Here is a 57,671-nt window from a genome sequence, read left to right as displayed (position 1 = left end):
GGCCGGAACCGACCGCGACGAGCAGCAGACCGAAGTAGAAGGTCGCGGTCATCGGCAGGGCGAGCACCAGGTGGCCCGCCATGATGACGGACGCGGCGATCGCCGTCGTCTTGCGCGGCCCCCAGACACGGTCGCCGAACCAGCCGCCGGGCATGGCGAGCAGGTACACCGTCGACATGTAGACGGAGTAGATGGCGATGGCCGTGCCCGCGTCGAGGCCGAGCCCCGCGGGGGCGACCAGGTACAGCGGGAGAAGGGCGCGCATGCCGTAGTAGGAGAAACGCTCCCACATCTCGGTCATGAAGAGAGTGGCCAGTCCGCGGGGGTGGCCGAAGAAGGTCTTCTGCGGGCCAGGAGTGCTGGCCGCGTCCTTCGTGAGGCTGGACGCCATGGGTCGATCCTCGTGGGGTCTCGGGGGCACGTCGCCGGGTTCGGGACGGGTCCCCTGTGGGGTCTGGCCGGCACCGGGTCCTGCCGCCCTCCCCACGCCTTTGGGGATCTGGTGCGGCGGGCCCGGGATCCATGCCCGGCGCGCTACTTGCGCGCAGGGCCCGGCCACAGGTCATTCCATGTCGACGCTGACACTCGTCAGCTCACACAGGAAAGGGACCTTCAGTGCGCGGTGCGCTGCAAAGGTCCCCCAGTAGTGCATCAGGCGTTGAGTCACCTTACGACACCCCAGGGCGGGATATGGAAGGACTTGAGAGATGGATCACAGGCCAGGAAGGAACCGCTGAGCGAATTCCAAGGCAATTCTCAGCTTCGCACCCCAGACCCGTAGGACGCGAACCCGGAGCCTCAGGTTCCGTTCTGATCACCGGAGTGGAGCGGCTCCGCGCGCTGTCGAGGCGGAGGTGATCTAGGGCCGTTCCCCCCGCAGGCGTCCACCGGCGCGGACTACCATCACCCCATGACCCGTGTACTGCTCGCCGAGGACGACGCGTCCATCTCGGAGCCGCTGGCCCGCGCCCTGCGCAGGGAGGGATACGAGGTCGAGGTCCGCGAGGACGGGCCCACCGCGCTCGACGCCGGACTCCAGGGCAGCATCGACCTCGTCGTGCTCGACCTGGGGCTCCCCGGGATGGACGGCCTCGAAGTGGCCCGACGGCTGCGTGCCGAGGGGCACACGGTGCCGATCCTCATCCTGACCGCCCGCGCCGACGAGGTGGACACGGTCGTGGGGCTCGACGCGGGCGCCGACGACTACGTCACCAAGCCCTTCCGCCTCGCCGAACTCCTCGCCCGCGTGCGGGCCCTGCTGCGGCGCGGCTCCGCCGAGCCGAAGGAGGCGCCGGCCACGCACGGCGTCCGCATCGACGTCGAGTCGCACCGCGCCTGGATGGGCGAGGAGGAACTCCAGCTCACGGCGAAGGAGTTCGATCTCCTGCGCGTGCTCGTGCGTGACGCGGGACGGGTCGTGACCCGGGACCAGCTCATGCGGGAGGTCTGGGACACGACGTGGTGGTCCTCGACGAAGACGCTGGACATGCACATCTCGTGGCTCCGGAAGAAGCTCGGCGACGACGCGGCGAACCCTCGTTACATCGCCACGGTGCGAGGCGTCGGCTTCCGCTTCGAGAAGAGCTGAGGCCCTGCGGGGCTTGAGCCGAATATGGCCCCTGCGGTGCGCCGTAGGGCTGGCCTTTGATCGCGGCCGTCCGTCCGTCGTGGTTGCTCGCGCAGTTCCCCGCGCCCCTGAAGGGCACACTCCGTGCGCCCCCAGGGGCGCTTGGTGGTCGCGCTCCGCGGCGGAGCCGCAGATCGATACGGCCCCGCGCCCCCGGGGCGGAGCCGCGGTACCGAGCCGATCCGGGACACTGAGAGCTATGCGTCGCCGTCTGATCAATTCCACGCTCGCCGTCGTGCTCGTCGTGATCGCCGTGTTCGGGGTGAGCCTCGTCATCGTCGAGACCCGGACCATCACCAACAGCGCGCGCGAGCGGGTGGAGTCGGAGGCGGTGCGGCTCGCCTCCATCGTGGACAGCCGGCTGCTCAGCGACGAGCAGGTCACCGTCGGCATCCTCAAGGACCAGGTCGCCATCGAGGAGCGGTACGCCGTCATCGAGATGCCCGGCCGTCCGCCCCTCGAGCTCGGCGACAAACCCGAGGGCGACGTCATCGCGTACACCGCGCCGGGGGAGCAGGGCGAGAAGGTCACCGTCGAGGAGCCCCGCTCGGCGGTCACCCAGGAGGTCGGCCGCACCCTGCTGATCATCGCCGGGGTCGCCCTGCTCGCCGTCGTCGCCGCCGTACTGCTCGCCGTCCGCCAGGCCAACCGCCTGACCTCCCCGCTCACCGACCTCGCCTCCACCGCGGAGCGCCTCGGCTCCGGCGACCCGCGCCCCCGCCACAAGCGCTACGGCGTCCCCGAGCTGGACCGCGTCGCCGACGTCCTCGACGGCTCCGCCGAACGCATCGCCCGCATGCTCACCGCCGAGCGGCGCCTGGCCGCCGACGCCTCGCACCAGCTGCGCACCCCTCTCACGGCGCTGTCCATGCGCCTGGAGGAGATCACGATGACGGACGACCCGGACGAGGTGAAGGAGGAGGCGACGATCGCGCTCGCGCAGGTCGAGCGGCTCACCGACGTCGTCGAGCGGCTGCTCACCAACTCACGCGACCCGCGCACCGGCTCGGCCGTCTCCTTCGACCTGGACGAGGTCATCAAGCAGCAGCTGGAGGAGTGGCGCCCCGCCTACCGCAGCGCGGGCCGCGCGATCGTCTCGTCCGGCAAGCGGCACCTGACGGCCGTAGGCACCCCGGGCGCCGTCGCCCAGGTGCTGGCCGCGCTGATCGAGAACTCGCTGATGCACGGCGGCGGCACCGTCGCCCTGCGCACCCGCGTCACCGGCAACCAGGCCGTCATCGAGGTCACCGACGAGGGCCCCGGCGTCCCCTCCGAGCTGGGCTCGCGGATCTTCGAGCGGACCATCTCGGGGCGCAACTCGACCGGCATCGGCCTCGCCGTCGCCCGCGACCTCGCCGAGGCCGACGGCGGCCGCCTGGAGATGCTGCAGGCGTCCCCGCCGGTCTTCGGCCTGTTCCTGTCGCGCACCCCGATGCGGAAGAACCAGGACGGTGGCGAGGACGGGCACACCATCCGGTAGCGCACCAAGGCCCGGCCGGCTACTTCACGCGGTGGACGCCCCGGTCCCGCTGCTCGAGGAACGATTCGGCACTGGCCACGGCCTCCCGCGCCGGCAGCGCCCGGAACACCCAGGTCCGGTACGACCAGAAGCGGAACAGGGTCGCCAGGCCCATGCCGAGGAACTTGAAGATGTTGCTCTGCAGCGGGCTGTCCCAGTCGAACCCGTACGTCGCCACGTACAGGACCCCGTTCTCGATCACCAGGCCCACCACGCTGAACAGCAGGAACAGCGTCAGCTCCTTCGCGCGGCCGCTCTTGTCGCGGTCGCGGTACGTGAAGTAGCGGAACCCCACGTAGTTGAAGGCGATGGCGACGACCGTCGCGATCACGCTGGCCCGCACGACCTGGAGGTCCGTGCCGTGCCGCATCAGGTTGAAGACGCCGAAGTTCACCAGGACGCCGAGCGCGCCGACGACGCCGAACTTGGCGATCTCCCGGAACAGGGCGGTGAAGCGCCCGCGCAGCCCGCCCGGCCCGGACGGGGGTGTTCGCTCCGTGGTCGCTGTCATGGTGCCGCCTCAGCCCCCGTCGTCCCCGTGAAATGGTCGGGCGGTCGGTCACAACCGCCCCGTCCATGCTAGCCAGCGACCCCGGTGAACGCCGGGAGACGCCCTGTGTGGAGGTTCCTCCAAAAGATCGCCCGTACGGGAACCGGCCGATTGGCCGATACTCTGGGGGTGTGACGTTCCCGGTAGTCGGCATGGTCGGCGGTGGCCAGCTCGCTCGTATGACACACGAGGCGGGCATCCCGCTCGGCATCAAGTTCAAGCTCCTCAGTGACACTCCTCAGGATTCCGCGGCGCAGGTCGTCAGCGAGGTCGTCGTCGGCGACTATCGCGACCTGGACACGCTGCGCGAGTTCGCGCGCGGCTGTGACGTGATCACCTTCGATCACGAGCACGTGCCCACCGAGCACCTCAAGGCCCTGGAGGCGGACGGCATACCCGTGCGCCCCGGACCCGACGCGCTCGTGCACGCCCAGGACAAGGGCGTCATGCGGGAGAAGCTCACCTCCATCGGCGTGCCGTGTCCGCGCCACCGCATCGTGACCGGCCCCGCCGACGTCACCGCGTTCGCCGAGGAGGGCGACGGATACCCCGTCATCCTCAAGACCGTGCGCGGCGGCTACGACGGCAAGGGCGTCTGGTTCGTGCGCTCCGAGGCGGACGCCGCCGAACCCTTCAAGGCCGGCGTGCCGGTCCTCGCCGAGGAGAAGGTCGACTTCCGCCGCGAGCTCGCGGCCAACGTCGTCCGGTCCCCGCACGGCCAGGCCGTCGCCTACCCGGTCGTCGAGTCCCAGCAGGTCGACGGCGTCTGCGACACCGTGATCGCCCCGGCCCCCGACCTCGACGAGACCCTCGCGGGCGAGGCCCAGGAGCTGGCGCTCCGCGTCGCCCAGGAGCTCGGCGTCGTCGGCCACCTCGCCGTGGAGCTCTTCGAGACCCGCGACGGCCGCATCCTCGTCAACGAGCTGGCGATGCGCCCCCACAACTCCGGCCACTGGACCCAGGACGGCGCGATCACCTCGCAGTTCGCCAACCACGTGCGGGCCGTCCTCGACCTCCCGCTCGGCGACCCGCGCCCCCGCGCGACCTGGACCGTCATGGCCAACGTCCTGGGCGGCGACTACCCGGACATGTACAGCGCGTACCTGCACTGCATGGCCCGCGACCCCCAGCTCAAGATCCACATGTACGGCAAGGACGTGAAGCCCGGACGCAAGGTGGGCCACGTCAACACCTACGGCGACGACCTCGACGACGCGCTGGAGCGCGCCCGTCACGCAGCCGGATACCTGAGAGGGACCATCACCGAATGAGCCCCGAGAGCCCCTCGCACCCCGTCGTCGGCATCGTGATGGGGTCGGACTCCGACTGGCCCGTCATGGAGGCCGCGGCCAAGGCCCTGGACGAGTTCGAGATCCCCTACGAGGTCGACGTCGTCTCCGCGCACCGCATGCCGCACGAGATGATCGCGTACGGCGAGCAGGCCGCGGGCCGGGGCCTCAAGGCGATCATCGCCGGGGCCGGCGGCGCCGCCCACCTGCCCGGCATGCTCGCCTCGGTGACCCCGCTGCCCGTCATCGGCGTCCCCGTCCCGCTCAAGTACCTCGACGGCATGGACTCCCTGCTCTCCATCGTGCAGATGCCCGCCGGCGTCCCCGTCGCCACCGTCTCCGTCGGCGGCGCGCGCAACGCGGGCCTGCTCGCCGCCCGGATGCTCGCCGCGCACGACGAGGACCTCCTCGCCCGCATGCGCGAGTTCCAGCAGGAGCTCAACGACCAGGCCACCGAGAAGGGCAAGCGCCTGCGGTCCAAGGTCGAAGGCGCGGGCGCCGGCTTCGGCTTCGGGAAGTGAGCGGCATGACCGTCACCCCCGAGGCCCTGGAGCAGGCCCGCGCGCTCCTCGCCGACTTCCCCGTCGTCGACGGCCACAACGACCTCCCCTGGGCCCTGCGCGAGCAGGTCACGTACGACCTCGACGCGCGCGACATCGCCGCCGACCAGAGCGCCCACCTGCACACCGACCTGGCCCGCCTGCGGGCCGGCGGCGTCGGCGCCCAGTTCTGGTCCGTGTACGTCCGCTCCGACATGGCCGGCGACACCGCGGTCAGCGCCACGCTGGAGCAGATCGACTGCGTCGACCAGCTGATCGCCCGCCACCCGGCCGACCTGCGCGCCGCGCTCACCGCCGCCGACATGGAGGCCGCCCGCGCCGAGGGCCGCATCGCCTCCCTCAAGGGCGCCGAGGGCGGCCACTCCATCAACAACTCGCTGGCCACCCTCCGCGCCCTGTACGCGCTGGGCGTCCGCTACATGACGCTCACCCACAACGACAACATCGCGTGGGCGGACTCGGCGACCGACGAGCCCGGCGTCGGCGGCCTCTCCGCGTTCGGCCGCGAGGTCGTGCGCGAGATGAACCGCGAGGGCATGCTCGTCGACCTCTCGCACGTCGCCGCCACCACGATGCGCGCGGCACTCGACGTCAGCGAGGCGCCGGTGATCTTCTCGCACTCGTCCTCGCGCGCCGTCTGCGACCACCCGCGCAACATCCCGGACGACGTCCTGGCCCGCCTGTCCGGCAACGGCGGCGTGGCCATGGCCACCTTCGTACCGAAGTTCGTCCTCCAGGCCGCCGTCGACTGGACGGCCGCAGCCGACGAGAACCTGCGCGCCCACGGCTTCCACCACCTCGACACGTCCCCCGAGGCGATGAAGCTGCACCGCGCCTTCGAGGAGGCGCGCCCGCGCCCGATCGCCACCGCCGCCACCGTCGCCGACCACCTCGACCACATGCGCGAGGTCGCCGGCGTCGACCACATCGGCATCGGCGGCGACTACGACGGCACCGCCTTCACCCCCGACGGCCTCGACGACGTCTCCGGCTACCCGAACCTGATCGCGGAGCTCGTCACCCGCGGCTGGTCCCGGGACGACCTCGCCAAGCTCACCTGGCGCAACGCGGTCCGCGTGCTCGGCGACGCCGAGTCCGTCGCCCGCGACCTCCAGGGCAGGCGGGGCCCGTCGAACGCGACGCTGGAGCAGCTCGACGCGTAAGGCATCGCAGGGCATTTCCTGAGGAACGGGTGAGGGCGCCGGAAATTCGGCGCCCTCACCCGTTCGCGCTACTCACCGCGAAACCCTGCCGCACCGCATGCCACGGTGGGCCGAACGCTTCACCGAATTAAGCAGGACCCTCATGGCAGAACTGCAGGATCACATCAGCGCCCCCGCCGAAGCCGGCGAGCTCGACCAGCCCGCCCCCACCTCGGCCCCGCCCCCACCGGTCCCCACCACCCCCGACCCGGCCCAGGCCCACGAGCTGCTCGCGCGACACCCCATAGCCGACGGCTACAGCGGCCTCCTCCAAGCCCTGCGCACCCTGCCCTGGTACGACCTGGAGCTGGGCGAGAGCGCCGTCGAGACCGACCTGCCACGGCTGCGCGCCGGCGGCACCGGCGCCCTCCTGTGGGCGCTGCACATCGCGGGCGAGAAGCCCGTCACCAGCGCCCTCGAACAGATCGACCTCGTCAACCACGTCGTCGACCGCTACCCCGAAGGCCTGCGCCTGGCCCGCTCCGCGTCCGAGACCGCCGACGCCCGCGCCCACGGCCGCACCGCCGTCCTCATCGGACCCGCCCCCGCCGCAGCCGCAGGCGACTCCCTCGGCACCCTGCGCGGCCTGCACGCCCTCGGCCTGCGCGCCCTCACCCTCACCGGCACCGCATGGGCCGGCGACACCGGCCTCAACCGGTTCGGCGAGGAGATCGTCCGGGAGATGAACCGGCTCGGCATGCTCGTCGACCTCACCGGCGCGTCCCCCGCGACCGCCCGGCACGTGTTCGCCGTCTCCAAGGCCCCGGCGATCCTCACCCGCTCCGCCGCCCAGGCCCTCAACCACCATCCCGACAACGCCCCGGACGAACTGCTCGCCGCCCTCGGCGCCTCCGGCGGCCTGTGCCTCGTGCCCTGCTCCGCCGACCGCACCGGACCCGCGCTCCGCGACGTCGCCGACCACCTCGACCACGTACGGCAGATCGCGGGCCCCGGCGCCGTCGGCCTCTCCGGCATGTACGACACCGCGACCGCGCACCCCGAGGGCCTCGACGACGTCTCCGGCTACCCGGCGCTCATCGGCGAGCTCATCGAACGCGGCTGGCCCGAGACCGACCTCGCCCAGCTCACCTGGGGCAACGTCCAACGGGTGCTGCGCGCCGCCGAGTTCACCGCCCGCGCCGCACACCACCGCGGCACTCCACCGACGGGTTCCCCGCGCATATAGAACACCCCGCGCCCCTGAAAGGCGCACCAAGTGTGCCTTTCAGGAGCGCGGGGCTGTGTCGATCAGCGCTCCGCCGCGGGTCGCGACCACCTACGCCGCTGGGGGCGCACGAAGTGTGCCTTTCAGGGGCGCGGGGCTGTGTCGATCAGCGCTCCGCCGCGGGTCGCGACCGCCAACGCCCCTGGGGGCGCACGAAGTGTGCCCTTCAGGGGCGCGGGGAACTGCGCGAGAAGCCCCACCGGGCGGCACCCGGCGACGAAAGCAAGAACCCCCTACGGCGCGAAGCCGTACCGGTGACTAAGCCGACGGCCGCCCCATCGCCCGGTACGTCCACCCGGCCTCCCGCCAGGCCACAGGATCCAGCGCATTCCGCCCATCCAGAATCACCCGGCGCCCAGCGGCAGCGCCGAGCTCCGAGGGATCCAGCTCCCGGAACTCCCGCCACTCCGTGAGGTGCAGCACGACATCCGCCCCCCGCACCGCCTCGAGCGCGGAGTCCGCGTACCCCAGCGTCGGGAAGAGCCGCCGCGCGTTCTCCATCCCCTTCGGGTCGTACACGGTCACCTGACCGCCCTGAAGATGAATCTGCCCCGCGACGTTCAGCGCGGGCGAGTCCCGTACGTCGTCCGAGTCCGGCTTGAACGCGGCACCGAGCACCGCCACCCGCTTGCCGAGGAACGCCCCGCCCCCCAGCGCCTCCCGCGCCATCTCCACCATCGCCCCGCGCCGCCGCATGTTCACGGAGTCGATCTCGCGCAGGAACGTCAGCGCCTGGTCCGCGCCCAGCTCGCCGGCCCGCGCCATGAACGCCCGGATGTCCTTCGGCAGACAGCCGCCGCCGAACCCGATCCCGGCCCGCAGGAACTTGTGCCCGATCCGGTCGTCGTACCCGATCGCCTCCGCGAGCTTCGCGACGTCACCGCCCGCGGCCTCGCACACCTCGGCCATCGCGTTGATGAACGAGATCTTGGTCGCCAGGAACGAGTTCGCCGAGGTCTTCACCAGCTCGGCCGTCGGATAGTCCGTCACGACGAACGGCGTGCCCTCGGCGACCGGCGTCGCGTACACCTCGCGCAGCAGCTTCTCGGCCCGCTCCCCGCGCACACCGACCACGATCCGGTCCGGGTGCAGGGTGTCGTCCACGGCGAAGCCCTCGCGCAGGAACTCCGGGTTCCACGCCAGCTCCACGCCCTCGGGCAGCAGCCGGGCCAGCCGCTCCGCGGAGCCCACCGGCACGGTGGACTTGCCGACGACGAGCGCGCCGGGCTTCACGTGCGGCGCGAGCGCCCCGAAGGCCGAGTCCACGTACGACATGTCGCACGCGTACTCGCCGTGCTTCTGCGGCGTGTTCACACACACGAAGTGGACGTCGCCGAACTCCGCGACCTCCGCGAAGTCCATCGTGAAGCGCAGCCGCCCGCTGGACCCCTCGATCCCCGCGACGTGCTTGCGCAGCAGGTCCTCGAGACCGGGCTCGTACATCGGGACCTCGCCCCGCGTGAGCATCTCGATCTTCTCGGGGACGACATCGAGCCCGAGCACCTCGAAGCCGAGCTCGGCCATGGCCGCGGCGTGCGTGGCGCCGAGGTATCCGGTGCCGATCACGGTGATCTTCAAAGGCATGGCGAGAAGCTCCAGAGGGTGTCGGTGCCAGGGCGCTACTGAGTACTGATCTGCTCTGCGGTGGTGCCGCGACGCGCGCCCGAGCATAGTCGGGGTATGCGGAGCGCCCCGAAGGGGCAAGTTGTGGCTGTCGCGTAGCTCACGTATCCGTCCTGCGGGCCGCGCCCTAAGATTTGGGTTACTTAACGGTAATTAGCGTCGCTTGGAGTGAGAGACCTTGGCCGGATCGGCTGATTTCGACCTGTACCGCCCGTCCGAGGAGCACGACATGCTCCGCGACACGATCCGGGCGCTGGCCGAGGCGAAGATCGCCCCGCACGCCGCCGCGGTCGACGAGGACGCCCGCTTCCCGCAGGAGGCGCTCGACGCCCTCGTCGCGTCGGACCTCGCCGCGATCCACGTCCCGGAGGCCTACGGCGGCGCCGGCGCCGACGCGCTCGCCACGGTCATCGTGATCGAGGAGGTCGCCCGCGTCTGCGTCTCGTCCTCCCTCATCCCGGCTGTGAACAAGCTGGGCTCGCTCCCCGTCATCCTCTCCGGCTCCGAGGAGCTGAAGAAGAAGTACCTGGGCCCGCTGGCCAAGGGCGACGCGATGTTCTCGTACGCCCTCTCCGAGCCCGACGCGGGCTCGGACGCCGCCGGCATGAAGACCCGCGCGGTCCGCGACGGCGACTACTGGGTCCTCAACGGCGTGAAGCGCTGGATCACCAACGCGGGCGTCTCCGAGTACTACACGGTCATGGCCGTCACCGACCCCGAGAAGCGCTCGAAGGGCATCTCGGCGTTCGTCGTGGAAAAGAGTGACGAGGGTGTCTCCTTCGGCGCCCCGGAGAAGAAGCTCGGCATCAAGGGCTCCCCGACCCGCGAGGTCTACTTCGACAACGTCCGCATCCCCGCCGACCGCATGATCGGCGAGGAGGGCACCGGCTTCGCCACCGCGATGAAGACCCTCGACCACACCCGCATCACCATCGCCGCCCAGGCCCTCGGTGTCGCCCAGGGCGCCCTCGACTACGCCAAGGGCTACGTCCAGGAGCGCAAGCAGTTCGGCAAGCCGATCGCCGACTTCCAGGGCATCCAGTTCATGCTCGCGGACATGGCGATGAAGATCTCCGCCGCCCGCGCCCTGACCTACCAGGCCGCCGCCGCCTCCGAGCGCGGCGACGCCGACCTCACGTACCTGGGCGCCGCCGCCAAGTGCTTCGCCTCGGACATCGCGATGGAGGTCACCACGGACGCCGTCCAGCTCCTCGGCGGCTACGGCTACACCCGCGACTACCCGGTCGAGCGCATGATGCGAGACGCGAAGATCACACAAATATACGAAGGCACGAACCAGGTCCAGCGCATCGTCATGGCGCGCAACCTGCCGTAAGGCGGGCCGGACAGGCCTGACCGGCTTGACCGACAGACGAAGGGCGTCCGGGAAACCGGGCGCCCTTCACTCTTTCTGGGTAAGGGAACCACGAGACATGGATATCACCATGTCTCGTGTCTTACGTTCGTCGTGTGGCCGAGGGCTTCTCGGCACACGGCGGACCACAGGAGCGCGCTACGTTCGACCCATGACCGCTGATTCAGGTGTGAACCTGCCCGAGGGGTGGAGCCTGGACGGGGAACGACTCGTCCACGAAGCCGAATTGCACGGCTGGCGTCTGACCGTTGTCAACCGGCTCGACGCACCATGGGACGGCCCGACGAGCCTCTGCATCGAGCCCCCGGACGACCTCGGCGCAGGGGTCGGCACGGACGGCATCACGGCGGAACTCATGAGGTCGATCTCCCTGGCGGAGATCCGCAGGACGACCAAGGACCTGCGGGCACGCCTGGGGCGTTCGACGGGCGCGGCCACCACCGCTGCGAAGCTCTCCAGGGTCGAGACCGAGCAGGAGTACGCGCTGATGGCCCATGCGTACGTGCAGCTGGTGCAGCAGGGGTACCGGAGTCCGGTCACCCGGCTGGCGTCGGCGTGGGGGTTGAGCCGGAACACCGTCAGCGGGCGGATCCGGCGGGCGCGCGCGATGGGCTTCCTGGAGGGGTCGCCGGGTAAACCCGCAGACCGTCTGACCGGCAAGGCCAGACGGCACCTGGAGGGGGATGACGGGCATGGGGAATCCGCGCGCGCTGGGGAAGGGCGTCGACCCGCCGAGGGGTGAGTCACTGGTGGAGGTCTTCGAGTTGTGGGCCACCACGAGGGGAGTGGAGAACAGCAGCGTCAAGCAGTACCGGTCGATCTCGGCGAGAGCCGTCCAGCCGTTCTTCGAGGCCGAAGCCGTAGGGGCCGTCACCACCTGCCGGATCGAGCGATGGGTGGAATGGATGATCCGGGACCGGGGCTACAAATCCTCGACCGTCCGGTTCCGGTTCAACGTGCTCGTGGCGGTGTTCGACTGGGCCGTCGGGCGGGACCTGGTCGACAGCAACCCGTGCCGGTCGGTGACGTTGCCGGTCAGCCGGGCGAGGACTCATCGGGACCAGCGGGCGGACGTGCACATCCCGCCGACGGATGCGGTGCTCGCCGTCATCGGCGCCGCCCCGGAGCGGTACCGAGGCATGTTCTGGCTGATGGCCGGGTGTGGTCTGCGGCTCGGTGAGGCGATGGGCGTGACCCGGGACCGGATCTCGTTCGCCCAGGGCCTGCTCACCGTGGACCGCCAGGTGGCCTGTGACCGCGACACGGGGTCAGGCCGCTTCGGCAGCATGCGACTGCGTCACGTCAAGTGGCGGGAGGACGGGGAGAAGGGGCGCCGTGTACCGCTCCCCGGCGTGGTCGCCCTGGCGTTGCGGCGGCATCTCAGGGACTTCGACACCTGGGGTGATGAAGAGCTCCTGTTCCCCAATGTGACGGGAACGGGGCTCCTTTACCCCTACTACTGGTACCAGCGCATCTGGCGGCCGGCATTCGCCGAAGCGGGCCTCGACTACTTCAAACCGCACAGCCTCCGGCACTACTACGCGGCCTCTCTGCTGAGCCAGGGCGTACCGGTGTCCGAGGTGTCCGCCTGGCTCGGGCATGCATCGGTGTCCTTCACCGAGCGGTCTACGCGGACGTGATGCCGGACGCTCCGGACCGTGCGCGGTTGGCCATCGATGGTGCGCTGGGTTCCGTATGCGGCCCGGCCGGGCAGTCGGTGGCCGCTGTCGCGTAGTGGTGGTGTGAGTCTCATGATCGCGGAACCAGTCAAATGTTCTTGCGAACCAGCCAAAGAACTTCGAGGCGTTGGCTGTGGGCATGCCAGGTCACGAGACTCGAGCCGTCGATCATCCGGACGGAAGGAATCCTCATGCGCATGCGACGGCTCGGTGGCATCGCCGCCACGTTCGGCCTGGCCGCCGCCGGTCTCGTCTTCTCCGCTACGCCGGCCGCGGCCGCGGGGTACAACGGCGCCTGCGGGTCCGGTTACAACGTGATCGGTTCCAAGGACGTGGGCCAGGGCATCGCCTATGTCACCTACAACAGCTCCAACGGCTACAACTGCGTGGTCACCGTCAACGACGACCCGGGGACGGCGCGTTACCTGGACGCCCGCCTGCGCGTGCACCGGACCGACACGGTGTGGAAGTCCAACGAGATGGACGCGGGGACGTTCGCCTACTACGCGGGGCCCGTCTACGTGTACGCCAAGGGCCACTGCATCGACTACGGCGGCGAAGCCGGCAGCAACAGCTACGTGCAGATCGACTACGGGGTCCACTGCGGCTGAGCCGTGCGGACGTGCACGTGAACGGGGCGCGGGAGGTGAACTCCTGCGCCCCTCATGTCAGGTGGCGGTCATCGTCGCCTTTACTCCGCCGAGCACGGCAGGTGAGGTCACCACCGAGACGGACTTGCCAGGTCAAGTCCGAGGAACTAATACGCGGCCGCCACAGTCCCGCAGTTGGTTGCGCCGAGAGAGGCCTGACGGTGTGAAGCGTGTCGTACTCTGGGCGCCTGCAATTGCGTTGCGAGGTCCCGATGGTCCTGGTACGTGGATTGTCGAAGGCCGGGGGGCCGCCGTGTCTGCTGGGGAGCGGGACGGCTCGTGACGTGCACCCCCGGAATGCCAAAGGGGTGGAACATGGCCGTGGGGGGCTTGGCCGACCGTCATGTGGTCGCGCAGCAGATCAGGGATCTGGCCGGGGAGCCGGGGCTCGCGCCGCGCAGCGAGGAACTGTACGAACTGGCGAAGGCGCTCGGAGCACCGACTCCTGGTGCCGATCTGGAGCCCTGGACGCAACTCGACCTGCTGGCCGCCTACGCGCGTCCGGAGAGCATCCATATTCCGGTGGCGGAGCCCAAGCGTTGGCTGACCGGCCTTGAGATCGCGCTGGGCGTCGGTGTCTTCCTGCCGCTGCTTGCCACCTGGGTGGGTCTGGCCAATGCGTCGAGCGCGTATGAAGCGTTGACAACCGCTGACCCCAAGGCGGCGGGGCGCCCCTTCCTCCAGCTGTGGCAAACGGGCTTCGAGGGGCGGCTCGACGGGCTGTCCTTCGGTACGACGGCGATGGTGGCCGCCACCATGATCTTCGGGCTGATGGCCGCAGTCGCCGTGCACGGTTGGAAGAAGACCGCTGGCGATCGGGCCGAGGAGGTGTCCCGTCGGCAATCCGACCAGCTGTCCTCCCGCCTGGTCATCGCTCTTACGCGGGCTCAACTCGCACTGAATGAGCACCGCCTGTCTTCACCGACGCGGTTCGCCGCCGAGCTGACCGGTGCTGCCAAGACCCTGACGCGACTCGGAGACCGAGCGGCGAAGGCGAACACGCAACTGGCCACCGCGGCCGGGGCCGTCGGGGACGCGGTCCAGGAGGCTGGGCGTCAACTCAGCACGGTGGGCAGCGCGGTCCAGCCCCTCGAACTCGCCGCAGGCAGGATCGAGGATGCGGTGCGCCACAGTGGCAAGGAGCTGGAGGCCGCGGTCAGTGGAAGCGGCGTCATGGTCCGCAAGGCACTGGAGGATGTGCGGGAGGTGAACGGCGAGGTCCGTGACACTCTCGGGCAGGCCGGTGAGCGAGTCGAGGATTCGGTGACGCTGCTTGCCGCGGCACAGCGGTCGTTCACCACCGGCGTTGAAGTTGCCGCGGATGTTTCGGCGCAGGTGCTCGGTCGTCTGGACGGCGTTGCCTCGGACTCGGCGGCAGTGGTGGCGGCAGCGGAAGAGGCCGCCCGCGGCACCGTGTCCGCGGCAGGTGAGGCGCAGGTGTCCGTGCGGGAGTCGCAGGAAGCCGTCCGCGCGTCGCAAGTGACAGTGCGGGAGATGGCGGCGCACACGGAGGCGCTGCGGGAGGCGGCGGAGCGGTTCGCGCATCTGCTGGAGACCGCGGTGCCCGTCTCCGGCGACGGGGGCGCGGCTGGCCTGGGCCTGACCCTCGACAAACCGTCTGACGCCGCGCGCTCCACCCGTCCGAGCGCCGCGCTGTGAGGGCTCCCCGGTTCAACCCGCTGTTTCTCGCGGGTTGGCTCTTCGCCGACATGTTGCTCGTACTCGCCCTGGTAGCCATGGGAGATCAGGGCGATCCGCAGGCCGTGGCCAAGGCGCGTCCGTCCGCCTCGGCGGCGAAGGACAGGCCTGAACCGTCTCCGAAACCGAGTCCGTCGGGGGCCCGCGCGGTGTCCCGGACCCCGGTAAAGGTGGCTGTCGACGCCCCCGCCGGTGATGTGCGGAGCATCAAGGAGCAGGTGCGCAGTGCCACCGAGAAGTACGCGGGGCGACAAGCGGCCATCGTGCTGACCTTCGGTCGCCACCCCGACCCGGCGGGTGGCGGGAAGTATGCGACGGAGGTCAACTCCGCGCTCCGTACGGCACGTCCGGAGATGTTCGGGAAGGCCACGACGCGCGACTTCTGGAAGGGCGGGTCCGCCGGGGGCCACGCCGACATAGAGATCTATTTCTACACGTACGAGAACTGACCGACCGGAGGCGCGAGGCCATGCAGATCCTGCCGTTCTACCTGCTGTGCGACGAATCGGGCTCGATGTCCGGGGACCCGATCGCTTCGATCAACGGTGCACTGCCCGAACTTCATCACGAGATCAGCACCAACCCGACGGTCGCCGACAAGACCCGGTTTTGTCTGATCGGATTCTCGGACGATGCCAATGTGCTGCAGCCCCTGGTGGACCTCAGTGACATCGAGGAGGTCCCGGCGCTCTCGGCCGGTGGCCTGACGTCGTTCGGCGCGGCGTTCCGCACGCTGCTGCGGTGCATCGAGACCGATGTGGCCGCGTTGAAGGCGGAGGGACACGAGGTGTACCGGCCGGTCACCTTCTTCCTCTCCGACGGGATCCCGACGGACGAAGGCTGGGAGCAGGCCCACAAGGAGCTGCTCGCCTCGCGGTACGCCCCGAAGATCATCGCCTTCGGTATCGGCGACGCAGAGGAGGCCACGATCGGGCGGGTAGCGAACTTCCGGGCCTTCATGCAGAAGGACTCCAGCGTCACCGCCGCTAAGGCACTGCGTGAGTTCGCCTCCAGCCTGACCCGTTCCATCGTGCGGTCCGCGAGCACGATCGCGGCGGACGGCGGATCGGGCTTCACGCTGGCCGTCGACGAAACTGTGCCCGGGTTCTCCACCGTTTCTCTCGACAAGCTCTGAGCGGGGGCGACCGATGCCGGGACATCCTGATCACGTGGACGGCCGGGAAGCCGACGGGCAGTTGGCCGCACATTTCGACTCCATTCCCAAGGATCTGGTGACCGCACGGCTAACGGAGGCGCCCGTGCAGTCACCGGCGCCCGCACCGGACGTACCCGAGCTCGGCGCCCCTCAGTACAGCGGCCCGAAGCCGCCGCTGTACCCCTCGGTGCCGAACAGCAGGCCGACCGTGGACGCAGATCTGTTTGCCGCACTGTTGCCGGACACCGTCATGGACGGCGCGTCCGCGCCGGGTGTGACGGTCCGGGCCGCTTCCGTCCGGGGCGACTCCCACCGGTATCACGGAGAGCCCCGCCAGGATGCTCTCGGAGTTGCACGGATCACCTTCCCCGCCGCCCCTCAGCAGTCGGGCGACGGTGGGGAGGAACTGCTGATGCTGGCGGTCGCCGACGGTGTGGGGTCCGCAGCGCAGTCCCACCTGGGTTCCAACGAGGTGTGCAGGCTTGCCGCTCGCTACGTGAGGCGCGCGGTATCACTTCCCGCCGTGATCCGTTCCGGAGACGGCGAGCGTTTCCAGGAGATCGCCGACACCGTGGTGGAACGGATCTCCCACGCTTTGTCCAACGCGGCGCTGGATCGTGGACACGAGCCCGGTGCGTACGCCACCACGCTCCGCATCCTGCTGGTCCCCTCCGATCCGTCGATCCGGACCAGGGCGTTTCTGGCAGTCGGTGACGGTGGCACCGCCCTGTTGCGTGGAGGGTTTTGGTACCCGGACATCACAGCGATGTCCGGCGACGACACGGAGATGATCGACACCCGCACCGCGGCGCTCCCCATGTCCCGCACGGCACAGACGCGGCTGATCCCGGCACGTGCCGGGGATGTCTTAGTCCTGGCCACCGACGGACTGTCGGGCCCCCTTGCCGGGGACGAGGAGATGCGTGAGTTCCTGCGCGCGGCGTGGGGCGACGGCACGGTGCCTGAACCGGCCGACTTCCTTTGGCAGTTCCAGTACAGGGTGAAGTCGTACGACGACGACCGGACCGCTGTGGTGCTGTGGGAGCGGGAGGAGCACGCATGACCGCCGGCGACGGAGCCGACCAGCAGTACGCGCAGCTCCGGCTTCTCGACAAGGCAGGAGACGGGGGGCAGGGAGAGGTACATGTCGTTGCCGGGCAGGGGCGGCTGCTCTACAAGGGGTATCGGGAACCCCACAAGGTCGATGGTGCGGCGCTCGCTGCCCTGGTGTCCTATCGCCTGAGGCTTCAGGAGGCGGATCGGGAGCGACTGGACAGAGAGGCGGCGTGGCCGCTGTGCCGGGTTCTCGACGGCAGCAGAGTCACCGGGTTTCTGATGAACCGGGCGCCGAACCCGATGACATGGGCGACGTCCAAGGGCGACAGCCGCCTGATCGACCTGTCCTACTTGTTGCGAGAGGCCAAGCCGGCGTGGAGTGCGGTGGTGCAACCGGCACCACAGGCACGGCGTGCGCTGGCGATCGCACTGACCGAGGCTATCGGCAGGCTGCACGCGGCCGGCCTGGTCCTGGGAGACCTCTCGCAGTCCAACGTGCTGTGGACGCTGGACCCGGTGCCGTCCGTCTTCCTGTTGGACTGCGATGGGATCAGGCTTGTCGGCCGGGCTCCTGTACTGCCTCAGGCCGATACGCCTGATTGGCACGATCCGCTGGCCTCCCCGGGCACCGCCACCGTCGACAGCGATCGCTACAAAGCCGCCCTGATGATCGGCAGAGTGCTGGCACGGGACGCGTATGCGAGGCCGGGCAAGCCCCTGATTCCTGTCACCGGAGTGCTCGACGCTCGCCGGGAGGAAGCCGTACGGCGGTTGTGGGATCAGGCAGGTGGTCCGGCAGGAGGACGGCCCGATCTCGGTCAGTGGAGGAACGCCCTCACAGCGCGTGAGACGATCAAGCTGGTCGCGGCGAGGCCGGAACCCCGGCCGGTGGTGGACCGCTCGAAGTTCGACGGTCGCCGCAGCCGGGGCACCATTTCGTTTCGCGACTGAGTCTGTCCTCATGAAGCTGGCGGTTGACGAGGGCTGAGCGGCGACGTTGGCGGGCTGCCCGTTGTCTCGCACCCCTCGCTTCACGAGCGACTCCGTTTCTCTCGCTCCCTGCGGGGACCAGGCGGAGCGGAACCGGTTCGTCGCCGGGACCTTCGGCAGCGACCACTGGTTGTGGGACACGCCCGATGCGTTCCGGTTCGACTCAGGCAGCCGCGTGCTGGCCGGAGTCCGCCTCGAGCTGCCGTCCTCCGCGTACTCGGAGACCGCCGGGTGTCCTGCCTTGCCCCCTGTGCGGCAGGGCGGACTCCGAGCTGACGAGGTCGGCAGTTTCCGGCACGAGATCTGCGCGCTGCTGTGCCGGGCTCCGAGGGGCGCCGCACTGGTCTGTCTCCGCGACACGGACGTCCTGGACCCACCGCTGGAAGCCCGATCGGCATCGCGCAGGACGTGGCGCTGCTCGTCCAACGAGGTGCCGTCGTGGGCTGGAGCGTCCACGCCCCGGCGCGGTATCCCGACCAGTGCTTACCAGGATCCCGACCCGGAGCCGCCCGCGCCCGCAACGCGACGGCTGCTCAGTGAGTGCCGGGGTCTCGTCACGGAGCCGGTGGTCGACGACCTCGTGCTGGCGGTCGCGGACCGGCTGTCGGGCAAGCGCACCTTCGACCTCGCCCCGGCCCCGAACCCGGTCACGTACGTGGGCAACCCCCAAGTATCACGGGGACGAACGCCACGCCTTCACCGACGAACGGGCCCTGGAGATCGTCAAGAACCCTGATGCCGTGTACCAGTCACAGGGCCAGGCCATCACGGCGTACGGGGAGTCGGGTATCAAGGGCGAGACCGGGGCGAAGGCGCTCGGCGGCAGTCGTGGCCCCTGGAGTGCAGATCAGATGAGGCAGGCATGACCGCGAAAGTGTCGTTCGACGGTGCTTGGCAGGCAGCGGTGACGGGCGATCCGCTACCCGGCACCCCCCGCTTCACGGGAGATTCCGTGGATGTCCCGGGGTACACGGACGTGACGGAACAGCAGCGGTTCCTCGCGAGCACCTTCGGGAGCGGGCCCGCGCTGTGGGACACACCCGACACCCTCCGGTTCGACCCGGAGAGCCGGAAGCTCGTCGGTGTCGAGCTTCAACTGCCGTACAGCACCGCCTACTCCGAGGTCTCCGACCGTGTGCCCGAGCTGCCCGAGGTGCGGCTGGGCGGGCTGCTCGCGGCGGAGGCCGAGGGCTTCCGGCACGAGATGTGCTCGGTGCTCTGCCGGACCCCGGGGGACGGCGTGCTGGTCTGCCTCCGCGACCTCGACGTCCTGGACGCGCCGCTGGACGCGCGGATCGGCATCGCCTCCGACGTCGCGCTGCTCGTGCAGCGCGGAGCCGTCGTCGGCTGGACCATCACAGACCCGGCGCGGTATCTGACCGCCACGTACCGTGCCCCCGACCCGGAGCCGCCCGCGCCAGCCACCCGACGGATGCTCAGCGAGTGCCTGGACCTGATGACCGAGCCGGTCGTCGACGATCTCGTGGATGGCGACCCCGCCGCCGTGGCCCGCCTCCGGGCGGCCGACGAGGCGCTGCGCACCCAGCGGGAGGACTCGAACCGGGCCGCGGCCCTGCGCGAGCTGATCGCCCAGTACGTGGAGGACTACGGCGTCAGTCGCTCGTGACCGTGACCTTCTCGTCGTTGTTGAACTGGTCGACGAGCTGCTTGACCTTGGCCTTGTCCCACAGGAGGTTGCCGCCGACCGAGCCGTTGACCGGCATGTTCATGGACTTGCCGTCGCCGCCGGAGACCGACTTCATCGCCATGAACATCGAGCCCAGGTCCCACAGGCTCATGTCCTTGTCGACGACCAGGGAGTCCAGGCCCGCGCCCATCGTGGGGTAGAGCTTGAACGGGTTCATGACCGTCGACGGGGACGCCACCTTGTGGGCCAGGGCGGCGAGGAAGGCCTGCTGGTTCTTGGTGCGCTGGAGGTCGGAGGCGGCGAAGGCGTGGCGGGTGCGGACGAAGGCGAGAGCCTGCTGACCGTTCAGGGTCTGCTTGCCCTTCTCGAAGTCCGCCCCGGACCACTTGTCCTTGAAGCCGTCCTTCAGGTCCATCTCGACGCCGCCGACCGCGTCCACGATGTTCGCGAAGCCGGCGAAGCCGATCTCCGCGTAGTGGTCGATGTGCAGGCCGGTGTTGGACTCGACGGTGCGGACGAGGAGCTCGGGGCCGTCCTCCGCGTAGGCGGCGTTCAGCTTCACCTGGCGGCCGGTGCCCGGGTAGAGCTTGCCGGACTCGGCGCCCTTGAAGGAGGGGATCGTCACGTTCGAGTCGCGCGGCAGCGAGACGAGGGTGTCGCCGTTGTCGCCGACGTGCAGGATCATCATCGTGTCCGTGCGCTTGCCCTCGGCGGAGCCGGTGTGCAGCTCCTTCTTCTGCGCGTCGGACATGCCCTCGCGGCTGTCGGTGCCGACGATCAGGTAGTTCGTGCCGTCGCCGGCCTCGGGGCGGTTGATGACCTTGGACAGGTCGACGTCCCGGTGCAGCTTGGAGTCGGCCCAGAAGTACGTGGCGATGCTGGTGACGCCGACCACGGCGACGACCGTGATGACGCCCCACTTGATGCGCTTGCCCCAGTTCGCGGGACGGACCGGGCGGCCGGTCGGCGGCCCGTAGTCGTCCCCGCCGCCGCCCCCGTGCGGGGCGCGGCTCTGCTGGCCGTAGACCTGGCCCGTGTTGTAGCCGCTGTCGTAGGACGGCTCCTCGCGGTACCGGTCGCCGTAGCCGTCGTCGTACGCGGGCTGCTGCGGGGGCACCGGTCGCTGCACCTGGCGCATCGAGCGCGCGCCCTCGGGGCGTGCGCTCGCGCTGCCTCGGCCGTAGCCGCCGCGCGAGCCACCGCCCTGCCTGTCGCTCCACCCCTCGGGCCAGTCATTCATACGGCCCAGTGTGCCGTGCGGGGGTGCGCGCCTTACAGGGCGGTGGGTAAATCGGACCGGGGCTGTTGCAGAGCTGACACAAACGAGCCCCGCATATGGTGGGTGCCATGACAGACCAGGCCCACGGCACGGAATCCGAAATTCCGGGCAAGCCGACTTCCGCTTCCCGCACGACGTTGTCGCACATCATGACGCACAACGACACCAACCTCCTGGGTACGGTCCACGGCGGCGTGATCATGAAACTCGTGGACGACGCGGCCGGCGCGGTGGCCGGGCGGCACTCCGGCGGGCCCGCTGTCACCGCGTCCATGGACGAGATGGCGTTCCTCTCACCGGTCCGGGTCGGTGACCTGGTGCATGTGAAGGCGCAGGTGAACTGGACGGGGCGGACCTCGATGGAGGTCGGCGTGCGGGTCCTCGCCGAGCGGTGGAACGAGTCGACTCCGGCGCAGCAGGTGGGCTCCGCGTATCTGGTGTTCGCCGCGGTGGACGCGGACGGCAAGCCGCGGACCGTGCCGCCCGTGGAGCCGGAGACGGACCGTGACCGCCGCCGCTACCAGGAGGCCCAGATCCGGCGCCAGCACCGGCTGGCCCGGCGCCGCGCCATCAAGGAGCTCCGCGCGAAGTCCGCCCCGGAAGAGGACTGATCCGCCGTAGCCCCGAGGCTTTCGTCGCCGGGTGCGGGCCGGTGGGGCTTCTCGCGCAGTTCACCGCGCCCCTGGAGGTGCGCACTTCGTGCGCCACCTCCGTCGGGCGTCGACCCGTCGGGGAAATGCGGCGCGAAGCGCCACGCATTTCAGGGGCGCGGGGAACTGCGCGACCAGCCACGACGAAAGCCGCACCCGGCAGCGCTCAGCCGCACACCACCTCGTCGCCCGTCACCGCGCCGAACTCTCCCTGATAGGCGTCCTCGGCCCGCACCGGCCGGACGCCCTTGTAGTCGGACCCGGCGACCACCTTGAGCATGGGCCCCTGGCCCTTGACCGGCTTGAGGCGGGCGCCGGGGAGGGCCGCGGCCAGGGACTTCGCGGAGCGGTCCCAGCGCGGGTCGTAGAGGACGAGAGTGTGCTCGGCGACGGCGCGGCCCGAGGCGTTGGCCGGGGCGCCCGACGTGCGGAAACCCGTCTTCTTCAGTGCCTTGTCGACCTTCATGCCGAGCCCCGGGGTCCGGGTCCCGTTCTCGACCTGCACCCGGATCTGCTGCGGCGAGACCCCGACGACCTTCGCCTTCTTCTTCTTGTGGTGCGCGGCGAGCGGCTCGTCCTCGCGCAGGGCCTGGAAGAGCTTGCCGGACTTGACCGGGTCCCACTTCACGGTCGACCCGATGCCCTTGACCGGGTAGCTCATGTCGCCGATCGGCACGGTCGTGAACTCCGACGAGGACGGCGAGAAGTTCCGCATGGCCTCGGCGAGGTCGACCATCTCGTTCGTGCCGAAGCCCTTGTCGGCCCGGACCGAGCCGAGCAGCGTACCGGCGACCTCGCGGAACCTGACCGGGTTGAGGAGCACCCCGGACGAGGTCGTCGCGGAGATCAGGGAGGCGAGGAAGCGCTGCTGGCGCTGCATGCGGCCCAGGTCGCTGGCGCTGTCGGCGTGCCGGGAGCGCACGTACTGGAGGGCCTGCCCGCCGTTCAGCTTGTGGGAGCCGACGCCGAGGTTCAGTCCGGTGTACGAGTCCTTGAGGGGCTTGGCGGTGCAGACCTCGACGCCGCCGAGCACGTCGACGGTCCGCATGAAGCTGGTGAAGTCGACCTCCAGATAGTGGTCGATCTTGACGTGCGTCATGTTCTCGACGGTGCGCACGGTCAGCTGCGGCCCGCCCTCCGCGTACGCCGCGTTGAGCTTGACCGGGTGCGGGTGGTGTTTCTCACCGGTGGTCCGGTCGGTGTGGGCGGGCATCTCCGCGTAGGAGTCGCGCGGGAGGGAGACCACGGAGGCGCGGTCGTGGTCGGCGGAGATGTGCACGATCATCACGGTGTCCGTGCAGTGGCAGGGGGCGCCGCCGAGCCGGTACTTCTTCTTCTCGGCCGGGGTGATCCTGTCGCGGCCGTCGGTGCCGACGAGCAGCACGTTCGTCCCGTGCCCGGCCGCCGGGCGGTTCTTCATGTCCTTGAACGGGTCGATGCGGTCGATGCCGCTGTCCAGGCTCGTCACGAGCGCGTGCCCGATGCCGGCCGCGGCCAGCACGGTGACGGAGAACGTGGTCGCCACCCGCATGGCCCATCGGGGCTTCCTCCTGCGCATCGGCCGCACCGGTCGGCGGCCCTGCCCCGGCCGCGGGGGGCGCTGCGGACGGGCTGGGGAGCGGGGCGGCGTGGGCACGGGGGGACACCTCCGCGACGGCGGGCGTGGGATCCTGAGCACCGTAGGCCGATACGATCTCCTGCCCGCGGTAGCGACCCGGGCGGCGCGCGTCGGTATCCCCCATTAGCGGTAACGTGACCCGCGAAGCCGCACCCCCGGGGCCGACCGACCGGACCCCCGGCCCTCGGCCGAGAAACCGGACCCCCGGCCGTGAAAGACGAGATGGATACCCAGAACGCACCTTCCGACGGGCAGCTCCCGGCGGTCTCCGTGATCATGCCCATCCTCAACGAGGAGCGGCATCTGCGGGAGGCGGTCGAGGCGATCCTGGCGCAGGAGTACGCCGGCGAGATGGAGGTCGTGCTCGCGCTCGGCCCCTCGGCGGACCGCACGGACGAGATCGCCGCGCAGCTCGTCGCCGAACACCCCCGCGTGCACACGGTGCCGAACCCGACGGGCCGTACGCCCGCCGCGCTGAACGCGGCGATCAAGGCGTCCCGCCACCCGGTCGTGGTCCGTGTCGACGGGCACGCCGCGCTCTCCGCGGGCTACATCGAGACCGCCGTACGTCTCCTGGAGGAGACCGGCGCGATGAACGTGGGCGGCATCATGCACGCCCAGGGCACCAACGCGTGGGAGCAGGCCGTCGCCGCCGCGATGACCTCGAAGATCGGCGTGGGCAACGCGGCGTTCCACACGGGCGGCGCCGCGCAGCAGGCCGAGACGGTCTACCTCGGTGTCTTCCGGCGCGAGGCGCTGGAGCGGCAGGGCGGGTACAACGAGGAGTTCATCCGCGCCCAGGACTGGGAGCTGAACTTCCGGATCCGTGAGGCCGGCGGGCTCATCTGGTTCTCGCCCGAGCTGAAGGTCTCCTACCGGCCGCGCCCGAGCGTGAAGGCGCTGGCCAAGCAGTACAAGGACTACGGGCGCTGGCGGCACGTCGTCGCGCGCTACCACGCGGGCTCGATCAACCTGCGCTACCTCGCCCCGCCGGCCGCCGTGTGCGCGATCGCGGCGGGCGTGGTCGTGGGTGCCGCGCTGACGCCCTGGGGCTTCGTCGTCCCGGGCGGCTACCTCGCGGCGATCCTCGCGGGCTCCGTGCCGGCGGGCAAGGGCCTGCCGCTGAAGGCGCGCGCCCAGATCCCCGTCGCCCTCGCCACGATGCACATGACCTGGGGCTGGGGCTTCCTGACCAGCCCGAAGTCGCTGGCGAAGAAGGTCATCGCCTCGCGCCGGCCCGCCGTGCTCGGCGACGGCAAGGTGACGAGCTCCACCAGCCCCACCAAGTGACGTACGGGGCGCGGGAGTTCACCTCCCGCGCCCCGTACTCTCCGCATGTCTCGCCAGGTGTCACCGTCTACCAGGTGTAACCGTCCTCCACGGCCATGCACTTGGAGGCGTCCGCGCCGTTCTGTGTCTGTTCCTTGTCGAGGGCCTTGGCGTCGTCGGTCGAGTCGGCCGCGTCCTTCGGGTAGACGTTGCCCTCGCGCCAGTCGGCGCCCACGGTCAGCGTCACTCCGGAGACGTCCGTCGACTTCTGGACCGAACTCAGCGGAATCCCGAGGGACTTGGCGACGGCCTGGGCGTCGCCCTCCAGGTCGGCCGACGGGAAGCGGATCACCGTGTGCTCCTCGGACAGGGACTGCGACTGGTCCGCGACGGCCCGGGCGAAGCCCTGGCCCGTGAGGATCCCGGCCACCGCCGAGGCCCGACCGGGCGCGGCCGGCACGGTCGTCGTGCGCGTGCCGTTGCGCACCTGCACCGCGATCTCGCCGTCGGGCGCCGCCGGATCGTCCGAGACCTCGGTCTTCGGCTTCTTCTTCCTGCCCTTGCCGTCGAGCGCGACGTCGTCCCGGAGCATCCGCCACAGCGCCTCGGCCTCGCCCGCCTTCGGGGCCACGCGGGCGCCCTCGTAGACGAACGGCATGGTCGTCATGGTGATCCGGTCCGGATCGGGCTTCTTCAGCTCGTTGCTCAGGTCGTACAGCTTCTTGACGGTGTCCAGGCCGTCGTCGGGCTTCACCGCCTTCGTCGCCTTCTCGGCCAGGGTGCGCAGCTTGCCCGGGTGGCTGAACGTCGTGTTCTTGCGCAGCTCGCGGACCATCGCGCTCATGTACATGTGCTGCGCCTTGGCGCGCGCGATGTCGCTGCCGTCCTCGAAGCCGTGCCGGGTCCGCAGCCACTGGAGGGCCTGCTCGCCCTTCACGTACGTGGTGCCCTTCTTCAGCTTCAGGCCCGAGCCCTCGCCCCGGCTGTTGCGGGAGTAGACGTTCTGGTCGACGCACACGGGGACGCCGCCGATCGCGTCCGCCATGGACACGACGCCCGAGAAGTCGACCATCATGTAGTGGTCGATGTGGATGCCGGTCATCTGCTCCCAGGTGGCGACCGTGCAGCCGGCGCCGCCGCGGGCCAGCGAGGAGTTCACCATCTGCCGGGACACGGTCGCCTCGTAGACGTGGCCGCTCTTCGGGTCGGTGCACTTGGGCAGCTGGGTGAGGGTGTCGCGCGGGATGCTCACCACGGACATGTTCGTGCGGTCCGCCGACAGGTGCAGCAGCATCTGTACGTCGGCCAGCGGGGGCGCGCCCACGCTCGCCTTGTGGCCGCCCAGCTTCAGGTTCTCCTTGCTGTTCCGGTCGTCCGACCCGATCAGCAGGATGTTCAGCGGGGTCTGGCCCGCCGCGTTCGGTGTCGGCTTCGCCGCCCGGTGCTCGCCCAGGCTGAGCTTGCCCGTCTGGATGTTGTTGTTCAGGTGCTGGTACCAGAGATATCCGGCACCGGCCGTTCCCAGTACGAGGACCGCGAGCACGCCCGTGGTCCAGCGCAGTATTCGCGAGCGTTTGCTGCGCGCGCTTCGTCGCCCCATCCCTGCCCCACACTCCCCACCCCTGGCCAAGGCTCGGCCGCCCCGCTGTCATGTGGTGAGACAGTCTCGGGGCGGCCGAGGTTGGTCATTCGGCGCACACAGTTTTGTCCGCCGTCGACTTGTCCACGTCCGGCGCCTTCGCCGAACCGCTGATGGGCACCCCCGCGCCCTTGAAGTCCTTGCCGAGGATCAGGATCATCGCCGGCAGGCCCTGGTCGTTCGTCTCGCTCTCGCCCGGCTTGAGCGCCGAGGCGGGCAGTCCCATGATGTCCGCCAGCTTGCGGGCCTGGTCGGCCTGGTCCGGCGAGTACTCCAGTGTGGTCTTGGCCTGGTCCTTCGGCGCGTTGCCCAACTGGCTGGACTTCAGGACACCTTCGGTGTTCTGCAGCCAGGTGAGCGTGGTGCCGGCCGAACCGGGCGGCGCGCCGCCGTTGTAGAGGTCGACGCGGACCTCGGAGGCCGCGGAGCGCGCGCCCTTGAGGCGGGCGGACTCGGCGGCCTTCTTCTTCTTTTTCGTCTCCGTGAGGGAGACGTCGTTCTTGACGGCGTCGAAGATCGCCGGTGCGTTCGCCTGGTCGACGACGACCGTGGCGTGGACCTTCTCCGCCGGGTTGTCCCGGACCGGGACCGTCACGAAGGAGATGTTCTTCGTCGGGACCTTCTTCAGCTCCAGGGCCACGTCCTTGAGCTTCTGGAGGCTGCCGATGCCCTGGTCGACGGTGAGCGCCTTCGTCGCGGCCTCGGCGAGACTCGTCAGCTTCGACGGGTTCGTCAGGGTGTCGCCGGAACTCATCTGGCGGGCCAGCGAGCCGAGGAACTGCTGCTGCACCTTGATGCGGTCCAGGTCGCCCGCGTTGCCGAAGGCGTGCCGGGTGCGGACGAAGGCGAGGGCCTGCTCGCCCTTCACCACGCTCTTGCCGGCGGGCAGCTTGAGGTGCGAGTCCGGGTCGTCCACCGGCTTCTTGACGCAGACCTCGACGCCGCCGACCGCGGTGGACAGGGTCTTCACGGCGTTGAAGTCGGCCATCATGAAGTGGTCCGGGGTGATCCCGGTGACGGCCTTGACGGTCCTCATGGTGCAGCCCGGGTCGCGCCCGTCCTGGCCGAGGCTCGTGTTGAAGCGCACGCTCGGGGTGCCGGCGATCGGCTTGCCCTCGGTGGTGCACTCCGGGATGTCGACGATGAGGTCGCGCGGGATGCTCAGCGCGGTCGCGTTCGTCCGGTCCTTGGAGACGTGCAGCAGGATGTTCGTGTCGGCGTGACCGACGCTGCCCTTGTCGCCGTAGCCCCCGTTGCCCTTGCCGGTGCGCTTGTCCGTGCCGATGACGAGGATGTTGAACGCCTCGTCCTTGGCGAAGCTGTTCTTCGCGTCGGGCGTGTTGTTGACCGTCAGGTTGCCGTTGAGGTGCTCGAGGTAGATGTACACCGCGCCGGCGCCGGCCAGGATCACGAAGGCCATGGAGCCGGAGGTCCACAGCAGGACCTTCTTGACCTTCGACTTCTTCTTCGGCTTCGACCTGCGCCGCCCCGGGTCCGGAGCCAGTGCCTCCGGCTCACGCCTTCTGCGCTGGGGAGGGACGTCTCCCGGGTCCTGTTGCTGCTGCCGCCGACGGCCGCCGGGCCGCGATGCGGTGCGGCGCGGTCCCGGCACCCCCGACTGCTCAGCGGAGGGGGTCAGTCGCAGTTCGTAATCACCGGTCTGCGGGTTCAGGACCCACTGGTCTGCGGGGTCGATGTTCTCCGCCCGCCCACGGCCTTGCGCGTCCACGGTTGTCTGTGTCCTCCGTCGGGGCCACGCGGCGCCCTACCCCCCTTAAAGCGGGCGCCCGGTCAAAGTCGGTCAGCAGTGCGCGACCTTGCCCAAGCGTGGCCGGGTGCACCGGATCGCTCACACTATCCGCCCAGTTCAGCGCCAGGCGACGGCGGTGACAAATTCCACTCCCCTACAACTGGGCATTCCGGCCCATATCTTTGAACCTGTGTGCCGGCTGATGACTCCCGCTTTACCGAGGGGCGGTTGAGGCGCCTCCGAAGGGCGCGGACCGGCCTCAGCCGCAGGTGTCCCGCTTCGCCGTATTGCCCCGGAACGTCGGTGCGGGATCGGGGGTGCCGGAGTCGGACGCCGAGGGTGACGACGCCCCGGACTTCTCGTCCATTTCCCGCTGATAGGCGACCGTTTCATCGGAAATGCCAGGTGAGGAGCGCTCGCCCTCCTCGCGCGCGGAGGCCGGCACCTCCTTCGTGACGACGACCGGCCGGTCGGTGCGCAACCGCCGGAAGAGCTGGTCGGCGGCGGGCTGGACGAGCTGGTCGCGGTTGGCGTTGTAGACGTACGCCTCCCGGGGCACGGTCAGGAACTGGATGCGGTCGGACGGGATGTTCCGCATCCCGCGCACCAGGTCGTACAGGCCGCGCAGGCTCGCGAGGCCGGGGTCGGTGGTCAGGGACGAGGTGGCGGCGTCGAGGAGCGGGTAGAGCTTCGTCGGGTTCAGGAGGACACCGTTGCTCTGGACCTTCTGGACGAGGGCGCCGAGGAACCGCTGCTGACGGTCCATCCGGTCGGTGTCGCTGCCGTTGCCGAGGCTCTTGCGGGCGCGGACGTAGCCGAGGGCCTGCTCGCCGTCGAGGCTGTGCTCGCCCGCTGACAGCTTCAGATGGGCGTCGGCGTCGTTGATCGGCTCGTCGAGGCAGACGGTCACCCCGTCCACGGCGTTCACCATGTCCTTGAAGCCCTGGAAGTCGACGACCATGTGGTGGTCGACGCGGATGCCGGTCACCTTCTCGACCGTACGGATCGTGCAGGCGGAACCGCCCGCCTCGAACGCGTAGTTGAACATGGCGAACGTCGGCTCCAGGCGCTTGCCGCCCGGGGCGGTGCACCGGGGCATGTTCACCATCAGGTCGCGGGGGAACGAGACGGCGACCGCGCTCTTCCGGTCCGCCGCCACGTGCAGCAGGATCGTCGTGTCCGAGCGTTGGGTGCCGTCGTTGCGGCCGTACTTGCGGTTCTTGCCGGCGCGCGAGTCGGACCCGATGAGCAGGATGTTCTGCGCGCCGTGCACGAGGACGGTGGGCCGCTCCTTGTCGTACTTGGCGAGTTCGGCGGCCGCGTCCGTGTCCTCGGTGATGTTCCCGCTGAGCTTCTCGTACACGATCCAGCCGGCCCCGCCCGCCGCGAGCACCAGGAACGCCAGCGTGCACGCCGCGTACCGCAGCCGGCGCCTGCGCCGCCGGACGCGTCCGGCACCGGTCGGCGACGAGCCGGTGCCCGGGCCGAGCGGTGTGGCTGCGGAGTCGGTCACGTGCGGTCCCCTCACGGTCCGGCCTGGGGAAAACGGCGTCTCCACGATCATCGGCCCGGCCGCGCCGGGCGGCCGGGGGAGCGGGGCCGAACGGGTGAAGATCCGCTACTTCGCGGTCGCCGACACCCGCTCGCTGTCGATGCGCCGGGCCAGCGCCTCCTCGTCGAGCCGGTCCAGGTTCCGGCACAGCACGACGGAGCCGCCCGCGGCCAGCGGTGCGAAGAGCCCCGCGCTGAGCCCCTGCCAGGTGTCGTACGAGAGTCCGGACAGCAGCCGGGAGCCCGGTCCGGTCAGCCCGAGCGGGGCGGCGTCCGAAAGGGCCCGCGCGGCGACCTCCGCCCCGGTCCACTCGGCCCCCGCGACGACGAGCGAGGGCTCGTCGGGGTCGACGGGGGAGAAGGGGGCGAAGCGGTCGCCCTGCGAGGGGACCTCGACGGCGTAGTCGACGAAGCCGTCCGGCGTCTGCGGGAAGCGGCCGCCGAGCGGGCGCAGCGCGAGCGCGACGCGCTCGCCGGAACAGGCGCGGGCCGCCTCCAGCGTGTCGGGGCCGCTCACCACGACGTCGGCGGCGGCCGGGTCGCCGCCCACGTCCGCGACGGCGCCGACCGAGGCGCAGGCCAGCAGCCAGACGGCGGTCTGCCAGTGGGCGGGCAGCAGCACGGCGACACGGTCGCCGGGCTCGACGTTCAGGTCGCCCTGGAGGAGGTTGGCCGTCTTGTTGACCCAGTTCGCGAACGTGGCCACGGACAGCTCCACGCGCTCCCCGGTGGCGTCGTCGTAGAAGGTGACCAGGGGGCGACCGGGATCGTCCGCGAGGGCGTGCTGAAGAAGTTCGGCGGCAGTACGGGGCTCGGATTTCACGGGGTTCAGCGTAGGCGTCGTGGCTTCACCGGTCCGTCGCGGAGTGCGCCATCCGTCGTGGCTGGTCGCGCAGTTCCCCGCGCCCCTGAGATGCGCACTTCGTGCGCGATCTCATCGGGCGGTTGCGCGTCGGGGAAATGCGACCCGAAGGGTCCGCATTTCAGGGGCGCGGGGAACTGCGCGACCAGCCCCCACCGGCCCGCACCCGGCGACACACGGACAGCCCCCCGACGGCCCCCCGCCCGGCCCAACAAGGCCCCCCGGATGAACCACCCCGATGGCCCGCGCAGCGCCCCCGTGCAGAAATCGTTCGCATGCGTGGATTCCTTGCCTCCGCGGTCGGCGTCAGCTGTGCGGCCGCCCTCGCCCTCCCCCTGACCCTGCCCACCACGACCGCCGCCGCGGCACCCGCGACCCCGACCCAGGGATCGGTCCCCGGCAGCACCCAGTCCCTCCCGCTGGCCCCGCTCACCGCGGACCGCGCCGCGGGCGGCGCCGCCGCCCGGCAGCAGGGCCTGCCCCAGCGCGACGTACGCCCGTTCTCCCTCGTCGGCGTCGTCTGGAACGACCCGTCCGTCGCCCTGCACGGCCAGGTCCAGGTCCGTACCCGGGCGACCGGCACCACCACCTGGTCGGCCTGGCAGGACGTCGAGACGCACAACGACGACGCCCCCGACCCCGGCACCGCCGAGTCGTCCGGCCGCACCCTGCGCGGTGCGACCGCCCCGCTCTGGGTCGGTGACTCCGACGGCGTGGAGGTCCGCGTCCAGGCCGGTGGCGGGCCGGACGGCTCCGACCGCGGCGACGCCACGGCCGAGCCGCTCCCGCAGGGCCTGCGCCTGGAACTCGTGGACCCGGGCGACGAGCCCGCCCAGGGCGCCCCCGCCGACGCCCCCCGGGCCGGCACCCTGACCGCCGAGGCGGCCGCCGCCTCCGCCGTGAACGCGGAGCTCGCCCCGCTCGGCGCCACCGAGATCCCCGCGCTGACCAAGCAGCAGACCGAGGACGCCCTGATCAGCGCCCGCGGCGGCGACACGGAGGGGGCCCAGGCCCGCCCGTACATCGGCCCGCGCCCGCGCATCGTGACCCGCGAGGGCTGGGGCGCGGACGAGTCACTGCGCGAGAGCCAGTTCCTGTACACGAACTCGGTGAAGGCGGCGTTCGTCCACCACAGCGCCTCGGGCAACAACTACCGCTGCTCCGAGGCCTCTTCCGTCATTCGCAGTATCTACCGCTACCACGTGAAGAGCAGCGGCTGGCGTGACATCGGCTACAACTTCCTCGTGGACAAGTGCGGCACCATCTACGAGGGCCGGGCCGGCGGCGTCACGAAGGCCGTCATGGGCGCCCACACCCTCGGCTTCAACACCGACACCATGGGCATCGCGGTCCTGGGCTCGTTCGGCAGCTCGAACCCGCCCGCCGCCGCGGTGAAGGCGATCTCCCAGCTGACCGCCTGGAAGCTCGGCCTGTACGGAGTGAACCCGAAGGGCTCGACATACCTCACCTCAGGTGGTGGAAATCTGTACAGCAAGGGAAAGAATGTGCGGCTGAAGGTGATCTCCGGCCACCGGGACGGCTTCGCGACCGAATGCCCGGGGCGCCGTCTCTACAACCAGCTCGGCACCGCCCGCACGACGTCGGCGCAGCTCCAGGGACGCTGACACGCCGGACACGGGCCGGCCCGGGCACCTCGAACGGTCTGCATACACTGGCCGGCCGAAAGACAGTTCGGCCGGCCCCAGCAGGAAGCAGAGACGACAGGTGACAGAAGCGATCCTCCTGGTCGGCGGCAAGGGCACCAGACTGCGGCCTCTCACGGTGAACACGCCGAAGCCGATGGTCCCGGCGGCCGGTGTGCCCTTCCTCACGCATCAGCTCGCCCGCGCGAGAGCGGCCGGCGTCGACCACATCGTCCTGGCCACCTCGTACCTGGCCGAGGTCTTCGAGCCGTACTTCGGCGACGGCTCCCGCCTCGGCCTCCATCTGGAGTACGTCACCGAGGTCGAGCCCCTCGGCACCGGCGGCGCCATCCGCAACGTCGCCTCGCGGCTGCGCTCCGGGCCCGACGACCCGGTCCTCATCTTCAACGGCGACATCCTCACCGGCCTCGACATCGGCGCGCTCGTCCACGAGCACGAGTCGACCGGCGCGGACGTCTCCCTGCATCTCTCGCGGGTCGAGGACCCCCGCGCGTTCGGCCTCGTCCCCACGGACGGCACCGGACGCGTCACGGCGTTCCTGGAGAAGCCCCAGACGCCCGAGGAGATCGTCACCGACCAGATCAACGCCGGTGCCTACGTCTTCCGCCGCTCGGTGATCGACACGATCCCGACGGGCCGCCCCGTCTCGGTGGAGCGCGAGACGTTCCCGGGGCTGCTCGCCGACGGCGCCCACCTGCAGGGCATGGTCGACTCGACGTACTGGCTCGACCTCGGTACCCCGCAGGCCTTCGTGCGCGGCTCCGCCGACCTCGTCATGGGCCGCGCCCCGTCCCCGGCGGTCCCCGGCCGGCGCGGCGAACGGCTCGTGCTGCCGACGGCCGAGGTGGCCCCGGACGCAAAGCTCACCGCCGGCACGGTGGTCGGCGAGCACGCGCGCGTGGGCGAGGGCGCCCGCGTCACCGGATCGGCGATCCTGGCCGGCGCGGTGGTCGAACCCGGCGCGGTGATCACGGACTCCCTGATCGGCCGCGGCGCCCGCGTGGGTGCCCGCACGGTCCTCACGGGCGCGGTCGTCGGGGACGGGGCGCAGGTCGGCGCGGACAACGAGCTCCGCGAGGGCGTCCGGATCTGGTGCGACGCGACGATCCCGGACGCGTCGATCCGCTTCTCTTCGGACCAGTAGCCGCGACCAGGCCCCTCCCGCGTGACCTCGGCGACATCCGCCGCACCCCGGAGGGGCCCGGGCTACCCTCGAGGGATGGCCGGCCGCCGATACGTTCCGCACCCCGCACCACAGCAGACCCGCACCACGGTCCGCGGCGGCGAGACCCACGTCCCCCGGCCCACCCACGCCCCGGTCGCCTCCACCGCCGCGACCCGCGTCTACACGCCGCCGGCCCCCGTCCACCTGGGCCTCACGCTCGGCCCCCTGCGCCGCGGCCCCGCCGACCCCACCTTCCGTACGACCCCGGACGGCTCCGTGTGGCGCACCGGCCGCACCCCCGAGGGCCCCGCGACGCTGCGGGTCGCCCAGCGGGCCGAGGACACGCTCGAGGCGACGGCCTGGGGCCCGGGCGCACCATGGTTCCTGGATCAACTCCCGGCTCTGCTCGGTGAGTTGGACGACCCAGCGCCCTTCGAGCCGCGCCACCGCCTGGTCGCGCAGACGGCCCGCAGACGGCAGGGCCTGCGACTGACCCGGACCGGTCTGGTCCTGGAGTCGCTGATCCCGTCGATCCTGGAGCAGAAGGTCACGACGGACGAGGCCTACCGCGCCTGGCGCCTGCTCCTCCACAAGTACGGCGACCCGGCCCCGGGCCCGGCCGGCGGTGACCTGCGGATGCGGGTCGCGCCGGACCCGTACACCTGGACCAGGATCCCGTCCTGGGAGTGGCACAGGGCGGGCGTCGACAACAAGCGCGCGTCGACGATCCTGCGCGCCGCGAAGGTCGCCCGCCGCCTGGAGGAGGCGGCGCACATGGACCCGCCCGCCGCCCGCGCCCGCCTCGAACTCGTCCCCGGCATCGGCCCGTGGACCTCAGCCGAGACGGTCCAGCGCACGAACGGAGCCCCCGACGAGGTCACCACGGGAGACCTCCACCTGCCGGGCATCATCGGCCACGCCCTCGCCGGCAACCGCGACGCGACGGACGCCGACATGCTCGACCTCCTGGCCCCTTACGCGGGCCAACGCCACCGAGCGGCCCGCCTGATCCTCCTCAGCGGCGTCTCCCCGCCGCGCCGCCAGCCGAAGATGCGGCGAGTGAACATCGCGGAGTGGTGAGAGAAGGGGTGAGAGGTGCGCCCCGCAAGGGGCGCGTCCTGCCTACCGAACCTCGACGAACTCCGAGACGATCCGCGCGGGCCGCTCCGCAGGGGCCTGCGCCGGGTGCCCGACGGCGACGGCCCCCATCGGATCCCAGCCCGACGGAAGGTCGAGGACCCCGCGCACGACATCGCGGCAGAACATGGTCGACGAGACCCACGCGGAGCCGAGCCGCTCACCGGCCAGCGCCACCAGAAAGTTCTGCACGCCCGCCCCGGCGGCGACGACGAACATCTCCCGCTCGGCCGCGTCCCGCCGCGCGTCCCCGTACGTGTGCGACCCGTCCATGACGAGGCACGGCACGACCAGGTACGGCGCGTTGCGCAGCACGTCACCGCGCCGCACCCGCTTCTCGACGGACTCCTCGCTCTTGCCGTCCCGGCGCAGGTCCGCGACCCACGCGTCCCGCATCGCGTCGAGCAGTTTCGTGCGCGAGGCGGCCGACTCGAGGAGCACGAAGCGCCACGGTGTCGTGTGATGCGGCGCGGGCGCGGTCACGGCCGCGGCGACGGCGCGCCGCACCGCCCCGGGGTCGACGGCCTCGTCCGTGAAGGCCCGCACGGTACGCCGCTGCGTCACCGCTTCCCGTACGGCCTCGGAGGTGCCGAGCCGGAACATGTCGTCGTGGGCGACGCGCACCAACTCCCGTGCAGAGCCGCCCTGTTCATCCGTGGCGGTCACGTCGGGAAGCCCGCGTACGACGGCGACGGGCAGGCCGCCGGCCTTGCCCTTGACGAGGTCGCCGGCGGCGGCCAGCTCGTCGGCGGTCGCCACGACGGTCGCGCTCAGCGGATTGCCGTGCGCGTCCGTACCGCCGCGCAGGTCCTCGAGGACCCGCACACCGGCGGCGCCGATCGCGACGTCCGTCAGGCCGTTGCGCCAGGGGCGGCCGAAGGTGTCCGTGACGACGACGCCGACGTCCACGCCGAGCGCGGCGCGCACCCCGTCGCGGATCGCGGCCGCCGACGCGTCCGGGTCCTCGGGCAGCAACAGCACGGTGCCGGCCGGGGTGTTCGACGCGTCGACCCCGGCGGCGGCCATCACCAGGCCCAGCCGGTTCTCCACGATGCGCAGGGTGCCGCGGCGGGCCACGACCCGTACGGTCTCGGCGTCGATCGCGGCCTCGCGGTCGTCGGCCCGTACGATCCGGCCCTCGGCCTTGCTGACGATCTTCGAGGTGACCAGGAGGACGTCACCGTCGGCGAGGTCCGGCTCGGCGGCGACGATCAGCGCCGCGAGGTCGTCGCCCTCGGTGATCTCGGGTATGCCGGGGACCGCCCAGGCCCGGAAGGACGGCGCGTCGCTCACGAGGCCCGGACCTCCTCGGCGAGGGCGAGCGCGGCCCGCGCCATGTCGGCGGCGGCCAGTCCCTCGGCCGGGTCGGTCATCATCAGGGGCACGGCCCGGCACCGGATCCCGGCCGCCTCGACGCGCTCCACCGCGCCCGCGTCCGCCGTGTCCACGAGCCAGCCGTCGAGCAGCCCCGACCCGTAGTGCTCGGCGACGGCCGCCGCGCTGGACTCGACGCCGACCGCGGCCAGAACCTTGTCGGCCATGCCGCGCACCGGCGCGTCCCCGACGATGGGGGAGAGGCCGACGACCGGGACGCCCGCGCCGGCGATGGCCTCGCGGATGCCGGGCACGGCGAGGATCGTGCCGATGCTGACCACCGGGTTCGACGGCGGGAAGAGGATCACGTCGGCCTCGGCGACGGCCTCCAGGACGCCCGGCGCGGGCTTGGCGGCCTCGGCGCCGACCGGCACGATCGCGTGCGCGTCCACGGAGGCGCGCAGCTTCACCCAGTACTCCTGGAAGTGCACGGCGCGGCGCTCGCCGTCGAGCGTGACGGCGACGTGCGTCTCGACGCGGTCGTCGGACATGGGCAGCAGTCGCACGCCCGGCTTCCAGCGCTCGCACAGCGCCTCGGTGACGGCGCTGAGCGGGTACCCGGCGCCGAGCATCTGCGTGCGCACGATGTGGGTCGCGAAGTCCCGGTCGCCGAGCCCGAACCACTCGGGCCCGACCCCGTAGGCCGCGAGCTCCTCCTTGACCCGGTGCGTCTCGTCGGTACGCCCCCAGCCCTGCTCCTCGTCGATGCCGCCGCCCAGGGTGTACATCACCGTGTCGAGGTCGGGACAGACCTTGAGTCCGAAGAGATGGATGTCGTCCCCGGTGTTGCCGATGACCGTGATGTCCGCGTCGGGGGCCGCCCGCCGGAGACCGCGAAGGAACCGGGCACCACCGATGCCGCCTGCCAGAACCACAATGCGCATGGGCCCAGCATCGCAGGCGGCGCCGACAGTGCGTCAGCTGGACCCGGCCAGAACGATCTCGGCCACGCCCGGACTCAGACGGCGGCCGGGGCCTCGGCCGTCTCCGTGGCCCCGGTGGAGCAGGCGGCCGAGTGCATCGGCATCTCGGTGAGGCCCGGGTAGTACACGTGCAGACTGACAGCCGGCTCCAGGGAGTCGTTGGCGACCTCGTGGACGTACCCGGGCGCGAAGACGCGCTGCGCGCCGGCCTGGAGCGTGCGCACACCCCGGTCCGTACGCTCCGTCAGCTCGCCCTCCAGGAGGGTCAGGACGCCGGAGGAGCGGCCGTGGTCGTGCAGTCCGCTGCCCTGCCCGGGCACCCAGGAGAGCAGCCACACCTCGTAGCCGGGCCCGGTGCGCAGGCGGTGGTACCAGCGGGTCGTCGCGTCGTACTCGACGAGGTGCTCCCACTGGGAGCGGTCGGCGGCGATGGAGCGGGCGAGTCCGGCGAACTCGGCCACGGTCTGCGGGTGCTCACGGGCAGGCTGCAGCAGGTGCTGGACTTCGAGGAGGTCGCCGGCGATCTGGAGGTCGCTGTCGCTGTTCATGGGGGTGTGTGGTTCCTCAACGGGGAGTGCGGGGTGCCCCGCCCGGGCGGGGGGCGAAGGGCCGTACAAGGAGAGAGGAGATGCGGCGTCGGAGCTCGGGAGGCTCTACGACACACCAGCCGGGGATCGTCTCGATCGTCAGCAGCTGGGACAACAACAGCAACAGCACGCGCGCGCAGCAGTGACGGACCCGGCGGTGCGGGTCGTCGAAAGCGGCAGGTTCGCGAGCATGCCCACCAGGACACCGGGTCTCCGTGGTCGCTGTCAACCCAATGTCCGGATTGTGGGAAATGTTTCACCTCATCCGGTATCCCTCGCAGGCGAAAGGTTTGTGCAGGGCCCGTACCGGACATGTGGCGCAGCAACCCGGCGGGCAAACGTCGTTGTCATCCTGTGATCCGAATGTGATCAGGTTCGCTTCCGTCTGCGCACCGGAACGAGATCGATCTCTGCGACGTCCTTTCTGGTGACAGGATGCGCCGCTGGCAAGTGTCACGGTTTTTGCCGATTTGAACACTTTCCGCATAGCCTTGGTTCCGCAGAGTGAATAAGGGGCCCAATAGCAGATCCCGGCTTGACTGCCCCGGATCGGCACACTTGTAATTTCACTCGTGTCGTTCAGCCGAAATCGGTAACGGCAACATCACGGGGACGCACGGACGGACGAGGGGCGCACTATGACCGAGTCGTTTACGGATCTGCTGGTCGAGGACGCGGAAGAGGAACTCGGCTGGCAGGAGCGCGCACTGTGCGCACAGACCGACCCGGAGTCCTTCTTCCCTGAGAAGGGCGGCTCCACCCGGGAGGCCAAGAAGGTCTGCCTGGCGTGCGAGGTCCGCTCCGAATGCCTCGAGTACGCACTCGCCAACGACGAGCGGTTCGGCATCTGGGGCGGTCTGTCCGAGCGGGAGCGCCGCCGCCTGAAGAAGGCCGCCGTCTAGCTTCGGGCAGGCGCACGCACAGGTTCGAACACGAGGTACTCACGGCCCGTCGCCGGTGGTTGTCCACAGGCGGCGGGCCGCCGTTGTTGCCAGCCGTTAGTGTGGGGCCCCGTCCGAGACGCCACCGTGTCCCCAGCGGACACAGGCGTCCACCGCAGTCCAGACGAACCGGGGCCCGTACCTCGATGTCCGTGCACAGCCATTCGGCAGGCCAGTTCGGCACTGCCGCCGCCGCGTTCAACCCGGGGCCGCAAGCGGGGTCCGACCCGAGCGGCGCCCCCGAGTTCCCCAGGCATGTCGTCACCGCCGTCCTCGTCTCGCACGACGGGGCCCGCTGGCTGCCCGACGTCCTGACGGGACTGCTCGGCCAGGAGCGCCCCGTGCAGAACGCGGTGGCGGCCGACACCGGCAGCGCCGACGCGTCCGCCACCCTGGTCGCCCAGGCACTCGGCGACGAGCGCGTCCTGCACCTCGCCCGCCGCACCGGCTTCGGCCAGGCCGTCGAGGAAGCCGTGCGCGGCGCCGGCGTGCTCACCCCCGAGGAGCTGCCGTACCTCAAGCGCCCCAGCGGCTGGGACCCCGTCAGCCGCTCCTGGCGCGACGATGCCTACGACCTGCCCGACCTGCCGCACGGCGCACCCGAGCAGTGGCTGTGGCTGCTGCACGACGACTGCGCGCCCGAACCCGACGCGCTCGCCCAGCTGTTGCGCGTCGTCGAGGCCGAGCGTGAGGCCGGCGCCGACGTCGCGATCGTCGGCCCCAAGCTGCGCGGCTGGTACGACCGCAGGCAGCTGCTCGAAGTGGGCGTCTCCATCGCCCACTCCGGCCGCCGCTGGACCGGCCTCGACCGCCGCGAGCAGGACCAGGGCCAGCACGACCACGTGCGGCCCGTCCTGTCCGTGTCCACCGCCGGCATGCTCGTGCGCCGCGACGTCTTCGAGCAGCTCGGCGGCTTCGACCGCCGGCTGCCCCTCATGCGTGACGACGTCGACCTGTGCTGGCGCGCCCAGGCCGCCGGACACCGCGTCCTCGTCGCCCCCGACGCCGTCGTGCGGCACGCCGAGGCCTCCTCGCGCGAGCGCCGCACCGTCGACTGCGTCGGCCGCACCGCCACCTCGCCCCACAAGGTCGACAAGGCGGGCGCCGTCTACACCCTGCTCGTCAACGCGCGCGGGGCGGTGCTCCCCTGGGCGCTGCTCCGCCTCGTCCTCGGCACCGTGCTGCGCACCCTCGCCTACCTCGTCGGCAAGGTGCCCGGACAGGCCTTCGACGAGATCGCCGGCCTGATGTCCACCCTGCTGCGGCCCGGCCGGATCCTCGCCGCACGCAAGCGCCGCGGCAAGGGCACCGTCGACGCCAAGGAACTGCGGCCGCTGTTCCCGCCGCCCGGCGCCACCGTCCGGCACACCGTCGAGCAGGTCGCCGGCAGCCTCTTCGGCGGCTCCGAGCCCGAGACCACCACGGCGGGCCGGCACGGCGGCGGCGGACTCGAACCGGCGCCCGGCGACGACGACTTCATCCAGGTCGAGCGGTTCGCCCGGCTCAAGCGCATCGCCCGCAACCCGGGCCCGATGCTCCTCGTCGTCCTCCTGTTCATCTCCCTGGTCGCCTGCCGCGAACTGCTCGGCAGCGGCGCCCTCACCGGCGGCGCCCTGCTGCCCGCCCCCGGCGACGCCTCCGCCCTCTGGTCGCGCTACCTGGACGCCTGGCACGCCACCAGCACCGGCGGCACCCAGGCCGCACCCCCGTACCTCGCGATCGTCGCCGCCCTCGCCTCCGTGTTCCTGGGCTCCACCGGACTCGCGCTCACCGTGCTGCTCGTCGGCTCGGTGCCGCTCGCCGGGTTCGCCGCGTACTTCGCCTCCAGGCCGCTCGTCGAGTCGCGCCTGCTGCGCGCCTGGGCGGCCGTCGCCTACGCGTTCCTGCCCGCCGCCACCGGCGCCCTCGCCGGAGGCCGCGTCGGCACCTCGGTCCTCGCCGTCCTGCTGCCGCTCATCGCGCGCGCCGGCCTGTCGGCCTCGGGCCTCGCGAACGGCAAGGGCGCGCGCGGCAGTTGGCGCGCCACCTGGGCCTTCGCCCTGCTGCTCACCATGGCGACGGCGTTCACCCCGATCGTCTGGCCCATCGCCCTCGTCCTCGGCGTCGCGCTCCTCGTGGTGCGCCGCGACGACATCACCGCCTACGGACTGCGCCTGCTCGCCGCGCTCGGCACCCCGCTGCTGATGCTCGCCCCGTGGTCGCTGTCCCTGCTCCCGTTCGGCTTCTTCAAGGAAGCCGGACTGCCCTACGGGAAGGACTCGGCGTCCGCCCTCGGACTGCTCGGCGCCTCGCCCGGCGGCCCCGGCACCACGGGCAGCCTCCTGCTCGTCGGCATCGTCCTCGCCGCACTCGCCGCCCTGCTGCGCCAGGAGCGCCGCCTGGCGATCCTGACGGCCTGGACCGCCGCCTTCACGGGCCTCCTCTTCGCGATCCTGTCCGACGGATCGACGTGGGCCGGCCCCGCCACCCTCGTCTACGGCCTCGGCCTCCTCGCCGCCGCCGTCCTCGGCGCCGACGGCGCCCGCTCGCGCGTCGCCGAGCAGAGCTTCGGCTGGCGCCAGCCGGTCGCCGCCCTCGTCGCGTTCGCCGCGGCCGGCGGACCGCTGCTGCTCGCCGCCGGCTGGATGATCGCCGGCGCCGACGGCCCCCTGGAGCGACGCGACCCGGTGCAGGTGCCCGCGTTCGTCGCCGAGGAGGCCGGCACCCGCGACCAGGCCCGCACGCTCGTCATGGCCGGCTCCACCGGAGAGGTCTCGTACTCGCTGGTGCGCGGCGCCGGCGCCCGGCTCGGCGACGGCGAACTGACCGAGGCCGCGGGCGTCAACCCGAAGCTCGACAAGGTCGTCGCCAACCTGGTCGCCGGCTCCGGCGCCGACCAGGCCGACCAGCTCGGCGGCTTCGCCGTCCGCTACGTCCTCGTACGGGACGGAGCACCCCGCCAGATGGGCCGCGTCCTGGACGCGACGCCCGGCCTGACCCGGCTCAGCCAGCAGGACGGCACCGCCCTGTGGCGCGTCGACCGGCAGGTGGCCCGCGCCGTGCTGCTCCCGACCGCCGCCACCGGCTCCACCTCGGAGCAGGCCAGGCCCGTCGCCGCGGGCCCCGTCGACGTGCACACCGACGTACCCGCCGGCCCCCAGGGCCGCGTGCTGCGTCTCGCCGACGAGGCCGCCGAGGGGTGGACCGCCACGCTCGACGGCACGGCCCTGAAGCCGGTCACCGTCGACGGCTGGGCCCAGGGCTTCGAACTGCCCGCGTCCGCCGGCCGCCTCGACGTCACCTACGACGCCCCGCTCACCCACACCGCCTGGCTGTGGGGCCAGGGCGCCCTCACGCTCGTCCTGATCGTGCTCGCCCTGCCGGGCCGCCGCCGCGACGTCGACGACGACCTCCCCGAGGAGGACGTCGTCGTGCCCGCGCAGGCCGTCGAGGGCGAGGGCCGCCGCGCCCGCAGGCTGCGCGCCCAGGCCGAGGCCGAGGCCGCGCAGAACGGGGCACCCGACGAGACGCCGCCCGTCCCGGAGGAGCCCGCGGGCATCCCGCAGCAGGCCCACGCCGAGTGGGACCAGCCCAGCTACGCGAACGCCGAGTACGACACCACCGCGTACGCGTCGGGCGAGCAGCAGCCGTACCAGGACGCCTCCTACGGATACGCCCCGCAGGCCGACCCCTATCAGGCGAACCAGTACGACCCGTACGCCTACGGGGGAACCTACGAGACGCAGACCCCGTACGAGCCCTACGAAGCGACGCACGAGCAGCACGGCGACGGCACCGGCGCCGACCATGAGCGCCCCGACGGGAGCCAGTAGTGAACCGCACGACCCTGTCCCTGATCGCCGCCACGGTGGCGCTCGCCGCCGTCACCGGTTTCGCCGGCGCGACCTCCGGTGGCGGCTCGGACGACGCGCCCGCCAAGGCCGCCGCCCGGCTGCCCGTCGAGCGGTCCAGCCTGCTGTGCCCCTCGCCCAGTGCCTCGGACCTGGCGGAGACCGCGTACGGGGCGTACACGCCGCCCTCGAAGGACACCGAGGACGGCGGCGCGGCACGGCTGCTGCCGGCCGGGACCGACGCGACCGACGGCGCGGACCAGAAAGCGGACCAGAGCAAGAGCAAGGGCAAGGGTGAGGACAAGGAGCAGAAGCCGGTCCTCACCCCGAAGGCGCCCGGCAAGCCCGTCGAGGGCGAGGCCGACGGCGCCGACGCCCCGGCCCTGATCGGTACGGCGGACGGTGCGCTGGCCCCCGGCTGGACCGTCCAGCAGACCACGTCCGTGAGCGCGGGCACCGGCCGCGGCCTGCTCGGCCTGAGCTGCTCCGCGCCCGACACCGACTTCTGGTTCCCCGGCGTCTCCACCGACGCGGACCGCAGCGACTACCTGCACCTCACGAACCCGGACGACGAGGCCGCGGTCGTGGACGTGCAGCTGGCGGGCCCCGACGGCGCGATCAAGTCCGACGTCGGCGAGGGCATCCAGGTGGGGCCGCACTCCAGCGTCCCCGTGCTGCTGTCGACGCTCACCGAGAAGCCGTACCCGAACCTGACGGCGCACGTCACCGCGCGCAGCGGCCGGGTCGCCGCCGCGGTGTCGGCCGCCGACGCCAAGCTGGGCGGCGACTGGCTGCCCGCGGCCGCCGACCCGGCGGGCACGCTCGTGCTGCCCGGCATCCCGAAGGACGCGACGAACGCCCGCCTGGTGGTCTTCGCGCCCGGTCAGGACGACGCCGACCTGAAGGTGCAGCTCGCCACGGGCACCGGCCGGATCTCCCCGGCCGGGCACGCCACGCTGCACGTGAAGTCGGGCATGACGAGCGCGGTCGACCTCGGTGAGGTCACGCGCGGGGAGCCGGGTTCGCTGATCCTGTCGCCCACGGAGGACTCGGTGCCGGTGGTGGCCGCGCTGCGCGTCACGCGCGGCAAGGGCGCCGACCAGGAGACCGCGTTCATCCCCGCGACCCGGGACATCGGCACGCGCGCGACGGTCGCCGGCAACCCGGCGAAGGGGGTCACGCTCGCGCTGACCGCCCCCGACGCGGCGGCGAAGGTCAAGGTCACCGCCTCCCCGGGCACCGGCGGCGGCACGGCGACCACGAAGGAGTACACGGTCAGGGCCGGGACGACCCTGTCGGTGGCCCCGCCCGTCCCGAGCGGCCTGAAGGGCACGTACGCGCTCACCGTGGAGCCCGTCTCGGGCGGTCCGGTGCACGCTTCGCGGACGCTGGCCGAGGAGCAGGACGGTGTGCCCGCGTTCACCGTCCAGACGCTGCCGGACGACCGGGGCACCGTGTTCGTGCCGCAGGCCGACGAGGACCTGGCGGTGCTCCAGCGGTAACGGCTCCAAGGGCTCCGAAAGCTCCGCAGGCTCGAAAGCCCCGAAGGCTCGAAGGCTCGAAAGACGAGGCCGCCGCGGTGGGCGCGGCGGCTCAGTCCTCGGCGTCCCCGTAGCGCGGGTCCACGGTCTCGGGAGTCAGCCCGAGCACCTCGGCGACCTGCTCGACGACCACGTCGTGCACCAGCGCCGCCCGCTCGTCGCGCCCCTTGCTGCGGATCTCCACGGGGCGCCGGTAGACGATCACGCGCGCGGGGTGTCCTTCCCGTGCCGGGACCGTGCCGCCCAGGGGCACGGTGTCGCCGCCCCAGGCCTCGTCCTCGCGAGTCAGCCGCGGCACCTCCAGGACCAGGAAGTCGACCTCGGACAGTTGCGGCCAGCGCCGCTCCAGGCGCTCCACGGAGTCCTGCACGAGGTCCGCGAAGACCTCGGCCCTGCTCGCCGCCAGCGGCACCTGGGGCGGTGCCACGGGCCCGCGCATGCCGCGGCCGTGCCGGTCGCGGCGGCGCGGCGGGCGCGGCTCGCCGGGGGAGCGCGGTCCCTGATTGTCAGGACTTTCCATCACCGAGGCAGCGTAGTCCTCCGCGGCCGTGCGGGTCTCGGCGGCGCGGAGCGGCTCCGTTCGGGGCACTCCATGTCGTTTCCCGACCGATCAGGCCAGTCTTGGGTCTGATCACGCTTCTTCCCCGGACCGTTGATCGCGCGACTCCTGGCCGGATCTGCCCCGAGTGGTGACCGGTTTCAAGTGGTCACGGGGGCGTACGACCCGGGGTCCGTGCAGGTCACCGCGGGCGCCCCCGCGGACCCGTGTGCGCCGTCTCACCACGCGACACGGTGGGGTGACCTCGGGGAGAGTCGTCGCGGCCCGCTCAAGAGTGCGGTACCGTCCAACATCGTGAGCCCTGTACGTCGCTGTTCGCGCACCGCTTGCGGCCGTCCCGCCGTCGCGACGCTGACGTACGTCTACGCCGACTCGACCGCGGTCCTCGGCCCCCTCGCCACCTACGCCGAGCCGCACTGTTACGACCTGTGCGCCGAGCACTCCGAGCGCCTCACCGCCCCGCGCGGGTGGGAGGTCGTCCGGCTCTCCGACGGCAGCGGCCCGAGCCGCCCCAGCGGAGACGATCTCGAAGCCCTCGCCAACGCCGTGCGCGAGGCGGCCCGCCCCCAGGAGCGCGTCGCCGAGGCCGGCGGTTCCGGGCCGCGCACCGCGGACCCGATGGAGGTCGCCCGCCGCGGCCACCTCCGCGTCCTGCGCTCGCCGGACAACTGACGCGCGCTCAGCCCGCTGGTGAACCCACGGGCTGCGCCGGATATCTGACGCCCCGCCGGGCATCCGACCCCCGTAGCACCATCTGACGCACCGCCATTCGTGTCCCATGCGTTGACTCGTGTCGCTCGATGACATGACCATGACGTCTCCGCTCCTGATTCCGGGATTCCGGGAGGCGCACGTGTTCGTCCAGCAACTGGAGCCCGTCGGCGGCTCGCTCGGTCTGTCCGCCCTCGTCGCGACCCTGCCCCTCGTCACCGTCCTCGTCCTGCTCGGCGCCGTCCGCATGAAGGCCCACCGCGCGGGCCTCATCGGACTCGCCGTCGCCGTCCTCGTAGCCTGGCTCGCCTTCGGGATGCCGCTCGACCAGACCTTCGCCGGCGCAGCCCAAGGCGCCCTGTTCGGGCTCTTCCCCATCCTGTGGATCGTCGTCAACGCCCTGTGGGTGTACCGGATGACCGTCCGCACCCGGCACTTCGACATCCTGCGCCGCTCCTTCGGACGGCTCTCCGACGACCCGCGCATCCAGGCGCTTGTCGTCGCCTTCTGCTTCGGCGCGCTCCTGGAGGCGCTCGCCGGGTTCGGCGCACCCGTCGCCATCTGCGCCGTCATGCTCGTCGCGCTCGGCTTCGACCCGGTCAAGGCCGCCGTCGTCGCCCTCGTCGCCAACACCGCGCCGGTCGCCTTCGGCGCCATGGGCACCCCCGTCGTCACGCTCGCCCAGGTCACCGGCCTCCCGCTCGACTCGGTCGCCTCCGTGGTGGGCCGTCAGACCCCGCTGCTCGCCCTCGTGGTGCCGCTCGTGCTCGTCGGTCTCGTCGACGGGCGGCGCGGCCTGCGCGAGACCTGGGTGCCCGCGCTCACCTGCGGTGTCGCCTTCGCCGCCGCCCAGTTCACCGCGTCCAACTACGTGTCCGCGCAGCTCGCCGACATCGGGGCCGCCCTGATCGGCGCCGGCGCCCTGGTCGCCGTACCGCACGCGCGCCGGCCCGCCGCCGAGCCCGTACGCGCCGCCGTCCTCACCGGCGCCCGCAGCGAGGACCTCGACGAGGAGGACCCGCGCCGCGAGATCGTGCGCGCCTACACCCCGTACGCGCTGATCGTCGTGATCTTCTCCGTGGCGCAGATCCCCGCCGTCAAGGAGACCCTCGCGCGCGCCAACCGGGTCTTCGACTGGCCCTTCCTGGACGTCGCCGACCCCAGTGGCAAGCCGGTGAGCGGCAACATGTTCACCCTGCCCCTCGTCTCCACCGGCGGCACCCTCGTGCTCCTCGCCGGGATCGGCACCGCCGTCGTCCTCGGCGTCCACGCGCGCGTGGCGGTGCGCGAATGGCTGGGCACCGTCCACGAACTGCGCTTCGCGATCCTCACCGTGACGAGCGTTCTCGCCCTCGCCTACGTGATGAACCTGTCCGGGCAGGCCGCCACCATCGGGCACGCCGTGGCCGCGGCGGGCGCCGGGCTCGCCTTCCTGTCACCCGTCCTCGGCTGGTTCGGCGTCGCCGTCTCCGGCTCCGACACCTCCGCCAACGCCCTCTTCGGCGCCCTCCAGGTGACCGCCGCCCAGCAGTCCGGCCTCTCGCCCGAGCTCCTCGCCGCGGCGAACAGCTCCGGCGGCGTCCTCGGCAAGATGATCTCCCCGCAGAACCTCACCATCGCCTGCGCCGCCGTCGGCCTCGCCGGCAAGGAGGGCGACCTGCTGCGCAAGGTACTGCCGTGGAGCCTGGGCCTGTTGCTCGTGATGTGCCTGATCGTGCTGGGGCAGAGCACCCCCGTGCTGTCCTGGATGCTGCCGTGACCTGTGGTGATGCCGAGCGCCACGCGCCCGGGGAGGAATGAGGGGTTCACGGTCCGCCGTCGGTCCGGCCGGGTAGTTTGTGGGGTCCGAGAAGACTCCAGGAGGGCTGGGCCGGCCGTGGCTGCAGATCTGTCGACGATCGTGAAGGCGTACGACGTGCGCGGGGTGGTCCCGGACCAGTGGGACGAGGAGACCGCCGCGCTCTTCGGCGCCGCCTTCGTCCAGGTGACCGAAGCCGACGCGATCGTCGTCGGGCACGACATGCGCCCCTCCTCGCCCGGCCTGTCCGGCGCCTTCGCGCGCGGCGCCGCCGCACTCGGCGCCGACGTCACCGAGATCGGCCTGTGCTCCACCGACCAGCTGTACTACGCGTCGGGCGCCCTCGGCCTGCCCGGCGCCATGTTCACCGCGTCGCACAATCCAGCCCAGTACAACGGCATCAAGATGTGCCGGGCCGGCGCCGCCCCCGTCGGCCAGGACACCGGCCTCGCCGACATCCGCCGCCTCGCCGAGCGGTGGAGCGAGTCCGGCGCCCCCGAGCCCGCCGCCACGCCCGGCACGATCTCCCGGCGCGACACCCTCGACGACTACGCGGCGCACCTGCGCGGCCTCGTCGACCTGAGCGGCATCCGCCCCCTCAAGGTCGTCGTGGACGCGGGGAACGGGATGGGCGGGCACACCGTCCCCACCGTTCTCGCCGGGCTGCCGCTGGACGTCGTACCGATGTACTTCGAGCTGGACGGCACGTTCCCGAACCACGAGGCGAACCCGCTGGACCCGGCCAACCTCGTGGACCTCCAGGCCCGCGTCCGTGCCGAGGGCGCCGACCTCGGCCTCGCCTTCGACGGCGACGCGGACCGCTGCTTCGTCGTCGACGAGCGCGGCGAGCCGGTCTCCCCGTCCGCCGTCACCGCCCTGGTCGCCGCGCGTGAGCTCGCGCGCAACGGCGGGACGGGCACGATCATCCACAACCTGATCACCTCCTGGTCCGTCCCCGAGGTCGTCCGCGAGCACGGCGGCACGCCCGTGCGCACGCGCGTGGGGCACTCGTTCATCAAGCAGGAGATGGCCACCAGCGGCGCGATCTTCGGCGGCGAGCACTCGGCGCACTACTACTTCAAGGACTTCTGGAACGCGGACACGGGCATGCTCGCCGCCCTCCACGTCCTCGCCGCGCTCGGCGGCCAGGCGGGCCCGCTCTCCGCCCTCGTCGCCTCCTACGACCGCTACGCGGGCTCCGGCGAGATCAACTCCACCGTCGCCGACCAGGCGGGCCGGCTCGCCGCGATCAAGGCCGAGTACGGCGGCCGCGACGGCGTCACCCTGGACGAGCTCGACGGCCTGACGGTGACCGCCGCCGACTGGTGGTTCAACGTCCGCCCGTCCAACACGGAGCCGCTGCTGCGGTTGAACGCGGAGGCGCGGGACGCGGTGACCATGGAGAAGATCCGCGACGAGGCCCTCGCCCTGATCCGCGCCTGACCCCTGCCCACGGCCTTTTTTCCGGGTACGGATGGGGGCCGCCTCTCATGGATGCGGAGACGGTACGGCTGCCTCTTGGGCGTGGAGACGGTACCGCTGCCTTGGTCCGGGGCGGTGCCGTTGCCCTGGGCGCGGATGCGGTGCCGCTGTCTTGGTTACGGGACCGGGGTGCCGCCAACCTGGTCTCGAGCAGCGGTGCCCTGACCCGGGGCGCGGGATGCGGATTCGGGTGCCCTCGATTTGGGCGGTGCCCCTGCCCTGGACACGGATCCGGGCGTTCCTCCCCGGCACCCGGTCTCCCCGGCTTTGCCCAGCCCCTGCTCCCACCCACCCGCCCCCTCCGGGGGCGTCGGCCCGGCGCCCAGCCTCGGGCAGCACCCCATCCCCGGTCACGCATTCCGGTCTCCCCAGCCTTGGGCAGTCTGCCGCCTGGGGCGGCACGGGTGGGCAAGGCGGCACCCCGGCGCCGGACGCGCGCTCAAGGAGGCGTCGGCCCCAGCCCCGCCCCGGAACGGGACACCCCACGGGAGACCCCACCAAGCAGACACCCCACCCCCACCCCGGCCCCACCCAGACCCAGCCACTTGCCCCCACACGAATCCCCGCCCCACAACAAACCCGCCCCCCGCCGGAGAGGCACAGGCATCGGGCCCCGCCCGCCCCCCAGCGGTACGCTGACCAGGTCACACCAAGACACCCGGAAGAACACCGACCGACGACCCGACGGACCCCGACGTCCGTCCCCCGGAGGGAAACGCCCATGCCGCTCGAAGCCGGCCTCCTGGAGATCCTCGCCTGCCCGGCCTGCCACGCCCCGCTGAAGGAGGCCGAGGCCGAGCTGATCTGCACCGGCAAGGACTGCGGCCTGGCCTACCCGGTCCGCGACGGCATCCCCGTCCTCCTCGTCGACGAGGCCCGCCGCCCCGCGTAACCCCACACCGCGAAGCAGGAGACCGACGCATGTTCGACGAAACCCTCCTGGACGACCCGGACGCGCTCGCCCGAGCCGACCGCCGGGGCCTGCTCCGCGGTGCCGCCGAAGCGGGCGCCCGCGTCCGCACGGCGGTCCTGCACGCCACCGAGGCCGGCATCGGCGACCTCAAGCCCGACGGCCGCCCCCGCACCCTGCTGATCGCGGGCCCCGGCACCGCCGCCCTCGGCGTCGCCGACCTCCTCCGCCGCCTCGCGGGCGCCGCCTGCCCCGTCGTACGGCTGCGCACCACCGGCGTCGCACCCGCCCCCGGCGCCCTGCGCTGGGAGCTGCCCGGCTGGGCGGGCGCCGTCGACCTGCTCCTCGTGGCGACCCCCGACGGCAGCGAGCCCAGCCTGTCCCTCCTCGTCGAGCAGGCCTACCGGCGCGGCGTCTCCGTCGTCGCCGTCGCCCCCGCGGGCGCCCCGCTCACCGAGGCCGTCGCCCGCGCCCACGGCCTCTTCGTCCCCATGGCGACCGCCCCGTACGAGCAGGACGAGCCGGACGCGGCCTCCGCCCCCGGCGCCCTGTGGGCCCTGCTCACCCCCCTGCTCGCCCTGCTCGACCGCACCGGCCTGCTCGACGCGCCCCCCGAGGCCCTGGAGAAGGTCGCCGACCGCCTCGACCGCACCGCCGAGCGCTGCGGCCCCGCCATCGCCACGTACGGCAACCCGGCCAAGACCCTGGCCTCCGAGCTCGCCGAGGCACTCCCGCTGATCTGGACCGAGGGCGCCGCCGCGGGCCCCGCCGGCCGCCGCTTCGCCGCCGCGCTCGCCGAGCTGGCCGGCCGCGCCGCCCTCGCCGCCGACCTGCCCGAGGCCATGCCCGCCCACGGCGCACTGCTGACCGGTGCCCTCGCCGCCGGCGCCGACCCCGACGACTTCTTCCGCGACCGCGTCGAAGAGGTCCAGACCCTGCGCGCCCGTGTCGTCCTGCTCCGCGACCAGCCCGCCGGCAGCCTCAGCGCCGCCCCCTCCGCCCGCGAGCTCGCGCTCTCCCACGACATCGCGATCAGCGAGCTGGAGACCGAGGAGGGCAGCGACCTGGAGACGCTCGCGGAGCTGATCGCCGTCACGGATTTCGCCGCCGTTTACCTGGGCCTCGCCTCCACGGCGTGAAGTAGCCCCGCCGGCGCGCAGCCACGCCACCGGCTCACAGGCACGCCGGCTCGTAGTCCCGCCGCCTCGCCCGACGCGTACGGAGAACGCCCCATGGACCGCCTCACCAACCCCGTCCGCCCCTACGCCTGGGGCTCCGCCACCGCCATCCCGCACCTCCTGGGCGTGGAACCGACCGGCGAACCCCAGGCCGAGATGTGGATGGGCGCCCACCCGGGCGCCCCCTCCGGCACCGACCGCGGCCCGCTCAACCAGGTCATCGACGCCGCCCCCGAGCGCGAACTCGGCCCCGAGACCGTCGCCAAGTTCGGCCCCCACCTGCCCTTCCTCCTCAAGCTCCTCGCGGCGGGCGCCCCGCTCTCCCTCCAGGTCCACCCCGACCTGCGCCAGGCACAGCAGGGCTACGAGGCCGAAGAGCGCGCCGGCATCCCCGTCACGGCCCCGCACCGCAACTACAAGGACGCCAACCACAAGCCCGAACTCGTGTGCGCGCTCACCGAGTTCGACGGCCTGTGCGGCTTCCGCGACCCCGAAGAGGCCGCCCGCCTCCTCGAAGGCCTCGGCGTGGGCAGCCTCAAGCCCTACGCCGACGTGCTGCGCGCCCACCCCGAAGAGGCCGCCCTGCGCGAGGTCCTCACCGCGATCCTCAGCGCCGACCGCACCGAGATGGCGCACACCGTCACCGAGGCCACCGCCGCCGCCCAGCACCTCGGCGGCCCCTACGCCCCGTACGCGGACATCGCCCACCACTACCCCGGCGACCCGGGCGTGATCGCGGCCATGCTCCTCAACCACGTACGGCTGCAGCCCGGCGAGGCCCTCTTCCTCGGCGCCGGCGTCCCGCACGCCTACCTGGACGGCCTCGGCGTCGAGATCATGGCCAACTCCGACAACGTGCTGCGCTGCGGACTGACCCCCAAGCACGTCGACGTCCCCGAACTGCTGCGCATCGTCCGCTTCGAGGCCGCCGACCCCAACATCCTGCGCCCCGAGGCCTCCCCGGACGGCGAAGAGGTCTACGACACCCCCATCGACGAGTTCCGCCTCTCGCGCCACGTCCTGCCCGCGAGCAGCGGCCGCCACGACCTGACCGCCCCCACCCCGCAGATCCTGCTCTGCACCGCCGGCACCGTCCGGGCCGGCGAGCTCGACCTCGGCCCCGGCCAGTCCGTGTTCGTCCCCGCGGGCGAGAAGGCCGAAGTGTCCGGTACGGGCACGATTTTCCGTGCCACAGTCGTGGCCTGAGCTCCGTCCCACGCGCCCCGTGCTGCAACAATGACCCACTGCAAAGGGCAAGCAAAACAGCCCTTCTGGTCACAGCAGCACGGGTCGTACGAAGGGACACCGGGAACAACATGAGTGCTTCAGGCGGAGCCAAGGCGATCGTGGCGGCACTCGCCGCCAACCTCGCCATCGCGGTAGCGAAGTTCGTAGCGTTCCTCTTCAGTGGCTCCTCGTCGATGCTCGCCGAGTCCGTCCACTCCCTCGCCGACTCCGGCAACCAGGGACTGCTGCTCCTCGGCGGCAAGAAGGCCCAGCGCGAGGCCACCCCGCAGCACCCCTTCGGCTACGGCCGCGAGCGCTACATCTACGCGTTCCTCGTCTCCATCGTGCTCTTCTCCGTCGGCGGCATGTTCGCCGTCTACGAGGGCTACGAGAAGATCAAGCACCCGCACGACCTCGAGCACTGGTACTGGCCGGTCGGCGTCCTCGTCTTCGCGATCATCGCCGAGAGCTTCTCCTTCCGTACGGCCATCAAGGAGTCGAACGAGCTGCGCGGCAAGCTCAGCTGGGGCCAGTTCATCAAGCGCGCCAAGGCGCCCGAGCTGCCCGTCGTCCTCCTGGAGGACTTCGGCGCGCTGATCGGTCTGGTCCTCGCCCTGTTCGGCGTCGGCCTCACCCTCGCCACCGGCGACGGCGTCTGGGACGGCATCGGCACCCTCTGCATCGGCATCCTGCTCATCGTCATCGCGATCGTGCTCGCCCTGGAGACCAAGTCGCTGCTCCTCGGCGAGGCCGCCGGCACCGAAGAGGTCGAGAAGATCGAGAAGGCGGTAGTCGACGGCGACACCGTCACCGGCCTCATCCACATGCGCACGCTCCACCTCGGCCCCGAGGAGCTCCTCGTCGCCGCGAAGATCGCCGTCCGGCACGACAACACGGCCGCCGAGGTCGCCCGCGCCATCGACGCGGCGGAGACCCGCATCCGCGCCGCCGTCCCGATCGCCCGCGTCATCTACCTCGAGCCCGACATCTACAGCGAGGCCGCGGCCGCCGAGGGCGCCGACCCCGCGGCCACCCCGGGCGGCCCGACCCCGACCCACTGACCTGAACGAAGGGGGGCGGCGAGCTTCAAGCTCGCCGCCCCCCTTCCGCGTCCCCACCCAGCGCGCCACCCACTCCCGGAGACCGCCCCTGTCCCTGGGACGCTCCGGCCCCTACGCCGCTCACCTGCGGAGCCGCGCGGGGAGAGGCCGGCTCCGGCGGACGGGGTGGGGCCGGAGGAGGCGATCGGTGTAGATTCGTCACGAGCCAGACGTCGCTGCTGATGGCGGTCGGGCGGCCCGCACGACGGGCCGGCCGAGGGAGAGAGGGCCTCCGACGGACTGCGCTGCGAGTATCGGAGGACACCTGTGTCCGAAGACACCCGCAGACCAGCCATGCGTGCCCGCCCCGCAAGGACGCGACGCACCAGCCCACCTCGACCGACTGCACTGCACCGAGGAGCAGCTCACACATGACTTCCGCACAGGACTTCAAGGTCGCCGACCTCTCCCTCGCCGAGTTCGGCCGCAAGGAGATCACCCTCGCCGAGCACGAGATGCCCGGCCTGATGTCCATCCGCAAGGAATTCGCGGCCACCCAGCCGCTGGCCGGCGCCCGCATCATGGGTTCGCTGCACATGACCGTGCAGACCGCCGTCCTCATCGAGACCCTGGTCGCGCTCGGCGCCGAGGTCCGCTGGGTCTCCTGCAACATCTTCTCCACGCAGGACCACGCCGCCGCGGCCATCGCCGTCGGCCCGAACGGCACCCCGGACAACCCCCAGGGCATCCCGGTCTTCGCCTGGAAGGGCGAGACGCTCGAGGAGTACTGGTGGTGCACGGAGCAGGCCCTGACCTGGCCGAACACCCCCACCGGCGGCCCGAACATGATCCTGGACGACGGTGGTGACGCCACCCTCCTCGTCCACAAGGGCGTCGAGTACGAGAAGGACGGCAAGGTCCCCTCGGCCGACACCGCCGAGTCGGACGAGCACCGCGTCATCCTCGAGCTCCTCAACCGCACCATCACCAACGGCTCGCAGAAGTGGACCCAGCTCGCCTCGGAGATCCGCGGCGTGACGGAGGAGACCACGACGGGTGTCCACCGTCTCTACGAGATGCACCGTGACGGTTCGCTGCTGTTCCCGGCGATCAACGTGAACGACGCCGTGACGAAGTCGAAGTTCGACAACAAGTACGGCTGCCGTCACTCGCTGATCGACGGCATCAACCGCGCCACCGATGTCCTGATCGGCGGCAAGACCGCCGTCGTGTGCGGTTACGGCGATGTCGGCAAGGGCTGCGCGGAGTCGCTGCGTGGCCAGGGCGCCCGCGTGATCATCACCGAGATCGACCCGATCTGCGCGCTCCAGGCGGCGATGGACGGCTACCAGGTCACGACGCTGGACGAGGTCGTCGACAAGGCCGACATCTTCGTCACGACGACCGGCAACAAGGACATCATCATGGCCTCGGACATGGCCAGGATGAAGCACCAGGCGATCGTCGGGAACATCGGCCACTTCGACAACGAGATCGACATGGCCGGCCTCGCCAAGACCCCCGGCATCGTGAAGGACGAGGTCAAGCCGCAGGTCCACACGTGGACGTACCCCGACGGCAAGGTCCTCATCGTCCTGTCCGAGGGCCGCCTGCTGAACCTGGGCAACGCGACGGGTCACCCCTCGTTCGTGATGTCCAACTCGTTCGCGGACCAGACGCTGGCCCAGATCGAGCTGTTCACCAAGCCCGAGGAGTACCCGACCGACGTCTACGTGCTGCCCAAGCACCTCGACGAGAAGGTCGCCCGCCTCCACCTCGACTCCCTCGGCGTCAAGCTCACCACGCTGCGCCCGGAGCAGGCGTCGTACATCGGTGTCGAGGTCGACGGCCCGTACAAGCCCGACCACTACCGCTACTGAGCACCCACTGCTCCGCACGCATCACCCCGCCTGACACCAGGCCGAGCTGAACCGCGCTGCAAGGACAGGCCCCCGCACCCCCGTGCCGGGGGCCTGTCCCGTGGAGCGGCCCGCACCCGCCGGCCCGATTACCGGCGGCCCGGACCCGTCAGACAGCCCGGACCCGCGTCACCGGGCCAGACAGAGGACGCCACGAACCCCATGCCCCGCGGCCGATATTCGCTCCATGATCCGCACGATCACACCCCCCTCGGTGAAGAACACTTCCACTGCGCACCCGGCCCCTCCGGCTGGCGCTACGTGGCCCAGCGGACCACCCCCTCCGGCGATCACTCCGGCTCGATCGATCTCACGCTCGACGAACTCGGCCGCCCCCTCCGCCTCGAACTGAACGCATCGAGCTGGCAGGTCCGAGGAGCCGCCCTCGACGGCGTCACCTGGGTACGCACCGACCCGACCGGCGCCCACGCCACCGAAGGCAACGCACCCGCGCACGCGTTCACCGGCACGTCCCCCGCGTTCCTCGTCGCCACCGCACGACTGCTGCGCCTCACCCCCGCTTCCCCCTCGACCCGCGTCCGCCTGGTCGCCCTGACCGATCCCGTGCTGGCGCCCCGCACGCTGGACCAGTCCTGGACCTTGCTGGAAAGCGAAGCACACGCCACTGACAACGGACCCCTGATCGTGGACGCGTACCAGGTCACAGCCCTGGACACCGGAGAACAGCACACCGTCCACATCAGCGGCGACGTCGTCCTCGCCGCCCCCGGCATCGAGCTGGAACACCTCGAGACCCCGCCGTCGACGTTCCCCTGACGCGGCCCGGCCCCGTCAGGCCGGATCACGCAGGCGGCACGAACCCGGTCGCGGGCGGCTCGGGCCGCTCAGCGCCGTCCGCGGGCTTCCGCAGAGACGGCGGGGGAGCGCCGGCGTCCCCGTCGTATGAGCCCGGCCCGCCCGGCGCAGCGAATCCGGTGGCGGGCGGGGCATACGGCGGCACGGCCGCCGGAGTGACCGGAGCCGTCGGGAACGGCGCCGCAGGAACCGCGACCCGACCGGGCCCACCCGGCGCACCGGGCCCGAACGCCCGCTGAGCCTCCCGAGCCTGCCGCTCATGCACCACGGCCGCCAGGAACGCCGCCGGCGGCACCCCTTGAGGCACCTGCGTCCCCGTGCGCGCCGCGAGATCCGCCGCCAGCCCCTCGGCCATCCGCCACCCCACCTGCGGATCCAGCTGCCCCATCCGCGTCAGGTACTGCCGCACCGCCAGCCACAGCCCCTCGGGCACCGCCGACAGATCCAGCTCCGAGAACCGCCCCACCAGCCACGCAGGCGGCGCCGGCACGAACGAGGCCTGCCCGGCCGGCACCCGCTCCCGCACGACGAGCGTCCCCGCGAACACGTCCCCGAGACGCCGCCCCCGCGCCGACACCAGCGACGCGATGCACGCCACGACACCGAACGTCATGAGGATCTCGACGACACCGACAGCCCCGCGCACCAACGCGTGCCGGAACCGGATCGGCCCGCCGTCGTCCCGCACCACCCGCAGCCCGCACACGAGCTTCCCGAGCGAGCGCCCATGACTCAGCGTCTCCACGGCGATCGGAATCCCGACCAGCACCAGCAGAAACATCGCCACCGCCAGCGCGGCCGCCGCAGCGTCGTCCAGCGAGGCCGTCGCGGCTACGACGCCGATCGACACCACGATGTAGACGGCGAACGCCACCACGAGGTCGATGAGCACGGCGAGCGCCCGGCTCGGCAGTTTCGCGGGCCGCAGCTCGAGTGCCACGGCCTCACCTGTCACCAGCTCGCTCACGCCGGCCACCCACCCTTCCCCGACCTGCCCTTGGAAGCGTCAGTCTGCCAAGCTGAGCCCACATCGCGCCGTACAGGTGCCGGAAAGCTAGGAGCAGCAGACCGGATGGACCTCGACGTCTTCGTGTCAGCCCACCGAGCCGAGTGGGACCGCCTGGACGCCCTGCTGCGCCGCCGGCGCCGCCTCACCGGCACGGAGGCGGACGAACTGGTCACCCTGTACCAGCGCACGGCCACCCATCTCTCGCTGATCCAGTCGAGCGCCCCGGACCCCCGGATCGTCGGCCGCCTCACCCAGCTCGTGGCACGCGCGCGTAGTGCCGTCACGGGAACCCGCACCGCTTCATGGCGCGACGTGACCCGCTTCCTCACCCACGGATTCCCGGCAGCCGTCTACAGGGCACACCACTGGTGGGTCCCCACCGCGCTCCTCTCCACGGCGATAGCCGCCCTGATCGGCTGGTGGATAGGCACGCACCCCGAAGTCCAGGCCTCCATAGCCGCCCCGTCCGAACTACGGGAGATGACCCGCCCCGGCGGCCAGTACGAGACGTACTACTCGAGCCACCCCGCGGCGTCCTTCGCGGCACAGGTGTGGACGAACAACGCCCAGGCCGCCGCGATGTGCCTCGTCCTCGGCATATTCCTGGGCCTGCCGGTCCTCTGGATCCTCTTCCAGAACATGCTCAACGTGGGCGTGGGCATCGGCCTCATGACCTCCGCGGGCCGCCTGGACACGTTCCTCGGCCTGATCCTTCCGCACGGCCTTCTCGAACTGACCGCGGTCTTCGTCGCCGCCGGCACCGGCCTCCGCCTCGGCTGGACGGTCGTCGACCCCGGCCCGCGCACCCGCCGCACCGCACTCGCGGAAGAGGGGAGAGCCGCCCTGGGCATGGCGATAGGCCTGGCCCTGGTCCTCTTCGTCTCCGGCGCCATAGAAGGCTTCGTCACCCCGTCGGGCCTGCCCACCTGGGCGCGGATCGGCATAGGCATCGCTGCCGAGCTCGCGTTCCTCCTATACGTCTACGTCCTCGGCGGCCGGGCCGTACGAGAAGGCGAGTCCGGCGACCTGGAAGCAGCCGAGCGCAGCGCGGTGCAACCGACCGCCGCTTGATGTGCGAAGCGCCCGTCTGACCTGCTACTGTCCTCTCACCCGGAAAGACCGTTGACACGGCCTGGAAGGGGAGGTAGATTCGAACAGTTGACCCGAGCTGGACATGTTGAGCTCCAACGGTTAGCATCTAGCGCGCTTCACGAAATAACATTCTTCGAGAAGCCCCTCCGATTAATCAGAGAATGAACGCCGGTCAGACCGGCCCAAAACTTCTGATAAAGTCGGTTCAGCCGAAAGGCAAAGGCCCTCCAACGGCCACCGGAAATGAAATCCGAACCGGAAACGGAACGGAAAACGGATCTGGTAAGGTTGGAAACGCAAGAC

At 71.4% G+C, this 57,671-nt stretch carries 48 protein-coding genes (1 of these 48 running past the window's edge); 34 read left to right on the top strand and 14 right to left on the bottom strand.

Annotated features, from left to right (window positions below):
* On the bottom strand, positions 1 to 391 hold the start of the coding sequence (locus ACIBTU_RS36670; RefSeq protein WP_399131054.1) for a peptide MFS transporter. It extends 1,097 nt beyond the left edge of the window; the window shows 391 of its 1,488 coding nt (coding positions 1-391); it begins with the start codon at positions 389 to 391; the stop codon falls past the left edge of the window.
* A gap of 519 nt (positions 392 to 910) precedes the next feature.
* Between ACIBTU_RS36670 and ACIBTU_RS36665 the strand changes: the two genes are divergently transcribed.
* A complete protein-coding gene (locus tag ACIBTU_RS36665) occupies positions 911 to 1,588 on the top strand; it encodes a response regulator transcription factor (RefSeq protein ID WP_188338522.1) in 678 nt (225 codons plus the stop codon).
* A 238-nt stretch (positions 1,589 to 1,826) separates the two neighbouring features.
* Positions 1,827 to 3,107, top strand: coding sequence for an ATP-binding protein (locus tag ACIBTU_RS36660; RefSeq protein WP_399131053.1), 1,281 nt, complete (start codon positions 1,827 to 1,829; stop codon positions 3,105 to 3,107).
* Between the two features lie 19 nt (positions 3,108 to 3,126).
* Here ACIBTU_RS36660 and ACIBTU_RS36655 read toward each other — a convergent pair whose 3' ends face one another.
* Positions 3,127 to 3,657: a GtrA family protein gene (locus ACIBTU_RS36655; protein ID WP_399131052.1), complete on the bottom strand. Its 531-nt coding sequence runs from the start codon at positions 3,655 to 3,657 to the stop codon at positions 3,127 to 3,129.
* Positions 3,658 to 3,722: 65 nt separating this feature from the next.
* Between ACIBTU_RS36655 and ACIBTU_RS36650 the strand changes: the two genes are divergently transcribed.
* The 4 genes from ACIBTU_RS36650 (at position 3,723) to ACIBTU_RS36635 (ending at position 7,933) form a co-directional block, all read left to right on the top strand.
* Positions 3,723 to 4,967: a 5-(carboxyamino)imidazole ribonucleotide synthase gene (locus tag ACIBTU_RS36650; RefSeq protein ID WP_399131051.1), complete on the top strand. Its 1,245-nt coding sequence runs from the start codon at positions 3,723 to 3,725 to the stop codon at positions 4,965 to 4,967.
* The gene (purE, locus tag ACIBTU_RS36645; protein WP_399131050.1) at positions 4,964 to 5,506 is read left to right on the top strand and encodes a 5-(carboxyamino)imidazole ribonucleotide mutase; all 543 of its coding nucleotides are present in this window, start codon (positions 4,964 to 4,966) and stop codon (positions 5,504 to 5,506) included. Before ACIBTU_RS36650 ends, purE begins: the two co-directional genes overlap by 4 nt.
* 5 nt (positions 5,507 to 5,511) lie before the next feature.
* A complete protein-coding gene (locus ACIBTU_RS36640; RefSeq protein WP_399131049.1) occupies positions 5,512 to 6,708 on the top strand; it encodes a dipeptidase in 1,197 nt (398 codons plus the stop codon).
* Between the two features lie 142 nt (positions 6,709 to 6,850).
* Positions 6,851 to 7,933 carry a membrane dipeptidase gene (locus ACIBTU_RS36635; RefSeq protein WP_399131048.1) on the top strand — a complete coding sequence of 361 codons (1,083 nt, stop codon included), beginning with the start codon at positions 6,851 to 6,853 and terminating at the stop codon, positions 7,931 to 7,933.
* A gap of 297 nt (positions 7,934 to 8,230) precedes the next feature.
* On the opposite strand, the gene ACIBTU_RS36630 is transcribed toward ACIBTU_RS36635, so the two are convergent.
* Entirely contained in the window at positions 8,231 to 9,556 is a 1,326-nt protein-coding gene (locus tag ACIBTU_RS36630; RefSeq protein ID WP_399131047.1) for a UDP-glucose dehydrogenase family protein, read from the bottom strand.
* A gap of 217 nt (positions 9,557 to 9,773) precedes the next feature.
* Between ACIBTU_RS36630 and ACIBTU_RS36625 the strand changes: the two genes are divergently transcribed.
* The 10 genes from ACIBTU_RS36625 to ACIBTU_RS36580 all read left to right on the top strand — a co-directional run bounded on the left by ACIBTU_RS36625 (position 9,774) and on the right by ACIBTU_RS36580 (position 19,826).
* Positions 9,774 to 10,931: an acyl-CoA dehydrogenase family protein gene (locus tag ACIBTU_RS36625; protein ID WP_399131046.1), complete on the top strand. Its 1,158-nt coding sequence runs from the start codon at positions 9,774 to 9,776 to the stop codon at positions 10,929 to 10,931.
* Positions 10,932 to 11,121: 190 nt separating this feature from the next.
* Complete coding sequence (locus ACIBTU_RS36620) at positions 11,122 to 11,712, top strand: hypothetical protein (RefSeq protein ID WP_399131045.1); 591 nt, start codon at positions 11,122 to 11,124, stop codon at positions 11,710 to 11,712.
* Positions 11,663 to 12,610, top strand: coding sequence for a tyrosine-type recombinase/integrase (locus ACIBTU_RS36615; RefSeq protein ID WP_399131044.1), 948 nt, complete (start codon positions 11,663 to 11,665; stop codon positions 12,608 to 12,610). Before ACIBTU_RS36620 ends, ACIBTU_RS36615 begins: the two co-directional genes overlap by 50 nt.
* A gap of 230 nt (positions 12,611 to 12,840) precedes the next feature.
* Entirely contained in the window at positions 12,841 to 13,260 is a 420-nt protein-coding gene (locus tag ACIBTU_RS36610; RefSeq protein WP_399131043.1) for a spore-associated protein A, read from the top strand.
* Positions 13,261 to 13,614: 354 nt separating this feature from the next.
* The gene (locus tag ACIBTU_RS36605) at positions 13,615 to 14,958 is read left to right on the top strand and encodes a methyl-accepting chemotaxis protein (protein ID WP_399131041.1); all 1,344 of its coding nucleotides are present in this window, start codon (positions 13,615 to 13,617) and stop codon (positions 14,956 to 14,958) included.
* Between the two features lie 209 nt (positions 14,959 to 15,167).
* Positions 15,168 to 15,446, top strand: coding sequence for a hypothetical protein (locus tag ACIBTU_RS36600; protein ID WP_399131040.1), 279 nt, complete (start codon positions 15,168 to 15,170; stop codon positions 15,444 to 15,446).
* Between the two features lie 20 nt (positions 15,447 to 15,466).
* Positions 15,467 to 16,132, top strand: a complete 666-nt coding sequence (locus tag ACIBTU_RS36595; protein ID WP_399131039.1) for a VWA domain-containing protein — start codon at positions 15,467 to 15,469, stop codon at positions 16,130 to 16,132.
* A 34-nt stretch (positions 16,133 to 16,166) separates the two neighbouring features.
* Entirely contained in the window at positions 16,167 to 17,216 is a 1,050-nt protein-coding gene (locus ACIBTU_RS36590; RefSeq protein WP_399131037.1) for a protein phosphatase 2C domain-containing protein, read from the top strand.
* A complete protein-coding gene (locus tag ACIBTU_RS36585) occupies positions 17,213 to 18,160 on the top strand; it encodes a hypothetical protein (RefSeq protein WP_399131036.1) in 948 nt (315 codons plus the stop codon). The genes ACIBTU_RS36590 and ACIBTU_RS36585 overlap by 4 nt, the downstream gene beginning before the upstream one ends.
* 991 nt (positions 18,161 to 19,151) lie before the next feature.
* Positions 19,152 to 19,826, top strand: a complete 675-nt coding sequence (locus ACIBTU_RS36580; protein ID WP_399131035.1) for a hypothetical protein — start codon at positions 19,152 to 19,154, stop codon at positions 19,824 to 19,826.
* Here the strand turns inward: ACIBTU_RS36580 and ACIBTU_RS36575 are convergent.
* Positions 19,813 to 21,087: an LCP family protein gene (locus ACIBTU_RS36575; RefSeq protein WP_399131033.1), complete on the bottom strand. Its 1,275-nt coding sequence runs from the start codon at positions 21,085 to 21,087 to the stop codon at positions 19,813 to 19,815. The two genes, ACIBTU_RS36580 and ACIBTU_RS36575, sit on opposite strands and share 14 nt — an antisense overlap.
* Before the next feature lie 107 nt (positions 21,088 to 21,194).
* Here ACIBTU_RS36575 and ACIBTU_RS36570 point away from each other — a divergent pair, with 107 nt between their 5' ends.
* Positions 21,195 to 21,737, top strand: a complete 543-nt coding sequence (locus ACIBTU_RS36570; protein WP_399131032.1) for an acyl-CoA thioesterase — start codon at positions 21,195 to 21,197, stop codon at positions 21,735 to 21,737.
* A 205-nt stretch (positions 21,738 to 21,942) separates the two neighbouring features.
* Here ACIBTU_RS36570 and ACIBTU_RS36565 read toward each other — a convergent pair whose 3' ends face one another.
* Positions 21,943 to 23,307 carry an LCP family protein gene (locus tag ACIBTU_RS36565; protein ID WP_399131030.1) on the bottom strand — a complete coding sequence of 455 codons (1,365 nt, stop codon included), beginning with the start codon at positions 23,305 to 23,307 and terminating at the stop codon, positions 21,943 to 21,945.
* A gap of 309 nt (positions 23,308 to 23,616) precedes the next feature.
* Between ACIBTU_RS36565 and ACIBTU_RS36560 the strand changes: the two genes are divergently transcribed.
* Complete coding sequence (locus ACIBTU_RS36560) at positions 23,617 to 24,684, top strand: glycosyltransferase family 2 protein (protein WP_399131029.1); 1,068 nt, start codon at positions 23,617 to 23,619, stop codon at positions 24,682 to 24,684.
* Between the two features lie 67 nt (positions 24,685 to 24,751).
* On the opposite strand, the gene ACIBTU_RS36555 is transcribed toward ACIBTU_RS36560, so the two are convergent.
* The 4 genes from ACIBTU_RS36555 to ACIBTU_RS36540 form a co-directional block, all read right to left on the bottom strand.
* Entirely contained in the window at positions 24,752 to 26,263 is a 1,512-nt protein-coding gene (locus ACIBTU_RS36555; RefSeq protein ID WP_399131028.1) for an LCP family protein, read from the bottom strand.
* A gap of 85 nt (positions 26,264 to 26,348) precedes the next feature.
* On the bottom strand, positions 26,349 to 28,031 hold the full coding sequence (locus ACIBTU_RS36550; protein ID WP_399131027.1) for an LCP family protein: 1,683 nt from the start codon (positions 28,029 to 28,031) through the stop codon (positions 26,349 to 26,351).
* A 280-nt stretch (positions 28,032 to 28,311) separates the two neighbouring features.
* Positions 28,312 to 29,565: an LCP family protein gene (locus ACIBTU_RS36545; RefSeq protein ID WP_399131026.1), complete on the bottom strand. Its 1,254-nt coding sequence runs from the start codon at positions 29,563 to 29,565 to the stop codon at positions 28,312 to 28,314.
* Positions 29,566 to 29,670: 105 nt separating this feature from the next.
* Positions 29,671 to 30,426 carry a TIGR03089 family protein gene (locus ACIBTU_RS36540; RefSeq protein ID WP_399131025.1) on the bottom strand — a complete coding sequence of 252 codons (756 nt, stop codon included), beginning with the start codon at positions 30,424 to 30,426 and terminating at the stop codon, positions 29,671 to 29,673.
* Positions 30,427 to 30,740: 314 nt separating this feature from the next.
* On the opposite strand from ACIBTU_RS36540, the gene ACIBTU_RS36535 reads away from it, so the two are divergent.
* From ACIBTU_RS36535 to ACIBTU_RS36525, 3 genes are all read left to right on the top strand, one after another.
* Positions 30,741 to 32,090 carry a peptidoglycan recognition protein gene (locus ACIBTU_RS36535; protein WP_399131024.1) on the top strand — a complete coding sequence of 450 codons (1,350 nt, stop codon included), beginning with the start codon at positions 30,741 to 30,743 and terminating at the stop codon, positions 32,088 to 32,090.
* 100 nt (positions 32,091 to 32,190) lie between these two features.
* Entirely contained in the window at positions 32,191 to 33,273 is a 1,083-nt protein-coding gene (locus tag ACIBTU_RS36530) for a sugar phosphate nucleotidyltransferase (protein ID WP_399131023.1), read from the top strand.
* Positions 33,274 to 33,348: 75 nt separating this feature from the next.
* Positions 33,349 to 34,374 (top strand): DNA-3-methyladenine glycosylase family protein, encoded by a 1,026-nt coding sequence (locus ACIBTU_RS36525; protein WP_399131022.1) that lies wholly within the window; start codon positions 33,349 to 33,351, stop codon positions 34,372 to 34,374.
* Between the two features lie 42 nt (positions 34,375 to 34,416).
* Here ACIBTU_RS36525 and ACIBTU_RS36520 read toward each other — a convergent pair whose 3' ends face one another.
* From ACIBTU_RS36520 to ACIBTU_RS36510, 3 genes are all read right to left on the bottom strand, one after another.
* On the bottom strand, positions 34,417 to 35,724 hold the full coding sequence (locus ACIBTU_RS36520; protein ID WP_399131021.1) for a coenzyme F420-0:L-glutamate ligase: 1,308 nt from the start codon (positions 35,722 to 35,724) through the stop codon (positions 34,417 to 34,419).
* Positions 35,721 to 36,689: a 2-phospho-L-lactate transferase gene (gene cofD / locus ACIBTU_RS36515; protein ID WP_399131020.1), complete on the bottom strand. Its 969-nt coding sequence runs from the start codon at positions 36,687 to 36,689 to the stop codon at positions 35,721 to 35,723. Before cofD ends, ACIBTU_RS36520 begins: the two co-directional genes overlap by 4 nt.
* A 74-nt stretch (positions 36,690 to 36,763) precedes the next feature.
* On the bottom strand, positions 36,764 to 37,276 hold the full coding sequence (locus ACIBTU_RS36510; RefSeq protein ID WP_399131019.1) for a cysteine dioxygenase: 513 nt from the start codon (positions 37,274 to 37,276) through the stop codon (positions 36,764 to 36,766).
* 677 nt (positions 37,277 to 37,953) lie between these two features.
* Here ACIBTU_RS36510 and ACIBTU_RS36505 point away from each other — a divergent pair.
* From ACIBTU_RS36505 to ACIBTU_RS36495, 3 genes are all read left to right on the top strand, one after another.
* Positions 37,954 to 38,217 (top strand): WhiB family transcriptional regulator, encoded by a 264-nt coding sequence (locus tag ACIBTU_RS36505; protein ID WP_018533570.1) that lies wholly within the window; start codon positions 37,954 to 37,956, stop codon positions 38,215 to 38,217.
* Between the two features lie 185 nt (positions 38,218 to 38,402).
* A complete protein-coding gene (locus tag ACIBTU_RS36500; RefSeq protein ID WP_399131018.1) occupies positions 38,403 to 42,068 on the top strand; it encodes a glycosyltransferase in 3,666 nt (1,221 codons plus the stop codon).
* The gene (locus ACIBTU_RS36495) at positions 42,068 to 43,588 is read left to right on the top strand and encodes a DUF5719 family protein (protein ID WP_399131017.1); all 1,521 of its coding nucleotides are present in this window, start codon (positions 42,068 to 42,070) and stop codon (positions 43,586 to 43,588) included. Before ACIBTU_RS36500 ends, ACIBTU_RS36495 begins: the two co-directional genes overlap by 1 nt.
* A 91-nt stretch (positions 43,589 to 43,679) precedes the next feature.
* On the opposite strand, the gene ACIBTU_RS36490 is transcribed toward ACIBTU_RS36495, so the two are convergent.
* Entirely contained in the window at positions 43,680 to 44,147 is a 468-nt protein-coding gene (locus tag ACIBTU_RS36490; RefSeq protein WP_399131089.1) for a metallopeptidase family protein, read from the bottom strand.
* Between the two features lie 333 nt (positions 44,148 to 44,480).
* Here ACIBTU_RS36490 and ACIBTU_RS36485 point away from each other — a divergent pair, with 333 nt between their 5' ends.
* The 9 genes from ACIBTU_RS36485 to ACIBTU_RS36445 all read left to right on the top strand — a co-directional run bounded on the left by ACIBTU_RS36485 (position 44,481) and on the right by ACIBTU_RS36445 (position 55,228).
* Positions 44,481 to 44,858 carry a DUF3499 domain-containing protein gene (locus ACIBTU_RS36485; RefSeq protein WP_384616421.1) on the top strand — a complete coding sequence of 126 codons (378 nt, stop codon included), beginning with the start codon at positions 44,481 to 44,483 and terminating at the stop codon, positions 44,856 to 44,858.
* A 181-nt stretch (positions 44,859 to 45,039) separates the two neighbouring features.
* Entirely contained in the window at positions 45,040 to 46,656 is a 1,617-nt protein-coding gene (locus ACIBTU_RS36480; RefSeq protein WP_399131088.1) for an L-lactate permease, read from the top strand.
* Positions 46,657 to 46,773: 117 nt separating this feature from the next.
* Complete coding sequence (locus ACIBTU_RS36475; RefSeq protein ID WP_399131016.1) at positions 46,774 to 48,138, top strand: phosphomannomutase/phosphoglucomutase; 1,365 nt, start codon at positions 46,774 to 46,776, stop codon at positions 48,136 to 48,138.
* A 760-nt stretch (positions 48,139 to 48,898) separates the two neighbouring features.
* Positions 48,899 to 49,069 (top strand): Trm112 family protein, encoded by a 171-nt coding sequence (locus tag ACIBTU_RS36470; RefSeq protein ID WP_399131015.1) that lies wholly within the window; start codon positions 48,899 to 48,901, stop codon positions 49,067 to 49,069.
* Positions 49,070 to 49,098: 29 nt separating this feature from the next.
* On the top strand, positions 49,099 to 50,226 hold the full coding sequence (locus ACIBTU_RS36465; RefSeq protein ID WP_399131014.1) for an SIS domain-containing protein: 1,128 nt from the start codon (positions 49,099 to 49,101) through the stop codon (positions 50,224 to 50,226).
* Between the two features lie 93 nt (positions 50,227 to 50,319).
* Positions 50,320 to 51,471 carry a mannose-6-phosphate isomerase, class I gene (gene manA / locus ACIBTU_RS36460; protein WP_399131013.1) on the top strand — a complete coding sequence of 384 codons (1,152 nt, stop codon included), beginning with the start codon at positions 50,320 to 50,322 and terminating at the stop codon, positions 51,469 to 51,471.
* A 110-nt stretch (positions 51,472 to 51,581) separates the two neighbouring features.
* Positions 51,582 to 52,553 carry a cation diffusion facilitator family transporter gene (locus tag ACIBTU_RS36455; RefSeq protein WP_399131012.1) on the top strand — a complete coding sequence of 324 codons (972 nt, stop codon included), beginning with the start codon at positions 51,582 to 51,584 and terminating at the stop codon, positions 52,551 to 52,553.
* A gap of 410 nt (positions 52,554 to 52,963) precedes the next feature.
* A complete protein-coding gene (ahcY, locus tag ACIBTU_RS36450) occupies positions 52,964 to 54,412 on the top strand; it encodes an adenosylhomocysteinase (protein WP_399131011.1) in 1,449 nt (482 codons plus the stop codon).
* A 201-nt stretch (positions 54,413 to 54,613) separates the two neighbouring features.
* A complete protein-coding gene (locus ACIBTU_RS36445) occupies positions 54,614 to 55,228 on the top strand; it encodes a hypothetical protein (RefSeq protein ID WP_399131010.1) in 615 nt (204 codons plus the stop codon).
* Positions 55,229 to 55,253: 25 nt separating this feature from the next.
* Here the strand turns inward: ACIBTU_RS36445 and ACIBTU_RS36440 are convergent, their stop codons facing one another.
* Complete coding sequence (locus ACIBTU_RS36440) at positions 55,254 to 56,234, bottom strand: RDD family protein (RefSeq protein WP_399131009.1); 981 nt, start codon at positions 56,232 to 56,234, stop codon at positions 55,254 to 55,256.
* A gap of 105 nt (positions 56,235 to 56,339) precedes the next feature.
* Here ACIBTU_RS36440 and ACIBTU_RS36435 point away from each other — a divergent pair, with 105 nt between their 5' ends.
* The gene (locus ACIBTU_RS36435) at positions 56,340 to 57,347 is read left to right on the top strand and encodes a stage II sporulation protein M (protein WP_399131008.1); all 1,008 of its coding nucleotides are present in this window, start codon (positions 56,340 to 56,342) and stop codon (positions 57,345 to 57,347) included.
* The last annotated feature ends 324 nt before the right edge of the window (positions 57,348 to 57,671 follow it).

Origin of the sequence: Streptomyces sp. NPDC050145 (assembly GCF_044460245.1) — a bacterium.
Lineage (GTDB): Bacteria > Actinomycetota > Actinomycetes > Streptomycetales > Streptomycetaceae > Streptomyces.
Note: the sequence above shows the minus strand (reverse complement) of the source record. Positions and strands in the feature narration are given on the sequence as shown.

Excerpts from the sequence above, each read along its gene's own strand:
- ACIBTU_RS36665 (WP_188338522.1), top strand. The coding sequence starts at position 911 with ATGACCCGTGTACTGCTCGCCGAGGACGACGCGTCCATCTCGGAGCCG.
- ACIBTU_RS36660 (WP_399131053.1), top strand. The coding sequence starts at position 1,827 with ATGCGTCGCCGTCTGATCAATTCCACGCTCGCCGTCGTGCTCGTCGTG.
- ACIBTU_RS36655 (WP_399131052.1), bottom strand. The coding sequence starts at position 3,657 with ATGACAGCGACCACGGAGCGAACACCCCCGTCCGGGCCGGGCGGGCTG.
- ACIBTU_RS36650 (WP_399131051.1), top strand. The coding sequence starts at position 3,723 with ATGCTAGCCAGCGACCCCGGTGAACGCCGGGAGACGCCCTGTGTGGAG.
- purE (WP_399131050.1), top strand. The coding sequence starts at position 4,964 with ATGAGCCCCGAGAGCCCCTCGCACCCCGTCGTCGGCATCGTGATGGGG.
- ACIBTU_RS36640 (WP_399131049.1), top strand. The coding sequence starts at position 5,512 with ATGACCGTCACCCCCGAGGCCCTGGAGCAGGCCCGCGCGCTCCTCGCC.
- ACIBTU_RS36635 (WP_399131048.1), top strand. The coding sequence starts at position 6,851 with ATGGCAGAACTGCAGGATCACATCAGCGCCCCCGCCGAAGCCGGCGAG.
- ACIBTU_RS36630 (WP_399131047.1), bottom strand. The coding sequence starts at position 9,556 with ATGCCTTTGAAGATCACCGTGATCGGCACCGGATACCTCGGCGCCACG.
- ACIBTU_RS36620 (WP_399131045.1), top strand. The coding sequence starts at position 11,122 with ATGACCGCTGATTCAGGTGTGAACCTGCCCGAGGGGTGGAGCCTGGAC.
- ACIBTU_RS36615 (WP_399131044.1), top strand. The coding sequence starts at position 11,663 with ATGGGGAATCCGCGCGCGCTGGGGAAGGGCGTCGACCCGCCGAGGGGT.
- ACIBTU_RS36610 (WP_399131043.1), top strand. The coding sequence starts at position 12,841 with ATGCGCATGCGACGGCTCGGTGGCATCGCCGCCACGTTCGGCCTGGCC.
- ACIBTU_RS36605 (WP_399131041.1), top strand. The coding sequence starts at position 13,615 with ATGGCCGTGGGGGGCTTGGCCGACCGTCATGTGGTCGCGCAGCAGATC.
- ACIBTU_RS36595 (WP_399131039.1), top strand. The coding sequence starts at position 15,467 with ATGCAGATCCTGCCGTTCTACCTGCTGTGCGACGAATCGGGCTCGATG.
- ACIBTU_RS36585 (WP_399131036.1), top strand. The coding sequence starts at position 17,213 with ATGACCGCCGGCGACGGAGCCGACCAGCAGTACGCGCAGCTCCGGCTT.
- ACIBTU_RS36575 (WP_399131033.1), bottom strand. The coding sequence starts at position 21,087 with ATGAATGACTGGCCCGAGGGGTGGAGCGACAGGCAGGGCGGTGGCTCG.
- ACIBTU_RS36570 (WP_399131032.1), top strand. The coding sequence starts at position 21,195 with ATGACAGACCAGGCCCACGGCACGGAATCCGAAATTCCGGGCAAGCCG.
- ACIBTU_RS36565 (WP_399131030.1), bottom strand. The coding sequence starts at position 23,307 with ATGCGGGTGGCGACCACGTTCTCCGTCACCGTGCTGGCCGCGGCCGGC.
- ACIBTU_RS36560 (WP_399131029.1), top strand. The coding sequence starts at position 23,617 with ATGGATACCCAGAACGCACCTTCCGACGGGCAGCTCCCGGCGGTCTCC.
- ACIBTU_RS36555 (WP_399131028.1), bottom strand. The coding sequence starts at position 26,263 with ATGGGGCGACGAAGCGCGCGCAGCAAACGCTCGCGAATACTGCGCTGG.
- ACIBTU_RS36535 (WP_399131024.1), top strand. The coding sequence starts at position 30,741 with ATGCGTGGATTCCTTGCCTCCGCGGTCGGCGTCAGCTGTGCGGCCGCC.
- ACIBTU_RS36525 (WP_399131022.1), top strand. The coding sequence starts at position 33,349 with ATGGCCGGCCGCCGATACGTTCCGCACCCCGCACCACAGCAGACCCGC.
- cofD (WP_399131020.1), bottom strand. The coding sequence starts at position 36,689 with ATGCGCATTGTGGTTCTGGCAGGCGGCATCGGTGGTGCCCGGTTCCTT.
- ACIBTU_RS36510 (WP_399131019.1), bottom strand. The coding sequence starts at position 37,276 with ATGAACAGCGACAGCGACCTCCAGATCGCCGGCGACCTCCTCGAAGTC.
- ACIBTU_RS36505 (WP_018533570.1), top strand. The coding sequence starts at position 37,954 with ATGACCGAGTCGTTTACGGATCTGCTGGTCGAGGACGCGGAAGAGGAA.
- ACIBTU_RS36500 (WP_399131018.1), top strand. The coding sequence starts at position 38,403 with ATGTCCGTGCACAGCCATTCGGCAGGCCAGTTCGGCACTGCCGCCGCC.
- ACIBTU_RS36490 (WP_399131089.1), bottom strand. The coding sequence starts at position 44,147 with ATGGAAAGTCCTGACAATCAGGGACCGCGCTCCCCCGGCGAGCCGCGC.
- ACIBTU_RS36470 (WP_399131015.1), top strand. The coding sequence starts at position 48,899 with ATGCCGCTCGAAGCCGGCCTCCTGGAGATCCTCGCCTGCCCGGCCTGC.
- ACIBTU_RS36465 (WP_399131014.1), top strand. The coding sequence starts at position 49,099 with ATGTTCGACGAAACCCTCCTGGACGACCCGGACGCGCTCGCCCGAGCC.
- manA (WP_399131013.1), top strand. The coding sequence starts at position 50,320 with ATGGACCGCCTCACCAACCCCGTCCGCCCCTACGCCTGGGGCTCCGCC.
- ACIBTU_RS36455 (WP_399131012.1), top strand. The coding sequence starts at position 51,582 with ATGAGTGCTTCAGGCGGAGCCAAGGCGATCGTGGCGGCACTCGCCGCC.
- ahcY (WP_399131011.1), top strand. The coding sequence starts at position 52,964 with ATGACTTCCGCACAGGACTTCAAGGTCGCCGACCTCTCCCTCGCCGAG.
- ACIBTU_RS36445 (WP_399131010.1), top strand. The coding sequence starts at position 54,614 with ATGCCCCGCGGCCGATATTCGCTCCATGATCCGCACGATCACACCCCC.
- ACIBTU_RS36435 (WP_399131008.1), top strand. The coding sequence starts at position 56,340 with ATGGACCTCGACGTCTTCGTGTCAGCCCACCGAGCCGAGTGGGACCGC.